The 43,246-nt window shown below is 37.7% G+C and carries 44 protein-coding genes; 13 read left to right on the top strand and 31 right to left on the bottom strand.

Annotated elements, in window-relative coordinates; all coding sequences use genetic code 11:
* From ON09_RS24990 to ON09_RS03745, 8 genes are all read right to left on the bottom strand, one after another.
* Positions 1-103 (bottom strand): YceI family protein (locus ON09_RS24990; protein ID WP_010599729.1); only part of this gene is annotated, 103 nt, incomplete at its 3' end.
* Between the two features lie 174 nt (positions 104-277).
* Positions 278-868, bottom strand: coding sequence for a Crp/Fnr family transcriptional regulator (locus tag ON09_RS03770; protein WP_010599728.1), 591 nt, complete (start codon positions 866-868; stop codon positions 278-280).
* A 12-nt stretch (positions 869-880) separates the two neighbouring features.
* Positions 881-1,039: a FeoB-associated Cys-rich membrane protein gene (locus ON09_RS24725; RefSeq protein ID WP_010599727.1), complete on the bottom strand. Its 159-nt coding sequence runs from the start codon at positions 1,037-1,039 to the stop codon at positions 881-883.
* Positions 1,040-1,092: 53 nt separating this feature from the next.
* Positions 1,093-2,280 (bottom strand): ATP-grasp domain-containing protein, encoded by a 1,188-nt coding sequence (locus ON09_RS03765; protein WP_010599726.1) that lies wholly within the window; start codon positions 2,278-2,280, stop codon positions 1,093-1,095.
* A 114-nt stretch (positions 2,281-2,394) separates the two neighbouring features.
* Positions 2,395-3,222 (bottom strand): type 1 glutamine amidotransferase, encoded by an 828-nt coding sequence (locus tag ON09_RS03760; protein WP_010599725.1) that lies wholly within the window; start codon positions 3,220-3,222, stop codon positions 2,395-2,397.
* 8 nt (positions 3,223-3,230) lie between these two features.
* Positions 3,231-4,331: a carboxylate-amine ligase gene (locus ON09_RS03755; RefSeq protein ID WP_010599724.1), complete on the bottom strand. Its 1,101-nt coding sequence runs from the start codon at positions 4,329-4,331 to the stop codon at positions 3,231-3,233.
* A gap of 28 nt (positions 4,332-4,359) precedes the next feature.
* Positions 4,360-5,457 carry an ATP-grasp domain-containing protein gene (locus ON09_RS03750; protein WP_010599723.1) on the bottom strand — a complete coding sequence of 366 codons (1,098 nt, stop codon included), beginning with the start codon at positions 5,455-5,457 and terminating at the stop codon, positions 4,360-4,362.
* Between the two features lie 98 nt (positions 5,458-5,555).
* Positions 5,556-6,263 carry an esterase family protein gene (locus ON09_RS03745; RefSeq protein ID WP_010599722.1) on the bottom strand — a complete coding sequence of 236 codons (708 nt, stop codon included), beginning with the start codon at positions 6,261-6,263 and terminating at the stop codon, positions 5,556-5,558.
* Between the two features lie 167 nt (positions 6,264-6,430).
* On the opposite strand from ON09_RS03745, the gene ON09_RS03740 reads away from it, so the two are divergent.
* On the top strand, positions 6,431-7,243 hold the full coding sequence (locus tag ON09_RS03740) for an alpha/beta hydrolase (RefSeq protein WP_010599721.1): 813 nt from the start codon (positions 6,431-6,433) through the stop codon (positions 7,241-7,243).
* Between the two features lie 6 nt (positions 7,244-7,249).
* Here the strand turns inward: ON09_RS03740 and ON09_RS03735 are convergent, their stop codons facing one another.
* Complete coding sequence (locus tag ON09_RS03735; RefSeq protein WP_010599720.1) at positions 7,250-7,927, bottom strand: TIGR02117 family protein; 678 nt, start codon at positions 7,925-7,927, stop codon at positions 7,250-7,252.
* Positions 7,928-8,177: 250 nt separating this feature from the next.
* On the opposite strand from ON09_RS03735, the gene typA reads away from it, so the two are divergent.
* The 4 genes from typA (at position 8,178) to ON09_RS03715 (ending at position 13,764) form a co-directional block, all read left to right on the top strand.
* Complete coding sequence (gene typA, locus ON09_RS03730) at positions 8,178-9,983, top strand: translational GTPase TypA (protein ID WP_010599719.1); 1,806 nt, start codon at positions 8,178-8,180, stop codon at positions 9,981-9,983.
* A 471-nt stretch (positions 9,984-10,454) separates the two neighbouring features.
* Complete coding sequence (locus ON09_RS03725) at positions 10,455-11,372, top strand: lysophospholipid acyltransferase family protein (protein ID WP_010599718.1); 918 nt, start codon at positions 10,455-10,457, stop codon at positions 11,370-11,372.
* Positions 11,373-11,404: 32 nt separating this feature from the next.
* Complete coding sequence (locus ON09_RS03720; protein WP_010599717.1) at positions 11,405-12,589, top strand: serine hydrolase domain-containing protein; 1,185 nt, start codon at positions 11,405-11,407, stop codon at positions 12,587-12,589.
* A 131-nt stretch (positions 12,590-12,720) separates the two neighbouring features.
* Positions 12,721-13,764 (top strand): hypothetical protein, encoded by a 1,044-nt coding sequence (locus tag ON09_RS03715; protein WP_010599716.1) that lies wholly within the window; start codon positions 12,721-12,723, stop codon positions 13,762-13,764.
* A gap of 66 nt (positions 13,765-13,830) precedes the next feature.
* Here ON09_RS03715 and ON09_RS03710 read toward each other — a convergent pair whose 3' ends face one another.
* From ON09_RS03710 to ON09_RS03690, 5 genes are all read right to left on the bottom strand, one after another.
* The gene (locus tag ON09_RS03710) at positions 13,831-14,391 is read right to left on the bottom strand and encodes a type 1 glutamine amidotransferase domain-containing protein (RefSeq protein WP_010599715.1); all 561 of its coding nucleotides are present in this window, start codon (positions 14,389-14,391) and stop codon (positions 13,831-13,833) included.
* Positions 14,392-14,450: 59 nt separating this feature from the next.
* The gene (locus ON09_RS03705; RefSeq protein WP_010599714.1) at positions 14,451-14,948 is read right to left on the bottom strand and encodes a hypothetical protein; all 498 of its coding nucleotides are present in this window, start codon (positions 14,946-14,948) and stop codon (positions 14,451-14,453) included.
* A gap of 25 nt (positions 14,949-14,973) precedes the next feature.
* A complete protein-coding gene (locus ON09_RS03700) occupies positions 14,974-15,153 on the bottom strand; it encodes a hypothetical protein (RefSeq protein ID WP_029204089.1) in 180 nt (59 codons plus the stop codon).
* A gap of 3 nt (positions 15,154-15,156) precedes the next feature.
* Complete coding sequence (locus ON09_RS03695; RefSeq protein WP_010599713.1) at positions 15,157-15,903, bottom strand: glycosyltransferase family 2 protein; 747 nt, start codon at positions 15,901-15,903, stop codon at positions 15,157-15,159.
* A 140-nt stretch (positions 15,904-16,043) separates the two neighbouring features.
* Complete coding sequence (locus tag ON09_RS03690; RefSeq protein ID WP_039841805.1) at positions 16,044-17,315, bottom strand: glycosyltransferase; 1,272 nt, start codon at positions 17,313-17,315, stop codon at positions 16,044-16,046.
* Positions 17,316-17,397: 82 nt separating this feature from the next.
* Between ON09_RS03690 and ON09_RS03685 the strand changes: the two genes are divergently transcribed.
* Together ON09_RS03685 and ON09_RS03680 are read left to right on the top strand one after the other, a co-directional pair.
* Positions 17,398-20,586, top strand: coding sequence for a S41 family peptidase (locus ON09_RS03685; RefSeq protein ID WP_010599711.1), 3,189 nt, complete (start codon positions 17,398-17,400; stop codon positions 20,584-20,586).
* A gap of 165 nt (positions 20,587-20,751) precedes the next feature.
* Positions 20,752-21,504: a class I SAM-dependent methyltransferase gene (locus tag ON09_RS03680; RefSeq protein ID WP_010599710.1), complete on the top strand. Its 753-nt coding sequence runs from the start codon at positions 20,752-20,754 to the stop codon at positions 21,502-21,504.
* Here the strand turns inward: ON09_RS03680 and ON09_RS03675 are convergent.
* From ON09_RS03675 to upp, 10 genes are all read right to left on the bottom strand, one after another.
* Complete coding sequence (locus ON09_RS03675; protein ID WP_010599709.1) at positions 21,499-22,950, bottom strand: alpha-L-fucosidase; 1,452 nt, start codon at positions 22,948-22,950, stop codon at positions 21,499-21,501. The genes ON09_RS03680 and ON09_RS03675 overlap by 6 nt on opposite strands.
* A 43-nt stretch (positions 22,951-22,993) precedes the next feature.
* The gene (locus tag ON09_RS03670; RefSeq protein WP_010599708.1) at positions 22,994-23,908 is read right to left on the bottom strand and encodes a glycosyltransferase; all 915 of its coding nucleotides are present in this window, start codon (positions 23,906-23,908) and stop codon (positions 22,994-22,996) included.
* Between the two features lie 261 nt (positions 23,909-24,169).
* Entirely contained in the window at positions 24,170-24,934 is a 765-nt protein-coding gene (locus tag ON09_RS03665; RefSeq protein WP_029204088.1) for a class I SAM-dependent methyltransferase, read from the bottom strand.
* A gap of 9 nt (positions 24,935-24,943) precedes the next feature.
* Entirely contained in the window at positions 24,944-25,591 is a 648-nt protein-coding gene (locus ON09_RS03660; RefSeq protein ID WP_010599706.1) for a class I SAM-dependent methyltransferase, read from the bottom strand.
* The gene (locus ON09_RS03655) at positions 25,588-26,907 is read right to left on the bottom strand and encodes a flippase (protein ID WP_010599705.1); all 1,320 of its coding nucleotides are present in this window, start codon (positions 26,905-26,907) and stop codon (positions 25,588-25,590) included. Before ON09_RS03655 ends, ON09_RS03660 begins: the two co-directional genes overlap by 4 nt.
* A gap of 31 nt (positions 26,908-26,938) precedes the next feature.
* On the bottom strand, positions 26,939-27,226 hold the full coding sequence (locus tag ON09_RS25850) for a hypothetical protein (RefSeq protein WP_010599704.1): 288 nt from the start codon (positions 27,224-27,226) through the stop codon (positions 26,939-26,941).
* 467 nt (positions 27,227-27,693) lie between these two features.
* Positions 27,694-28,212, bottom strand: coding sequence for a DinB family protein (locus ON09_RS03645; RefSeq protein ID WP_010599703.1), 519 nt, complete (start codon positions 28,210-28,212; stop codon positions 27,694-27,696).
* A 20-nt stretch (positions 28,213-28,232) separates the two neighbouring features.
* On the bottom strand, positions 28,233-28,922 hold the full coding sequence (locus ON09_RS03640) for a YjjG family noncanonical pyrimidine nucleotidase (RefSeq protein ID WP_010599702.1): 690 nt from the start codon (positions 28,920-28,922) through the stop codon (positions 28,233-28,235).
* Between the two features lie 39 nt (positions 28,923-28,961).
* Positions 28,962-29,279: a low molecular weight protein tyrosine phosphatase family protein gene (locus tag ON09_RS03635; RefSeq protein WP_010599701.1), complete on the bottom strand. Its 318-nt coding sequence runs from the start codon at positions 29,277-29,279 to the stop codon at positions 28,962-28,964.
* Between the two features lie 9 nt (positions 29,280-29,288).
* Positions 29,289-29,933, bottom strand: coding sequence for a uracil phosphoribosyltransferase (upp, locus tag ON09_RS03630; RefSeq protein WP_010599700.1), 645 nt, complete (start codon positions 29,931-29,933; stop codon positions 29,289-29,291).
* Between the two features lie 230 nt (positions 29,934-30,163).
* Here upp and ON09_RS03625 point away from each other — a divergent pair, with 230 nt between their 5' ends.
* The gene (locus ON09_RS03625) at positions 30,164-32,047 is read left to right on the top strand and encodes a glycoside hydrolase family 172 protein (RefSeq protein ID WP_010599699.1); all 1,884 of its coding nucleotides are present in this window, start codon (positions 30,164-30,166) and stop codon (positions 32,045-32,047) included.
* On the opposite strand, the gene ON09_RS03620 is transcribed toward ON09_RS03625, so the two are convergent.
* The 3 genes from ON09_RS03620 to ON09_RS24040 all read right to left on the bottom strand — a co-directional run bounded on the left by ON09_RS03620 (position 32,044) and on the right by ON09_RS24040 (position 33,954).
* Positions 32,044-33,033, bottom strand: a complete 990-nt coding sequence (locus ON09_RS03620) for a DUF7033 domain-containing protein (protein ID WP_010599698.1) — start codon at positions 33,031-33,033, stop codon at positions 32,044-32,046. The genes ON09_RS03625 and ON09_RS03620 overlap by 4 nt on opposite strands.
* Positions 33,034-33,446: 413 nt before the next feature.
* Positions 33,447-33,659 carry a DUF6702 family protein gene (locus ON09_RS24045; protein ID WP_051010164.1) on the bottom strand — a complete coding sequence of 71 codons (213 nt, stop codon included), beginning with the start codon at positions 33,657-33,659 and terminating at the stop codon, positions 33,447-33,449.
* A 22-nt stretch (positions 33,660-33,681) separates the two neighbouring features.
* A complete protein-coding gene (locus tag ON09_RS24040) occupies positions 33,682-33,954 on the bottom strand; it encodes a DUF6702 family protein (protein ID WP_051010163.1) in 273 nt (90 codons plus the stop codon).
* Between the two features lie 258 nt (positions 33,955-34,212).
* On the opposite strand from ON09_RS24040, the gene ON09_RS03610 reads away from it, so the two are divergent.
* From ON09_RS03610 to ON09_RS03590, 5 genes are all read left to right on the top strand, one after another.
* Complete coding sequence (locus ON09_RS03610) at positions 34,213-34,797, top strand: HupE/UreJ family protein (RefSeq protein ID WP_010599697.1); 585 nt, start codon at positions 34,213-34,215, stop codon at positions 34,795-34,797.
* Between the two features lie 12 nt (positions 34,798-34,809).
* Positions 34,810-37,182 carry a M1 family metallopeptidase gene (locus tag ON09_RS03605; RefSeq protein ID WP_010599696.1) on the top strand — a complete coding sequence of 791 codons (2,373 nt, stop codon included), beginning with the start codon at positions 34,810-34,812 and terminating at the stop codon, positions 37,180-37,182.
* Positions 37,183-37,335: 153 nt separating this feature from the next.
* Positions 37,336-39,378, top strand: coding sequence for an excinuclease ABC subunit UvrB (gene uvrB, locus ON09_RS03600; RefSeq protein WP_010599695.1), 2,043 nt, complete (start codon positions 37,336-37,338; stop codon positions 39,376-39,378).
* Positions 39,379-39,443: 65 nt separating this feature from the next.
* Complete coding sequence (locus tag ON09_RS03595; RefSeq protein ID WP_010599694.1) at positions 39,444-39,641, top strand: YwbE family protein; 198 nt, start codon at positions 39,444-39,446, stop codon at positions 39,639-39,641.
* 114 nt (positions 39,642-39,755) lie between these two features.
* Positions 39,756-40,010: a DUF4834 family protein gene (locus ON09_RS03590; protein ID WP_010599693.1), complete on the top strand. Its 255-nt coding sequence runs from the start codon at positions 39,756-39,758 to the stop codon at positions 40,008-40,010.
* A gap of 60 nt (positions 40,011-40,070) precedes the next feature.
* On the opposite strand, the gene ON09_RS03585 is transcribed toward ON09_RS03590, so the two are convergent.
* The 4 genes from ON09_RS03585 to ON09_RS03570 form a co-directional block, all read right to left on the bottom strand.
* Entirely contained in the window at positions 40,071-40,523 is a 453-nt protein-coding gene (locus tag ON09_RS03585; protein ID WP_010599692.1) for an SRPBCC family protein, read from the bottom strand.
* A 58-nt stretch (positions 40,524-40,581) separates the two neighbouring features.
* On the bottom strand, positions 40,582-41,508 hold the full coding sequence (locus ON09_RS03580; protein ID WP_010599691.1) for a TIGR01777 family oxidoreductase: 927 nt from the start codon (positions 41,506-41,508) through the stop codon (positions 40,582-40,584).
* 5 nt (positions 41,509-41,513) lie between these two features.
* On the bottom strand, positions 41,514-42,329 hold the full coding sequence (locus ON09_RS03575; RefSeq protein ID WP_010599690.1) for a thiol-disulfide oxidoreductase DCC family protein: 816 nt from the start codon (positions 42,327-42,329) through the stop codon (positions 41,514-41,516).
* A 107-nt stretch (positions 42,330-42,436) separates the two neighbouring features.
* On the bottom strand, positions 42,437-42,943 hold the full coding sequence (locus ON09_RS03570) for a GbsR/MarR family transcriptional regulator (protein ID WP_010599689.1): 507 nt from the start codon (positions 42,941-42,943) through the stop codon (positions 42,437-42,439).
* Positions 42,944-43,246: the final 303 nt, after the last annotated feature.

The following is a 43,246-nucleotide window of genomic DNA, read 5'->3' as shown; positions in this document are numbered from 1 at the left end:
AGAAAGATTTTAAGCTACCCGTTACGGTAGTAATCATTAAGTGTTTTACTTTGAATTGTAATTCGCTGTGGGTTGGATCTAATGCCCATTTAGTAGTTGCCATATCTTTTTGTTTTTGAGATGTTTAATATTTACAACACAAAAGTACAGCAAGGATTTTGGCTTGAAATTGATGTATGGTAATTAAAATTAGTGAATGAGAGAATTAGCAAATTAGTGGATGAGAGAATAGGATTTCGATTAGTCATTCAATCATTCAAAATTAACTGATTTAAATTTACGAAGGCCTGAAGTGTTTATTGGCTAACTCTTTTCTTACCCGGCTAAGCGATTCTGGTGTAATACCTAAATAAGAAGCGATCATCCATTGCGGAACCCGTAAGGTGAGGTTTGGATATAACTTGATGAAATCGAGATAACGTTCCTCGGCAGTTGCGCTTAAAAGCATGTTAATCCTCTTCTGCATGAAGCGGATAGAATTATTTAGCAATCTGGTGTGCATGGGCTGTAAACACGGAACCTGTATGGCTGCCTGTTCCATAAAATCATTTGGCATAATGATGACTTCTGTCGCTTCGATGGCATCAATAAAAAATACGGATGCTTCATTATTCATACTATTCCGATCGGAAATCAGCCAGTTTTCTGGGGCAAACTGTAATATGTGTTCTTTGCCTTTTGAATCAATAGAATATGCCCGCAGTAAACCCTTGCAAACAAAGAAACCGTGTTTAGTAATGTCGCCGGTATATTGAATGATTTCGTTTTTATCAAACTTCTTTATCTTTAAATCCGTAGAAATGCTGTCGAATTGTTCATCAGTTATTTGTATTTTTTCTTTAAGGTAATTTTTAAACTGATCAATCATAAAAGAGAACGATTACTTTTTAGTAGGCTTAATATCAGAAAAATCGACGCCACATTTGCAATTGCCACCGCAGCCATCTTTTTTAACCTGTAGAGATTTGTAAACCAAACGGCCAACATATACCAATGCAACCGCAAAAAGTAAAAAGACTAAAATCGTTTGCGTATCCATGAAACAAATATAAGCTGATTTTGCGGTTTTGAATTCAGCAGAATGTAAAAAGGTTATTCCTCCATAAAGCCAACCGTTCCACCTACCCAATCAAAATCTGCATTATAACGAACACCTATCATTTTTCCCCGACTTAATCTTGCTAAATTGATACAAAGTTGCGGTTCGCCGCCATCCGGCCACAAATACATCATCCTGATTTCCGCCTTTACACCACCATCGGGCGATTGTACTGCTGGCTCGTAGTTTACTTTTCGCTGTAAAATCCAGTTTTCAGGATCAGGAATTTTATTGATATCTGCTTCAGTAACATCAATAATTACGCCCATACCAGCAAAGGAGAAAAGTGGTTTCAAAACATAGTTTTCCAAATCTGCAGGAACACTTTCAACCTGATCTAGAAAGCGGGTTTCCGGAACGAATTCACTGTTTAAAAATGGCATGGTGTATTTGCTGATTCGGTAAAACCAGTTGGGATGGGTGACCCATTCAATATCTAATTCTTCCCGCGGATCGAAGCTGTCTTTAAAAATGTCACTATTTCCAGCAACTTCATCAAAAATTAAACGATTATAAATCCGCTTCAATTGAATCTGCTGGCCATCTTCTTCATAGAATAATTGTTTGCCAACTTGCTTAATGTCTTCAAGCGCCAGAATTTTAATGCCCAGCATTTTCTGTGTGACAAAAAAGTCGATAGCTGTTTTCTGATTTGGGGCATCAACATCCATCAAAGCCACTTCATGTGGCTGATGTTTACCTATAATAACTTCTTTAAATAGTTTGATGTATTGCTCCTCGTCAAAACCATTTAAGAAATGATTGGTTGAATGATCAATCTCAAAACACTTCCTGAAAGTATTTGATAGATGAATCTGGAAACCATAAAGTGATGGAAACCCCTGCATCTCGATAAGCATTGGGGTTAACTTACCTGCTTCGTTTTTGCAGATGCCGAAATCGAAGGTTAAAAAATGTGGTTGCTCATTCTCGTTTGGTACATTCCAGTCAGCTGGAATTGATTTTTGTGTCAATTCCTTGAAATTTGGCTGCTTAATTAAATTTATGATTTCTTCGCCCGCGGCAATCAGTTTTTCCTTCAGTGCTTTTGTTACAAACACAGGTGTTTCTGCTACGCGAAAAGGAATTTCAGGATATCCTTTTTCAAGCTCAAGCATGAAATTTTTATACTTTTCCTGGGTAAATTGCTGGTTATATTTTTGACGTTGAGCGGGTATCATAATTTGAATATTTTGTTGAACAGCCAAGCCATTGATTGGTATGATGCAATTTTACACTATAAGTTGATTAGCTTTAAGATTGCTTCGTGCGTCGCAATGATAGCTGATTAGTGATTATGCCTCCTGCAAATTTCCTATCGCTTTGCTTAAAAAATTGGGAAGAATAACACTTTGCGTTAATACAATTCTTGCCGGATCATCTAAACTATTGAGCATATCTAAATATTTCTGCTCTCCATGTAAATCGACAATGGCTTTCTTTTTTTCATCCTGAAGCAAATACATTTTCATGCCAACAGGATCGGCTTCCGGGTGAAACTGTGTGCCGATAATTTCATTAGAGAAACGGATAGACATCATACACCGTTCTAAATTAACGTGCTTGCGCTCTTTTTCTATAGCTAAAAGTTTAGCGCCTTTCGCATCGAACGCAGCAAAATCAGGCTCTATTACCTGCCAGTCTCTGCTATCAACAGAGAAAAATGGATTAGTGATGCCGCTAAAAATTTCATCCTTTTCGCCATCATCCGTTAAGGTGATCGGGAAAATGCCAAACGCATTTGAGCGCCTTTCGGTAACATTTCCTAAAGCATATTTTCTACAAGCCAGCTGAAATGAATGGCAAATTAAAAATGCATATTTCTTTTGATCGCTGTTTGCACTATTGAAGGCCTCAATCTGATCCAATAAATTAAAAAAATCATTCTCCCACTTTTCTCCCTCACTTTCAACCGGGCTGCCTGGGCCGCCGCTCGAGATATAGGCATCGTACTCAATGCCAGGTATTTCGCCTTTTTGCCTTAGATCGAAAATATCGAAAGAAAGGTTGATGTTATTGTCGTTTTTAAACCGGGATAAAATTTCCTGAATTCCCCGCATACCCTGATTAGGTGCGCCGTTATTCATATCAATAACGGCGACCTTTAAACCTCTTTTATCCATGATAAAAATTACTTTGCGCCTATAAGTGTTTGAGTAGTAATGTAGTCTACTACCGATTCAAAGTTACCAGTTTGTTGGTAAACTGCCAACTGTCTGTCTGCACCGGTGCCATGCTCCAATATCTTATGGACGTAATTTAAATCGTTTCGGCAACCCAAATCATCAACAACATCATCCACGAAATCAAGTAATTCTAAAATCAGGTTTCTGCAATTCACTTCCATTTCTTTTCCGAAATCGATTAAATTTCCATCAATTCCGTATCGGGCAGCACGCCATTTGTTTTCATTAATTAAGGCTCTGGAATAACTGATGAATTCCATATTTTGCAAACGAAGTTTATATAATTTTGCACACAGCGCCTGGAATAGTGCTGTGAAGGCCATTGTTTCATCGATAAGCATTGGGCAATCGCAAATGCGGAACTCAACGGTGTCGAAGAAGGGGTGTACGCGAATATCCCACCAAATTTTCTTTGCATTATCCATGCAATTGGTTTTGATGAGCAATTTTACATAGTTGTCGTAATCTTCAATGCTATTAAAAATATCAGGAATTCCAGTACGTGGAAACTTATCAAAAATCTTAGTTCTGAAAGATTTATAACCCGTATTTCGCGATTCCCAGAAAGGAGAATTGGTTGATAAAGCAAAAACGTGTGGCAAGAAATACCTAACCTGATTGGCGATGTGTATGGCCAATTCACGTGATTGGAAACCAACGTGTACGTGTAAGCCGAAAATTAAGTTTGAACGAGCTGCCTCCTGCAACTCGTTTACAATTTCATTATAACGGGGATGTTCTGTAATTAACTGTTTTTCCCAATGTGAAAATGGGTGTGTTCCGGCTGCGCCGATTCTTAAACCTTGCTCTCCTGCAAGCTGAGAAACCGTATATCTCAACTGAGAAATTTCTTTACGGGCCTCTTCTGTGGTTTTGCAAATGCCTGTACCTACCTCTACAACGGCCTGGTGCATCTCTGCTTTAACCTGGTCTTTATGGATTTTTTGTGCGGCCTCTACAATTTTTTGGTCATGCGAGGTAAGTTCCCTGGTAACGGGATCAATTACCATGTACTCTTCCTCTATGCCAAGCGTGAATTCATTCATTCTAGTAATATTTGGTTATTATCCCTTTTTATTTTATTGGCTTTTTCTTCGCAACTGGTTTGGTTTCTGTTTTCGGTTCAGCTTTTGGTTTTGCAGGTGCTTTTTCAACTTTTGCTTTAGGCGCCTCTACCTTAGCTGCTGCTTTTGGAGCAGTTGGCGCCGTGGTTTTTGCGATGAGTGGTTTACCTGCAACTGATGCTTTAATGTATTCTCCCCAGGTTAAATTATCCTGACCCGGTTTTTGAGCTTTTGCTCTTTCGATGGCATAGTTTGCTGTTGTTTCCACTACCCAATCAAAATTTTCCTGACCAACACTTTTAATATCAGCATCGGGAGCAGGGTTGCAGAAATCAATGGCGATAGGCACGCCATCCCGCACTGCGAACTCTACTGTATTGAAATCATAACCTAGGTACTGGCATAGTTTCAATGTATATTCTTCAACCGTTTTCAACAATTTAGGGTCTGGCGTTTTGCCATCAACCGCATAACGCAAATGGTGCGGATTGCGTGGCTCATATTGCATAATACGAACATGTTTTCCGCCGATACAGTAACATCTGAAATATTCATCAAAAATTATTTCTTCCTGCAAAAGCATCACCAGTTGTTCCGTTCCGCTATGTTTATCAAAGAAATCTTCTTTATCATGTAATTTATATACATCTCTCCATCCTCCGCCATCGTAAGGTTTCATATAAGCTGGGAAACCCACATAATCAAAAATCGCATCCCAATTTAACGGCATGGTTAAGTTTGAAAAGGATTCGCCGGTGGTGCCTGTTGGATGTTGACGTGATGGAATTAAAGCCGTTTTCGGAACCGGAACCCCAATTTGTTCAGCCAACGCGTTGTTAAAAAACTTTTCATCAGCACTCCACCAAAATGGATTGTTGATTACCGCTGTTCCGGTAATGGCAGCATTTTTTAACGATGCCCGGTAAAAAGGAACATCCTGTGAAATACGGTCGATGATTACCGCGTAATCTAATGGACTGTTTTGAAGTATCTTCTCAATTTTAACTGCTTCAGCGCTAATGCCTTTCTCTGCTTTCTGATTAATTCTCTCTACAACGGCTTCAGGAAAAGAGCGCTCCTGGCCAAATAAAATCCCTATTTTTTTCATTGATACTATTTAAGTTTTATTGTAAAATTCATCAACCGTTTAATCGGTTAATTGTATAAGTAGTTTAGTAGTTAATTGTTTTACTGTAAACTGGTAATTTATAGCTGGGCGATATAATTAGGAAACATTTCCCGCCAAATCGGCCAATCGTGATCGGCATTTTGACGAATGTCCAGCCAATGATTAATGCCTTTCTGGGCCAAAATACCCGATAAACGCTCATTGTCAGGTCTGCACATATCTCTATCGGTTGTACCAAGTACAATTTTCATATAATGAAGTTCCGGATTGCTGTTATTCATCAGGTTATCAACAGGATTATTGAAGTAAACATCATCATTATAAAAACCGTCTAACTGCCCTGAAATGTCAAATGCTCCACTCATGCTAAACATATGACTCACCAACCAGGGGTGCCTAAAGGCAAAATTGGCAGCATGGTATCCACCGAAACTGCAGCCAGCAGTAATAATTTTGCTGTGCCCGGTTTCGTGTCTGGCTAAAGGTGCAACTTCCTCCAGTAGATACCTGTCGTACCAAATGTGATTTTTTACTCTATCTGCGGGATGTATGCTTTTGTTGTACCAGCTTAATTTATCAATGCCATCCGGACAATAAATCTTGATCTTTCCTTCATTAATAAATCCCTCTACAGAATCTATTAATTTGAAGTCTTTGTTTTCGAAATATCGTCCCATACTCGTTGGGAACAGCAGAATAGGGATACCGCCGTGACCAAAGATGAGCATGTCGATTTCAGCACTTAAATTCGGGCTGTACCACTTTTTATGTTCTTCTTTAACCATATATAAAATTGAATGCTTTAAGATAGATATTAAATTGAATAAAAAGAATCTAATCCTCCTAAAATGTCTCATCATGCAAAAATCTGCTGCTGATAATTAATAGTTTATCAAGATTTGTACCTTTGCAAAAATTTTGAGGCTGTGGCGAGCGATATGAGGATTTGAACATGATTTACACTACAATTTTATCAGTTAACATTAACACCAGCAATTTTAGAATACCTTCTGCTTATTTAAAGCGTGAGGTTGAAATAGATATTTATGCACCTGAAGGCATTTTAGGTAATGAAAAAATAGAACTTCTTCTTTTAAATGATGGACAGGATGTAGCCAAAATGGATTTTGCTAAAATCCTTCAGAATGCACATCATAATAAGAGAAACCACCGGTTAATTGTTGTTGCCATTAAAGCATCAGAAGATCGGTTGATGGAATACGGTGTAGCGGGTGCTCCTGATTTTAAAGGCAGGGGAGCCAAAGCAAATTTGTATACTGATTTTGTGATTAAAGAACTGTTGCCTTTTGTAAAAAAGAAAATCGCGATGCCAATCACTGGTAAAGTAGCATTTGCTGGTTTCTCATTAGGTGGGTTATCTGCCTTTGATATCGCCTGGAATAATCCTTCTGTTTTTGATGCGATAGGAGTTTTCTCTGGTGCTTTTTGGTGGCGGAAAAAAGATTTGGCTGATGGCTACACTGATGCAGATCGCATTATGCATGCCTTGATCGATTCTACTTCAACGAAATCAGACATGAAATTCTGGTTGATGACGGGTACTGAAGATGAAAAGGCAGATCGCAATAAAAACCTGATCATCGATTCAATTGATGATACAATTGATGTGGTTAAATCACTGCTAAAAAAGGGTTATAAACGCCCTGAAAACGTTTTTTATTATGAAAGAGTTGGTGGAAAACATGATGTGCCGACCTGGGAAAGTGTAATGCCTGCGTTTTTAGATTGGGCATTTGAAGTTTAGCAATTCTTATTTATACTTTTGAAAAATCGGCGTATCGAAAATGGTCCAAAGGCAAGCCTTTTGGTTACTGGCTTTTAGTCCATTATTAGCCCAGGTGTTGCAGGTTTTAAGTATACTATAGCTGCCTATAGCTTCATAGAAAGCATCTGTTTGATCGTAATGAATACTGGTTTTAATATGGATGAAATTTCCGTTTTGATCTTTGCTAAAACTTGCAGAAATATACTCAACCAGTTGCTGGTATTGTGCTTTACTGATGTGTAGTTTTTTACAATGCTGATCTTCTACAACGGTTTTGTAAAACGTTATATGCATTGCAGACTCGCTTAAACCAGAAATTGCCCGCAACGCTGTGCTGATTTTTAAATCTGAAAATTCTGGAGTTTCCAGATAAAATTTTTTATCTCCCCAACCAAAAGCTAAATAATTGTAACTGCTATCTGCTGCTAAGGTATGGCTATATTTTATTTCACGGGTCCAATCTTGCAGTGAGTTTTTTGACGGTACCACAATATCAGTGTGGATACCGTTGGTCATGATATAAATAGTTATATCTTCTGAATTGCTGGCTTTGTTATTAACTGAAATCCGCGACAAAGTAAAAGCAAGCAAAAAATAAAAGGTGATTAAAGAAAGAAACCCTATTGTAAATCTCGCTGTATATTTTAAAAACCTTTTGCTCATCGCTATCCATGCAAATATAAATAAGGTAACGCTTTTATAAATATACAAATCCTAACTAAACCTTATATCAATGAATATGGTAAGATGTTGTGATGTAAGCAGCGGGCTTATATGAGTAAAAATTTACCGCACTTACTTTTCAACTTAAAAATGAGATAATTGCAACATTATCATAGCATTAATTAGTGAGACGTATAGTTGAAAATCCATTTGTAAACACTATCTTTGCGCCAAATTTGAGGCGCATTTTATGCAAAAGATTAGAAATATAGCTATTATAGCACACGTTGACCACGGTAAAACCACTTTGGTTGATAAGATTTTACACTCTTGTTCTATTTTTCGTGACAACGAACAAACAGGAGAGTTGATATTGGATAACAACGATTTAGAGCGTGAGCGTGGTATCACAATCGTATCTAAAAACGTTTCTGTTCAGTACAAAGACGTAAAAATTAACATTATCGATACACCTGGTCACGCGGATTTTGGCGGTGAGGTAGAGCGTGTATTGAAAATGGCCGATGGTGTACTTTTACTTTGCGATGCTTTTGAAGGTGCAATGCCTCAAACGCGTTTCGTAACGCAAAAAGCTTTGGCATTAGGTTTAAAACCTATCGTAGTTGTAAACAAAGTTGATAAAGAAAACTGTCGCCCGGAAGAGGTTTACGAACAAATTTTCGAATTATTCTTTAACCTTGAAGCAACTGAAGAACAATTGGATTTCCCGGTAATTTACGGTTCATCTAAACAAGGATGGATGAGTACTGACTGGCAAAAACCAACTACTGATATTTTTGCTTTGTTAGATGCTGTGGTAGAAAATATTCCTGCGGCACCAATTAACGATGGTACTTTACAAATGCAAATCACTTCGTTAGATTATTCATCTTTCGTAGGTCGTATTGCAATTGGTCGTGTTCACCGTGGTACAATTAAAGAAAACCAACCTGTTACTTTAATTAAACGTGATGGCAAAATTGTTAAATCAAGAGTAAAAGAACTTTATACTTTCGAAGGTCTGGGTAAAGTTAAAGCTACTGAGGTAAGTTCGGGCGATATTTGTGCCGTTGTAGGTATTGATGGCTTTGATATTGGTGATACCATTGCTGATTTCGATGCACCAGAGCAATTACCAGTAATCAGTATTGATGAGCCAACAATGAACATGTTGTTTACCATCAATAACTCACCTTTCTTTGGTAAAGAAGGTAAATTGGTAACTTCTCAACGTATTAAAGACCGTTTGATTAAAGAAATGGAGAAAAACCTGGCGTTAAAAGTAGTTGAAACTGCTTCTCCAGATTCGTGGCTGGTTTATGGCCGTGGTATTCTTCACTTATCAGTTTTAATTGAAACGATGCGTCGTGAAGGTTATGAGTTACAAGTAGGTCAGCCACAGGTTATCGTTAAAGAAATCGATGGTAAAAAACATGAGCCGATTGAAACTCTAATTGTAGATGTACCTGCTGAAGTTTCTGGTAAAGTAATCGAATTGGTAACTCAACGTAAAGGTGAGTTGTTAATTATGGAGCCAAAAGGCGATTTACAACACCTGGAATTCGAAATTCCTTCTCGTGGAATTATCGGTTTACGTAATAACGTTTTAACTGCAACAGCAGGTGAGGCGATTATGGCACACCGTTTCAAAGCTTATGAGCCTTGGAAAGGTACAATTCCTGGTCGTTTAAATGGTGTATTAATCTCTATGGATAAAGGTACTACTACTGCTTATTCAATTGATAAATTACAAGACAGAGGTCGTTTCTTTGTTGATCCGGGAGTTGATATTTACGAAGGACAAATTCTTGGTGAGCACATCCGTGATAACGATTTAGTGATTAACGTTGTTAAAGGTAAAGCCTTAACCAACATGCGTGCTTCTGGTACTGATGATAACACACGTATTGCACCGGCGATTAAATTCTCTTTAGAAGAATCTATGGAATACATCCAGGCAGATGAGTATATCGAGGTTACACCTGCAAGTATGCGTTTACGTAAAATCTTCTTAACAGAACAAGAACGTAAAGTTAAAGGCAAAAACTTCGCTTAAAGCTTACAATTCTATCCCCCGGGAAGAATTTAAATAACATAAGCCCATTTCTTAATAGAGATGGGCTTTTTTTATTGGGCAAAATCATAGCGCTTCAATTTTTCTGATACAGAGAGGCGCCTGTGTGATATCAGAAATACTTCTGCTACTCTATAAGAAAAGCAGTATCCGGTTTGATTTTTAACGTCAGTCCTTCTTTTCGCTATATCTTTTCGGCTTAAAACTTACCAAGCTAAATTCAGTTTCTGCGGAACTGCAAAAGTTTTTAGCCAAAAAGTATACCGCTGCAATAAGGTTTAAAGCACCTGTAATAATGCAATTAATCAGGTGGCTGGCAAAACTGTTTAAATTAATCAAGAGCATAATTTTCTGTCAGTAAAATTTCAAACCATCGCTGTCAATAAAAATCTAACATTTTGATGGCATAAGTTTTTTCGCTCATTTTTAGCTTTGCAAAACAACTAATCTGGTATGATTAAAAAGGGCATTTCCCACCTGGGAATATTTTTTTTAGGCGTATTATCCTTACTACCGTTATCTATTTTATACGTTTTAGCTGATGGAGTTTATGTGTTAATCTATTATTTTTTCGGTTATCGTAAAAAGGTAGTTCGAGAAAATTTGCTGCGGGCTTTGCCTGAAAAATCCCTCCCTGAAATAGAAGCCATCGAAAAAAAATTTTTCAAGTACTTAACTTCGCTCATTTTCGAAATTTTGAAAATGAATCATATCTCAAAAAGGGAAATAGAAAAAAGGTATGTGTTCAGGAATAAAGAATTTTTACAAGCTTATTTAGACAGGGGTGAAAGTGTATTGGTTTGTTCGGCACATTATGGCAATTGGGAATGGGGTACTATGGGTATCGGACTCAATTTCCAGGGCGATCATTATCCAATTTACAAGCCATTAACTAACCCTGTTTTTGATGATTGGTTTAAAAAAATAAGGAGCCGTTTCGGAAACAAGATGATTGCCATGCGACAAACTATGAGGGCATTGGCAGCGAGTAAAGGGAAGCCTAGCATTTTCAGTTTTGGAAACGATCAGGCACCATCAAAAGATGAATCTCACTACTGGACTACCTTTTTGCATCAACAGGCATCTATTCAACTTGGTATTGAAAAAATCGCGAAGAAAACCAATCGACCGATATTTTATTTCAAAGTCAAAGTGTTAAAGCGAGGCTACTACGAAGTAGATTGTGTGCCACTTTGCTTAAATCCGTCAGAAACACAGGAGTTCGAAATCACAGAAATGCATACCCGCTTTCTCGAAGAAATTATCAGGCAAGAACCCGAATATTGGTTATGGAGTCACCGCCGCTGGAAATATCAGCCCAGAACTAAAACAAGTGTTTTCCCCAAAAAGCAAGATCATCAAGAGGTCTAATATTTTATATTTGTCGGTATAATCAATACCCGATGAAAATTTTTAAAAGAGCAATCACCTGTGTTTTCCTATCTATTGTTTTGCTCTTCGCAGGTTTATTCATCTGGCATCCCTACCTGACACGGGTTTTATGGTATCGTACGCCTAACGCAACTACTTATAAGGCATTTCCGCAGGAAACCATAAATAAAAGTGATTCTGCCTTCCACTTCTCTCGCATTTCCAAGATGAGAAATGACTTGGATGCGCTGAAAGTTCGTGATGGCGACAAGAAATTGACTTCTTTTTCTGATTATTTTGAACAGGGAAGGTTAAATGCTTTCATCGTGATTCGAAATGATACTGTTTTATATGAGAAATATCGTATCGGTTATTCAGACAGTACATTAACAACCATATTTTCAGGTGCAAAAAGCATGGTTTCGATTATGTTGGGGCAGGCTTTAGCAGCCGGAAAAATCAGAAGTTTAAATGATAGAGTAACAGCTTATCTTCCTGAATTAAAATCTAATCCTGCTTTTGAAAATATAACGTTGAAACATCTTCTGGAAATGAAATCGGGTTTGGATTTTCAAGATGCATTGGGTGGTGTTGTTAAAGCTTTTTTTTCAGATGAGGCCAAATATTATTACACACACGATATGAAAGCTGAGTTGATGAAAGTTAAGTTGGTGAATAAACCCGGCACCGTATGGAAATATAAAAGCATTGATCCGATAGTGTTGGGCTGGGTTTTGGAAAAGGCCTGTGGCAAATCAGTTGCGCATAATTTTGAAGAAAATATCTGGCGGAAAATTGGGTCAGAGCACCCTGCATCTTTTGGTCTGGACCATCCAGGTGGCCTTGCCAACACCGCAAGTAGATTTCAGGTTACTGCCATTGATCTCGCTAAAATCGGTCGCTTGTATCTTCATCATGGAAAATATAATAACAATCAAATTGTTCCGGCAGATTGGGTAAAACAGTCTGTTAACATTGGTAATGAAAAACCGGCTTCGGCTAAGGGTTGGCAGAAATCGGCCCATCATTACCTTTGGTGGATTCCTCAGGAAGGCGATAATGGAGATTACGCTGCGGAAGGGATGTTAGGCCAGAGGCTTTATGTAGACCCAAAAACAAATACGATTATTGTTCAATTTGCCGACCACGGCGCAGGCGATTATCCGTACAGAAAAATAAGCCGATACTTAGCGGGATTGCCTTTCAGTTATCCGTAAAACTCATTTTAACTACAAGAACGCAAAGAAATATTCGAAAGGACGCAAAGTTTAACGTTTAGCTTAGCGCTCTTTGCGCTTGCTTTTAATTTCTTTGCGGTTAACTTTTTAAAATGCTACATTGCTTTTCCATGGAAAACGAAGACGTAAAAATCCTGAAAAAGAAACCGATTTTTCCGGTTACGCCAGCGCTGCAGAAATATTTGCGTACTTACCAGCGTGAGGCGAAATTACCAATCGGTTATAACGATTTAATGCAATTTAACGAAGCTTTCCCTTTGATGGATAAGTTTGGAAAGGATTCGCTTTGGGAAGGGCCAATTTATGCGCAAGATCTGATCGAAACCCTTCACAATGGCTTAAAGGAAATCTATGCGAACTTAAAGGCTTCCGGAAATCTTCGTATCGTTGAACATAAATACATCGATAAAATTGAATATTGTACGTTCGGAAACACACACCCTTTTCGCATTCGTATTGTAAACCGATTAAATGATGTTTACGATTATTTCTACATCAAAAAAGCTGACGCCTCCCGTATTTACGGTTTAGAAATGGAAGAGATTTTATCGCCAAATCAGGTAAATTATTTAGTTGATGGCGATACTTTGGTAGAAGAACATATTGCCGGAATACCTGGCGATGTATTTACAAAGGGACAATTGTATACACCAGAATTTAATCCCACACGTATTGCCAAAGAATTTGTAAAATTTAACGAACGCTGCTTAATTATGCTTTTAGGCGATATGCGGGCGTATAATTTCGTGGTCCAAATTACCCCTGATTTTGATGATATTCAATTTCGCATCCGGGCAATCGATTTTGATCAGCAGTTTTACGAGGGGAACTTGAAAGTTTATTTGCCGCAATTTTTTAAGGAAAATTTGCCTTACGTAAAAATGAGCATGGAACAGCTCACCGAGAAAACTGTTCTTCAATATCAACAGGAAGAGCGTTCATCAATTGTTCATCGGGTTCGGAGTGAGCGGCATCGTTTAACTGATCTTCGGGATGTATCGAACAAAGAGGAATTAACCACGCCCGAGAATATCGCCATTTTGAAAAAAAGTATGAGCGAATATTTTAAGGATACGAACTATTTAAGGTGCAAAAACATGACTGATATTATCGAACTGAATATCAAAAATATCATTCGCCAGGTTAAGCTATAAATGAAAACGGTTGACAAAATTGCCAACCGTTTCTTTGAGTGAATTTAGAAAGAGCGTCCAAAACGTTTAGGCGTGTTGTCCCTCGTGTACACCTTCTGCAAATTCCTCAACAATTTTATCATTAAAGGCAGGTAAATCCTTTGGTGTTCGGCTGGTTACCAAACCCTGATCTACCACCACTTCTTCATCACTCCAAATTGCACCTGCATTAATTAAATCTTGCGAAATGTTTTTTACTGATGTGAGTTTTCTACCTTCAACAACTTCAGCATTAATTAATGTTTGCGGTCCGTGGCAAATCGCAGCAACAGGTTTTCCATCACTAAAAAATGATTTTACAAATGCAATAGCATCTTCATTTACGCGTAAGTGATCCGGATTAATCACGCCTCCTGGAAGAAGTAGTCCATTATAATCGTCAGCATTTGCTTCTGAAATGGTTTTATCTACATCAACTTCTATCGACCAATGGTCGTGATCCCAAGCCTTAATTTTTCCACTTTTTGAGGAGATGATGTGAACGGTTGCACCCTCTTCTTTTAACCTTTTTACTGGTTCGGTTAATTCTACTTCTTCAAATCCGCTTTCTGAAAGAACAGCAATAGTGCGGTTACTTAATTGTCCCATAATCTTTTTCTGTTTTTAATAAGTATATATTAAAGACAGAATTTACGGAAAATTTGTTTTTAGAAATTTGATTGAATAACGAGTGTTGTTTCTGTATCTAGTTCATTTCTATAAAATACGTCGTAAATTACTCTGCTTACAATAGTTTTAACAGGTTGTGCATCTTTAAAAGATGTCAGAGAAAACTTTAACTGAAAATATTCTTTTGTTTTATTTCTTTTGAAGCCTAATGATTTCAGCAACCTTTTTTTATCCTTTGGGAAAAATATTTCATTTCCAATTTGCTCATCTGGTGTAATTGAAATAATAAGATTATTCTTCTTGCATTTAAATTTAAGATAAAGATTTGAGCTCTTTTTAAGATGGAACACAAAGGATAAAATTTTACCATAAGCCAAATCAAATATGGCGTCATCAAATTCTTGTCCATCATAAAATGGAATTACCTTCTGATTACTCACCATGTTTAACCTGACTTTAGTTTTCGCTATTTGCTCATCAGCATACCCTGAAATCAGCGGTCTTAACGTTTTAAGTCTATCATAATATCTGATCATATTCTCCAACTCTGTTTTTTTTGGGTTAAGATGGATCTTTTATTGAATTGAGAATCAGTAGTTGATGATTTGCCATCGCAATGCCTTGTTGAAATTTATGAGCCCCTAAGTAATCAAAATCTTCTAGGCAATCATTTAGGCACTTTGTTAATTCTTCTCTTTCATCTTCATAAGCTGCAATTAGTTCGTTAAGTTCCTCATTCATAACTTAGTCATTCGTTCTTTGATGTTTAACGAAATAGAAAGCCAAATTAACTGCAATAATAATGTGATTGATAATATTTGGAATTAAACCGTAGTATTTGGTAAAGATGTTAAACCGTTCTTTGAGGCTTTCACGGTGTTTTTTCTTACTCATTCCGCCAACCAGATATTTAGCAACATACCTATGAACGTTTACAATACTCGATGCTTTTTTTGCGGCTTTAATAATCCAATCAATGTCTGAACTATATTTATAGCTCAAATCGTAAGGCGCAACAATACTTCTTTTAATATAAATGGCTTGGTGACTAATGCTCATTCCGTATTTAAAGCTTTTCCAGTCAAATTGTTCTGGTGCTTCGTGTCGTCTTCGGCCAAGGCTCTGCCAATTATCATTATACATTTCGGTTTCTCCATAATAAATGTCAGCACCGGGAGCAGAATCAAAAATATCCTGTACCGTATGCTCGTCAAAAATTTCATCGCCTGAATTCATGAATAACACATAATCGCCCGTGGCTATCGCCAAACCCTTGTTCATGGCATCGTAAATCCCTTTATCAGGTTCTGATACGATTTTAGAAACCTTGCTTCTGTATTTTTCGATAATAGCTAAAGTGCCATCAGTCGATTTTCCATCGATAATAATGTACTCAATTTTTGGATACGTTTGGTTGAGCACAGAATTAATCGTTCGTTCAATATCCCGAACGTTATTGTAAACGATAGTGATGACAGTTAGTTTAGGCAAGGTTAGATCTTTTGAGTCGCTATAAATTTAATAAAGATTGCCTGATATTTAATAGCTGGAATAAAAGGAAATGTGAAATTTGTTTATTGTAACTATTCCAGCCCAAATGTAATAGCCTGTAAACTAATTATATTTAATTATTACTTCGGCTGTAAATCAATCAAGGTTTCGTACAAATGAATGTGTTCGGCAGCAATAACTTCCTCCGAGAAATCGGTTAAAATACTCAATCTTGCTGCCTTTTGCACTTCTTCCTTATTTGGACGATGATACAACCATTCAATTCCGTTCGCCAAATCTGCAGCATTTTCATATTCAGCCAGATAACCGTTTTGCATGTGCTTCACCATATCAGGAATTCCGCCAGTAGTAAAAGCAATAACCGGCGTGGCGCAGGCCAAACTTTCCATTACCGTGTTGGGTAAATTATCTTCTAACGATGGAGTAATGAACGCATCGGCAGCTGAGTAGCATTTCGCTAAATGATCATCTTTATTAATGGTTCCTAAAAAAGTCGTTTTGAACGGAAACTCCGGCATTTCAGCATTTTCTTTATTACCAAAAATAACGAGTTCGATATTTTCTTTTTTTAATCCAGGTCTGCGGGATAAAATTTCCAGCGCTTCGATTAAGTATGGCGTTCCTTTATGTTTGTCGTTTTTCGAAGGCATAAAACCACTCATCAGCACAAAATGATCAGGGTTGATCTTGAGTATCCTCTTCGCCTCTGCTTTTACGTAAGGTTTAAAAATTTTGGTTTCAATGGTATTTGGAATAACAGTGGTTTTTCGGGTACCCAATAAACTGCTAAATTTAACAGATTTTGCCATCCAGTTGCTTGGCGACACAATGTGAAAGTTTAATTCGCCATAGGCTTTTTGTTTGCGCAACCAGGTTTTATGAGAAATATCGTTATCACTGCTAAATTTTAGAATCGGGCAGTTTCCACATTGATGATGAAAATTTTCGCATCCATAACGTACATGGCAGCCGCCGGTAAAGGCATTGCTATCATGAAAAGTCCATACGATTGGCTTCTCCAGTTCATCTAACTCTGCTAAAAATTTAGGGGTAAGGAAACCATGATTCACCCAATGAAGATGAATAACATCAGCACTTTTAACCTCTGGGTGATTTTTGATTGATCGGCCAAACCATTGCAAGCTAAAAGGCGTCTTTACCGATTTACTTAACCATTTGGCATAATACCGTTCTGATAGAATGTTAAAAACTGCAGCCCCTTTTTGAATCGGCGATTTGCTAAAAGTATCAATGTCAGGATTTTGTCCAAACTTGTAATACACCAAAACTTTTGAATCAATGCCACTTGCTTTCAGGGCATCACTTAAGCGCAAACAGGCTCGTCCTGCTCCGCCATTGCCATCATAGGTATTTAGGTGTACTACTTTCAAATCAATCAAAAATACATTTATTGTTACGAATATAAAATCTGTTGTGTAAATTCAGCTTTCCAAAGCCAAACAAACAGAAATCATGATTAAATACCTGCTAAAATCGCTTACAGCAATGGCTTTTTTGTTGCCAAGCTATTCTTTCGCCCAGAATCAAACTTATTTCGCATCGTATCCTGCTCTAATGCCCGATGCACAAACAATAGTATTCAGTTACGATGGCGATATCTGGAAAGTTCCGGTTAAAGGCGGTGTCGCATCGCGAATTACCGCCATGCAGGGGGAGGAAATCAATCCAAAAGTTTCTCCGGACGGTAAATGGCTGGCTTTCTCAGCAAACCAGTTTGGAAATCATGATGTATACATTATGCCAATTAACGGCGGCGATATTAAACAGCTCACATTCAATGATGCTTCTGATGAGGTAGATAACTGGAGCTGGGATTCAAAAACGATCTATTTCACATCTGGCAGATACAATTCTTTCTCGAGTTATAAAGTTGGAATTACTGGCGGAACGGCAACCCGTTTGTTTGATAATTATTTTAATACTACCCACCACATTGCCGAATCGCCAACGGGAGAATTATTTTTTAATGATACCTGGGAAAGTTATCGCTTCACCAATCGCAAGCATTACAAAGGCGCCTACAATCCTGATATTCAATCTTACAATCCTAAAACCAAGACTTATAAGCGTTATACCGATTATATTGGAAAAGATTTCTGGACGAGCGTCGATCAGAAAGGTAATGTGTTTTTTGTTTCAGATGAAGGTAACGATGAGTATAATCTTTATACTTTCCTTGCCGGGAAAAAAACAGGTCTAACCAAATTCGAAACTTCTATTAAACGTCCTTTTGTTGCAGCAAGCGGAACAACAGTAGTTTTTGAGAAAGATTATCAATTGTATACTTATGATGTAGCTTCGAAAAAAACTGAGAAAGTAAACATCAGCACTTCAAGAAATCAGGTGCTAAGTAAAGAACAAGAATACGATGTTCGTTCAAATATTTCCGCTTTTGATGCTTCAACTGATGGGAAAAAGATAGCCTTTATTTCCCGTGGAGAAGTTTTTGTAAGTGATGCTGATGGAAAATTTATCCGCAAAATTACCAATAGCGGCGAAAGGGCAATGGAATGCAAATGGCTTGCCGATAATAAAACGATATTGTTTAGTCAGACCTCAAACGGTTTTCAAAATTGGTTTACCATTACCGGCGATGGGAAGGGAACGGTTAAACAACTCACCAAAGATAAAGCCAACAACCGGGATATTACCCTGAATAAAACCAAAACAATGGCAGTTTATTTAAGCGGAAGAAATGAGTTGAAGTTGATGGATCTCAAAACTTTCGACAGTAAAACTTTGGTAACTGATGAGTTCTGGGCCTTTCAAAACTCAGCACCAAGTTTCTCTCCGAACGATGAATATGTGTTGTTCACGGTTTACAGAAATTTTGAGCAAGATTTGGTTGTACATAACATTAAAGGCAATAAAACCATCAATTTAACCAATACCGGTGTAACCGAAACTGGTCCGGCATGGTCGCCAGATGGAAAATATATTTTCTTTACCAGTGCCCGTACCAAACCATCCTATCCAACGGGAATGAACAGTGCACATATTTATCGCATGGCGTTAAACAATTATGATGAGCCTTATCGCTCTGATAAATTTGATGATTTATTTAAGGAAACTAAGCCAACGGATGTAAAGCCAGTTGTGGTGATCACTAAAGATAAAAATGGAAAGGCAGACACGACTAAAAAGAAAATGGAAGTTAAGCCAACGCCAAAACCTGCCAATATAATAACCATTAATACACAAGATATTTTGGATCGTATTGAACTGGTAGGCCCGAGTTTTGGTGGACAGTATGGCACAGATGTGTTTGCCAAGGGCGATAAGACTTATGTTTTTTATTCTTCAAACCATGAGGGCGGAGCACCGGCACTTTACCGTACAACCATTGAGCCTTTCGAAGCCAATAAAACAGAAAAAGTTGCTGATGGAGGCGATTATTCCATTATTCAGGCTGGTGATAAGTATTACGTACTTTCTCGTGGAGTGATTAACAAATACACCTTAGAAGCAAATAAGCTTGATAAAATTGACCATGGTTACAAGTTTACCAGAAATCTTAACGCCGAATTTAATCAGATGTTTTACGAAACCTGGGTGGGTTTGGATGAGAATTTTTATGATGAGAAATTCCACGGTGTAGATTGGGATAAAATGAGAACACGTTACGCAGCTTACTTGCCTTACGTAAACAACCGTAGCGATTTAAGGATTTTGTTGAATGATATGCTTGGCGAACTGAATTCTTCGCACATGGGCTTTAATAGTTTTGGCGCAGAGGAAAAGAAAAATCTCACTTACATCACCAACGAAACCGGAATCATCTTTGATAATGAAAATCCTTTAAAAGTAGAGCGTATCGCAGCAAAAAGCAACGCATCTCGTACAGGAACCAATATTTTGGCCGGAGATATTCTAACCGAAGTAAACGGGATTAAGGTTGATGAAAAGGTCGACCGCGATTATTATTTTAGTAAGCCATCATTAGATAAAGAAATGACCTTGACTTTCGAGCGGAAAGGGAAGCAAGTGTATGTTAATATTCATCCTGAAAGTGCAGCAACCTTACGCGGAAATCTTTACGACGAATGGATTGCCAATAATCGTAAAAACGTAGATAAATGGGGGAATAATCGTATTGCCTATTCCTACATGAAAAATATGGGAGGCGGAGAATTAGAAGTTTTCTTGTTGGATATGGTGGCCCAGGAAGAAAATAAAGATGCCATTATTCTTGATTTGCGTTATAATACCGGTGGAAATGTTCATGATGATGTATTGAAATTCTTGTCTCAGCGACCGTATTTACAATGGAAATATCGTGGTGGTAAATTGGCACCGCAAAGTAATTTCGGCCCTGCGGCGAAACCAATTGTCTTGTTAATTAACGAGCAATCGCTGAGTGATGCGGAAATGACCGCAGCTGGTTTCAAGCAATTGAAACTGGGGAAAATTATCGGAACAGAAACCTACCGCTGGATTATTTTTACTTCTGCAAAGGGTTTGGTTGATGGCTCATCTTACCGTTTACCTTCGTGGGGATGTTATACTATGGATGGTAAAAACCTGGAGAGCGAAGGGGTTAAGCCTGATATTTTCGTAAAGAACACTTTCGAAGATCGATTGGCAGATAAAGATCCTCAACTGGAAAAAGCGGTTGCAGAGATTTTGAAAGACTTAAAATAGGGTTAACTGATAAGTTGTTTGAATTGGTTAATTGTTGGATAGCCGAACTATCTGCAATTAACCAATTTTGCGTTTATAGCTTCAGCTATTTTTGAATTACACAATTAATCAGTTTACACAGTTAACCAAATTTTCCGTTTCTTTGGCTTTGGAATTATTTTAAACATGGCAAATTTATTAACCGACAGGGCTTTTTGGGTAAATTATTGGGAAAGTAAAAAAGGACTTGCGGTACAACTCCCTCCTGATTATGTTTTTCATGGCCAACTAACAGATATTGTACATCAAAATCAAGTTCAAACTGCAATTGAATTGGGCGGCTTTCCTGGCTATTATGCGGTATTTTTAAAAAAATATCTTAAGCTAGATGTTACCCTTTTAGATTATTTTGTGCATCCACCCGTAGTAAACGAACTGCTGGAAAAGAATGGATTACAAGCGCAGGATATTCATATTATCGAAACAGATTTATTTAGTTACCAACCGGAGAAACAATATGATTTAGTGTTAAGTTGTGGTTTAATTGAGCATTTTAATGATACTGCCGATATCATTAACCGCCACATTGCTTTTGTAAAACCTGGCGGAACGTTATTTATTACTTTGCCAAACTTTAAAGCCGTAAATGGCTGGTTCCAAAAAAACTTCGATAAAGAAAACTATGATAAACACAATATCGATAGCATGAACCCAGCGTTATTGAAATCGATTTGTGAAACAGCTGGTTTACAAGAAGTGAAAGCAGGATATTTTGGCCGTTTCAGTGTATGGTTGGAAAATGAAAGTCAAAAATCTGCAGGCGTTCGTTTATTTAAAAAAGCGGTTTGGTTAACCGGCAAGATACTTACCCGACTGGTACCTGTAGAAAGTAAATCCTTATCTCCTTACATCGTTGTACAAGCTAAAAAACCTTTATAAACTTTTCTTATACAAGCCAATTTCGCTTAGTGTAATACAAACCGGAGATTTAGTAATGCTAATTTTTACTTTATTGCTTGTTACAGCTTGGTCCAGTTTAATCAATCGCTTTGCGCCAATACTGGTACCTTCATAAATTTTTTTCCAGCTATTATTTTCCAATATCTCAATCGTGTAAGCTTCAATTCTTTGCCCCAGTGGGATATATTCCTGGAGACTGATGATGTCGAAACTTTTAGGTGCTTTTAAGTCAATTTCGAGGCTTGCGTTAGAAGTGTCATCTGCCGTAGCCCAATACGTTTGTTTGTTTCCATCTAAAGCCAATGCCGGATTAAATTTTTTGCCACGCGAATGGCTTGAGTTGATGGTTGCTCCTTTAGCGAGGTTGTTGGAAAAGGTATTTTTTACTATTCTTCCGAAAGCTTTAAGGGCGGTAACATCATCATCATGAAGCTGTCCACGGGTATCAGGTGCTAAACCTAAATCAAGTCCTGCTCCACGGCCCACACTCTTCAGGTATAAATCGAAAAGCATTTCGGGTGTTTTTGGTTTTTCTGTTTCATGATAAAACCAGCCTTTACGAAGCGGAACATCGCATTCTGCAGGCATCCAAAATTTACCATTTCTAATTCCACCAGGGCTTTGCGGATAATTTGCCTGGCCCGGAACGGCCGCATTTTTTCCATCCGGTGCCATTGGAGTGAAGGTTGCCCATGAGGTTTCCGCAGCATGGCCATCTTCATTGCCCACCCAGCGAATATCTAGACCAATATCGCTAAAAATGTTGGCCATAGGTTGCATTTCTCTGGTGATGCCCCAGGTGTTGGTCCAATCGTAATATGTGGTATTATCTATAGAACGTTTTTCTCTCGCACCACCGTAATAGCCGTCGCCACCATTTGCACCATCATGCCAGCTCATAAAAAGCTCGCCATAATCGCTGTAAAGTTCTTTTAGTTGCGCCTGATAAACTGAAAGATATTTATTGGTGCCATATAGCGGATTATTACGATCCCATGGGGAACAATAAACACCAAATTTTAAGCCGTTTTTGCGGGCAGCCTGTTCTACTTCTTTTACTAAATTGCCTTTCCCGTTTCTAAAAGGGCTTTTGGTAATATTATAGTCGGTGGTTTTTGTTGGCCAAAGGGCAAAACCATCGTGGTGTTTGGCGACAAGAATGATGCCTTTTAAACCACCTGCTTTAGCCGCCTGTATGATTTGTTCTGCATTGAAATCAGTGGGGTTAAATGTTTTTGGATCAGCATCTCCAAAACCCCATTCTTTGTTTTCGAAAGTAGTAGGAGTGAAATGTATTAAACCATAAACTTCCAGGTCATGCCAGGCTAATTGCCTTTTAGATGGTAATGCACCATAAGGTTTGGGTGCGGTTTGCGCAATAACTTTTGAGGAAATCAGTAATAAAAGGATGAAAAACGGCTTCATATCTTATAGCTTGGGATAAGCCAAAATACAAAGAATTTCGATACTACTTCGAGAAATACTGTGCTAATTTCTCTCGTACAAAGCGCTTGATTCTGGCAGCCATATTTCCTTTTCTGCTGGCAAGGAATTTTTTGATAGTCTGATAAACTTTTTTATCCTCTTCAATTACGTCAGGAAATTTCGTGATTGGTTTTGGATTAATCACTACATTATAAATATCATTAATTCCAGAGTGAACCCCGGTACCATCATGGCCGATGTTATTGACTAAAGATTGTGACGGGTTTAACGTTAAACCACCTTTAAGAAAGATGGAGGCATACCAGCGAATTGCCCAGCTATTGTTTTTTCCTTTCTTAAATTCCTGCATTTGCTTCCAGAAATTCATCTTGTTCTCAATAGAAAAGGCAGCTCTTTTCTTTTTGTCGAACTGTTTCATTAAGGTATCAATGTTTGGCTCAAAGTTTTTCCATGCACGTCCCCAGGTTGCCCAACCCCAGCTTGTAGCCGCTCTATAAAAGAATGTTTGCGGCAAGTTTTCATCTTTCAATGGATACATGTATGCACCAATGTGCATGACTTTTTGATCATTGCGATAACGGTTAAGGGCATCGTTAAAATAGCTTAAAGTATGTGGAGAGCTAATCAGGTCATCTTCAAAAACAATCACCTGTTCATAATCGTCAACGAGCTTTGTAACCCCTTCAATTACAGAATTGGCAAGACCGGCATTGGTTTTACGCTCAAAAACCTTTACAGATTTGAATCCATCAACTTTATTAATAATTGCCCTTACTTTAGCCACTTTATCTTCATCTGCAGGCGATTTTGCTCCGTCTGAGAAAATAAATAATCTCGATTCAGTGGCCAGATCATTTTGCTGCAAAAACTTAATTGTTCGCTCGGTATGTTGAGGGCGATTGTAAACGAAAAGGGCTATAGGAGCGAGGTTTTGCATTGTTGATGTTATTTTACCACTTAAATAATGTAGGTTTGATTTAAGCCATAGCCTTGAAAAAATCGTTTATATAATTCGTTATTATAGATTTTCTGACCTTTACACTTTAATCGCCGCAGCGTTTATTTTGTAACCTAAATCTTTCCTCATTAAAAACATATATCGCTATTTAAATGATAACGGATGTATTTTTAAAAGGGAAATTTAACCTTTCTGATTTAAAAGAGCTTATATTTCTTTAAATTCTTATAGGGCAATTTTTTAAAATATATGTAGATTTTGATCTGATTTCTTAGTTAATACGGTGTAGGCATTTGCGAACTGTTCCTGTTTCTTCCTGCCTAGCAAGTTACCTAAGGTTTTTTTGATTTTGTATTCCAGTTCAATCTTCAGGTTTTTTGTAAAAGTTTTGGGTGCTTTCTTGTTTACAAATTCGTTAAATTTTACTGTTTCCGGAGCGGTCATCGAAACCTTATCTTCAAGGATATCCAGTCCTTCACTTTGTAATAAAAACCTCAATGAGGTTGGCGTATACATGTTGATATGCCCATAATCCAGGAAATGCTTCATCCGTGTATCTACACCAAAACGGTAATCTTTTGGTACCTCAACCACAATATATTTGGACACTCTTTTTAATTCACGGAGCAAAATGCGTTCATGCTCCACATGTTCAAGCACATGCGCAAGAACTACCAGATCAAAGCTGTCATCAGCATAGGGGATTTTATAACCATCAAAAGTTTGTGCTTCCTTAAGTCTGGCAAGTTTTCTACCGTTAATAATATCTACTCCACTTTGGGCTATTTCAATGGCGTAAAGTTCAGGTGCAAAATTCCATTCATTCAAAAAATGTAAAATACTTCCATCACCGGCGCCAACTTCTAAAACTTTTCCAGGTTTCAAGGCTTTACACACATCAACAATATTTTGCGCCTTATATTTAGCGCCAAGCATGCGCCAGGCTACATCGCTATTGGTATAAAAGTTATCGTAGGCTGTTTTTACTTCTTCGCTTAACATCATTTCTGAAGATTAAATTCCTAAACAGTTATCGGCCTTGTAAAAAACAGAAGTCGCTTTCTCATAGAACAAACCTGGAGAAATTCCGCTGAAACTAATTTCCTTGAAGCCTTGTTCTTTCAAAAATATTCGGGCTGGATCATAAACTTCACGTTCACTATCATCTAGCACAATAACACCATTTTTAGAAAGTGCTTCCAGGCTGTATTTGCAACATCTTACTCTGTCTCGCCCGTCTACAATGATAATATCGAATTTCTTGCCAATTACAGCAGCTTTTTTCGAATACTCTCCATCGCGTTGCAGCTCGCAGTATATCATTTCTGCGTTTGAAGGGCTGCTGCCTTTAACCTTATCGAACCAATTTTTATCATGTTCTACTGAAGTTACTGATCCTGCTTTTTCAGCATAGAAAATGGTAGAATTTCCAGAACCGTATTCGAAAATATGCTGTGTGTTATTGATTCTTTCTTTGATGAAATCGATAAAGGAATAAGTCACCCACGGAAGAGCCTTGCCATTTCCATCAACAGCTTGTTGTTGATCAAAAGCTGTAAACCAGCCAATGCTATTTAAATAACCTTTGTGTCCGTACGATAATAGTGCCTTTAACCTGTTAGGTTTCGAAAGTAGTGTGGCTAATGCTTTAAGTGTGCTCAACGTTTAAGTATTTTTTGAAATGCTGTGACCAAAAATAATGATTTTAACATCATTATTCCTTGCTGCCTGGTTTTTGGAATTAATAAGATGAAAAATGTTGAAATAAAACAAGCGATGAGTGTCGCGATAGAAGCGCCAATTCCCGCGTATTTAGGAATCAGCCAAAGATTAAGTAAAATATTTACTACAGCTCCAGCCGTAGTTCGGTAAAAAGCAATTTTTGTATATCCTTCAGCAATCAGATATTGTGAGCTGGCACTTCCTAAAAATACAAATATCCCAGACCAAATATGAATAGAAAGCATCGTTCCGGCGCCTTCATATTCATTTGAATACAATAAATGGATAATGAAGTTTGCAGTAAAACTGATGAAAATACCTACTGGTAGACAGATGTAAACAAGTAAATCGTACAGGTTTCCTAATCTTTTATGGTAACGTTCCAGATCAGTTTTTCTTGCATTGATAAGTGCTGGAAAAACAGAAGTTACGATCGCAACCGGTATAAAATACCAGGCCTCACTTAAATTAGCTGCTGCGCCATAAATTCCAACCGCTTTACTTCCTACTTCTTTAAGCATCACCACATCTATCTTCATGTAAATGGAAACCATCACTGCAGACAGAATAAGTGGAGATGACTGTTTCAGTAGTGATTTTGCTCTGCTGAAATCAAAATTCCAATCAAAAATATTAAAACCTCGCTTTTGATATACAATGACCAAACCCAGCGCCAAAATAAATCCATCAAACACTAAAGCAAGAACAATGTAAATCAAAGGAAACCCTAGATAAATTAGTATCAACTTAACAATGGCTGAGATTATCAAGCAAATATTTTGAACCTGAACTACATATTTCGACTGAACTTGAGATTGAAAATAGGCATCAATCACATTAAATGATTTGAAAAATGAGGCTAGGGCAAGCAATCCCACTATAATCGTCAAAGGCTCACCTGGATTTTTAGATATTTTATGGCTGATGTAGTAAATAGCCATTGCAACAGGAATAGCTGCGGCATTTGTAATGAGCCTTAACCATAAGGAAGTTCCTAAAATTTCATCTTTTTTGGAAGGCTCTTTTATAATTTCTCTGATGATGAAGGTATCTAGTCCTAAAGCACCTATTGCAGCTAAAATTGCTACCAATGAAAGGCCGAAGGTAAGATCGCCGAAAAGATCGGGTCCCAAATATCGGGCAATAAATAAGCCAACTACTAAACTTAATATCTTGCCAAACATTAACCAACCCGTATTTTTTAAATACTTGTTAAATGCCTCCTCATCAAAACCTTTTATGGTTGGTAATTTCATTAGCGCAAAGATGTAAAAAAATGTGCGTTAATTATGTGAGCGGTGCACCAACTGCAATGTCGCATCTGTGGCCAGGTTCCCCATGTTTTGGATTTAACTTTGCACCGGCCTGGCCTTCGGGTGCTTTAGCTTCATTTGGAAAAATTAAAGGTGCTTTAGTTTCTGCTTTATTTATCGTTTGCGCAGGTGTGGAACTTGCAGCTTGTACAGGTTTTGAGTTTAACGGCGCACCAACAGCAATGTCACATCTATGGTTAGGCTGCCCATGTGGCGGATTCATCCCTTTGGCAACTTTTGTATTAACGGTTTGCGCAACCACTGGCTGTGTCGTGCTGGTTTGAACAGCTTGAACTGGTTTTGAAGATAAAGGCGCACCAACTGCGATATCGCATCGGTGACCTGGTTCGCCATGTTTAGGATTTAGCTTTTCATTCCCCGTATCGGTATTTACTGGAATGCTTGCAGCCGCAGGTTGTACCTGAGTTATATTTTGTTGGGGCTGAGCTACCGCAGTTTGGTTTAAAGGTGCTCCCTCTGCCAGAGCACACGTATGACCTGGCTGACCATGTTTTGGATTAAAAATTAGCGTTTTAGTAGAGGTTTGTGCCGCTGCAACAGCTGATGTATTAGTTTTTTTGAAGTCCTTCCAACCCTGCCGGTGTAGTGATCACAGTTTGCTTCGCATCTTTTTGTTCACTGTTACATGAAAAAAACACGAAGATTGCCGGGAGGTAAAGGAGATTTTTCATAAAGCGCTGTGGTTTACCCAAAGATGATAAAATAATTTTAACGCTGAAAACTATCTTCGATCCTAATGAGCTGTTTTAAATGATGTTTCAAATGTATTTCAATAAAACGAAGCCATTGCCTCGAGTTTAAATAGCCCAAACGGGGATGTTTGGTTTTAACTTTCTGATCTGCACCGGCGACTGATGGATAAATATGCAACAATGAAGACTCAAATTCTAGAATAAAATCAAGTGCTTCGGCTTTGGTTATTTTCTTCACCCGGTCTGCCATGCGTTTTGGCACTTTATATTTTTGTGCCGGCGGAAAAGCGCCTAAAAACAAAATCACTTTAACAATAAAGTGTGTGGGCTGATCTTCGCCTTTGCCTTTAATGCAGTTTTCCAATGCAATTAATGAGAGTAAACTTGCATCAAAAATATGCGAATACACCTCGCTGTAGCTCCATCCGTTAATGGGTGGTGTCACCTGAAAAATTTCCTCGTCGTATTGAGAGAGTTTGGCTTTATAAGCGTCGACTATTTTATGTATAGAGGCATTTACTTTTGCAGGTGTCATTTCATAAAGATAAGATACAATTAGAATAACTGTAGTAATTCTTTCAGGTGAGTGATTTGATTTTTCACATCTGCAGGTTTATCTTTCTCCAATGGATTGAAGAAAATTGCCTCCATTCCGAAATTAAGCGCTCCATAAATATCGGCTTCCAAACTATCGCCAATCATAATACTTTCTTCTTTTGAGGCTTTTGCTTTATCCAGTGCGTATTCAAAAATAATCGGGTTGGGTTTATTTACACCAACATCTTCAGAAATAATCACATTTTCGAAGTATGGATTTAAATTGGATAGATTCATTTTAGTTAAAGTGGTTTCCTTAAATCCATTGGAGATAATGTGTAGGGTATATTTTTGCTGGAGATAAGCCAAAACATCTTCTGCAGCTTCAAATAAATTTGTTTTCGTTGGCGATATGCTTACGTAATCATCTTCAAACTGATGCGGCACAGCATCAGGATGGATTCCCAACTCAATAAAAGTTTTGCTAAATCGTTCGGCCCGCAAAAAATCTTTTGTAATTTTTCCTAAATGATAATCTGCCCAAAGCTGGTGGTTATTTTCAGTATATTTCAAAATGAAATCGGCACAGGAATTTAAGCCTATCTCATTTAATTTGTAGGTGTGATAAAGTTCATTGAGTGTTTCTTCGGCATTACGATCAAAATCCCAAATGGTATGATCGAGGTCGAAAAAAATGTGTTTTTTCATTGGAAATGATTTTTACAAAGGTAGGCTAATGTTCCAGATTTATAAATGGTCGTGGGTTTTCAAATTCAATTCCTCGATAAGTTCTTTGTCCATATATTGGTATTCATCTGGAATATTCATAATTACAATTTTCTTGTCTACAATTTCTTCACTGAACTTTTCTTCAATCCTTTGTTCGTGCTTTTTTTCCATCACAAAAATAAGGTCTGCCCAAATAACATGTTTTGCATTGAGTTTAATTCTTGCCGAGGGCTCAGTGCCTGCCGACCGTACCTGGTGCTCGGAGTGGTTTTTGTAGATGGTTTCTGCGGTAGCACTTCGCCATTTATTCCTGCTGCAAACAAAGAGAATCTTCATTTATTGCAATTATACTTTTTCTCCATAAGCCAAATCTCCGGCATCGCCTAAACCAGGAACGATGTATGATTTGCTGGTCATTTCATCATCAATGGCACCAAGCCACAGCTTTGCCTTTGGTAGGTTTGCTCGAACGTGCGCCACGCCCTCTGTACTGGCTATTGCTGCCACAATATGGAGTTCGGCTATTTTATACCTGTTCAATAATTCTTTGCAGCACATTACCATGCTTTGGCCTGTAGCCAGCATGGGGTCGGCCATAATCAATACTTTTCCATCTAAATCGGGCGAGGAGATGTAATCCATTTGAATCACAAAATCGCCGCTTTTTTTAACCTTACGGTATGCAGAAATAAAACAACATTCAGATTTATCAAATATGTTCAGCAATCCCTGCTGCAAGGGTAAACCCGCCCTTAAAATGGTAGCTAAAACAGGTTGCTGCACCAACACCTCACAAGGCGAAACCCCTAATGGTGTGGTTACCTCTCGGGTGGTGTAAGGTAAAGATTTACTGATTTCATATGCGAAAAACTCCCCGACACGTTCCAAATTTTTTCTAAAACGCATGGAATCCTTTTGGATGTTTTCATCTCTCATTTCAGAAATAAAAGTATTGGCGATGGATTTAATTTTACTCAGGTCGAAAATCATGATGTTTTATTGTTTTGGTCAGGCCAGGCCTGATGGTCTAAATTACTGTTTTGGGTTGAGAGTAAGTAACAACTTTATGGATATTTATGGTAGGCTAAATATATTATCTACTTTAGTTTTGATTCAGCTAAATCGTATTAGTTGCCAACTAACCAAATATAAATCTTGTTTTACCAATGAGCTACGCTAAGTTTATCAAAGCCATATGCCTAAATTGCTTTATAGCGATTATGGCTTCTACGATCGCTTCTGCACAAAAAAGTAGTGTTAACGTTACATCAGAATTGGAATCGATGACAACCATTTCGAATCTTCCAAAGTATACTGACGCTGTGGTAAAGCAGTTTTCTTCCTATGATACAACAGGGAATAACGATGATGGTTTTAGTGGGAAGTATTCTTTTGTCAGAAAAAATCCAGATAGCAGTCTGGTCATTTTTGAAGATAAAGGCGCAGGCGTGATCAATCGGATCTGGACACCAACACCAACAAATGATACGCTTGATTTTTATTTTGATGGCAGTAAGAAACCCTCTTATTCCATAAAATTTTCAGACTTGTTTTCAGGCAAAATATACCCCTTTAACCTGCCACTTTGCGGCAATCAGGTAGGTGGATATTTTTGTTATTTCCCTATCCCATATAAAAATGGATGCAAAGTTGTTTTCAGGGGTAAGAAATTAGAATTCTATCAAATCCAGTATCGTAATTTTGGAAAAAATGCCCGTGTCAAAACATTCAACCCGAATTTATCAGCGTCGGAAAAAGCAGCGTTCGAAAAGCTAAGCTCATCGTGGAAGGCTATTAAGGAAAACATTCTTTCATCTCCCGGAATCGAAACAATTGCAGTTGATAAAATCCTGTCACCTGGACAAAGTTTATCACTGGTTAGCTTATCAAAGCCCGGCCGTTTTTTAGGTTTCGAAATCGAGAATGCCAAACAGTTTGAAGGATTAGAAAAGTTAATCGATATTAAAATAACCTGGGACAATGAAAACCAGCCAGCGGTCTATCTTCCCCTTTCTGATTTTTTTGGCTATGCTTTTGGTAAAATTTCCATGCAAAGTTTGCTAAGCGGTACCGCAAATAATACCAATTACAATTACTTCCCGATGCCGTTTGAAAAAAACGCAAAAGTAGAATTGATTTATCGTAAAGGCATTTCGAATGGACATGCAGAGCCATTAACAATAAAGGCAAGATGTTACTTTTCGCCATTACCGCATGATCCGAAAACAGAAGGAAAGTTTTACACTTTTTGGAACAGTGATAAAAATGCCGCCTTGGGTAAACCACACGTTTTTTTGCAAGGAGCGGGTAGAGGACATTACGTGGGTACAATTTTGCAGGCTCAAGGACTAAATCCTGGCATGACTTTGTTTTTTGAAGGCGATGACTACACCGCAATTGATGGCAAAATGACCATGCATGGAACCGGATCGGAAGATTATTTTAATGGCGGCTGGTATGCCTTGCTCGATCGTTGGGACCGTAAAATGAGTTTGCCGCTGCATGGTTCATTGGATTATTCCCTTCCATTCAGCCGAACCGGAGGTTATCGGTTGTTTTTAGCGGATAAAATGCCTTTCCAGAAAAGTATTTTGCATACCATTGAACACGGGCCGGAGCAAAATAATAAACCCGCCGACTATACTTCGGTGGCTTTCTACTATGCTGATAGAGCGATTTCAACATCCCAATTACCAGATGCTAAGAATACGATGGTTTTTGTTCCTGATACCATGATGATTTATCCCCAGCTCATGAATTTGAGTTTCAATGGTCAGGCTACTATTGATGGAAATAACTTCATCGGAAGAAATGGTGCGCAAATTCGCGTCGACTTACAGGAAATTCCAAACGGAAAGTATAAGCTTTATACTGATTTAGAAACAGCTGCCGATGGTGCAGAAATTACCTTTTGGCAACGCCAAACTAAAATTAGTGAACCCATCTCATTCTATAGCACACAAAAAGAAGTCAAAAAGAAAATGTTTCTGTGCGATCTCGATATCAATGAGTTTAGGAACACCGTTACCTTACATTTTAAAAACGACAAAGCTAAAAATCGTGTAAATATTGGGCGGTTGATCCTGGTTAAAAGTAAACCTTAGTTTCCTGCGTAATTATTCATTTCAATAAAGGCAAGCTTTAGTTTTTTGTATTTTAAATGATCTGAAAGGCTGCGGAGTTGCCAGTTACTCAGAAAATAACCATTTACAAATTTAACTGCATCTACATACTCTTTTATCGAATTAAAAATGGTTCCGTTAGAAAGATGCTGAAGTGTGATGTCGTTCAGGCAATACGAATAAACAAGCAAAGGTGTTACTTTTTCCAGCTGAAGATCGTACCAGTTAAACGGGGTGCAGGTTCCAGCACGAAAACCAGCCCGGTTAGGATAACCCATAGAATAGTCGGTTGTGATGCCCGAGTTCAATAAATTTAAATAGCAGATCGGAAATTTTAAAATTTCCAACTGCTGACTGCTCACATTAATTTGGTCTGGCAGTATTTTTTTAAGTTTTGCTAAGCCTGTTTTAATTTCATCGATTTTCTCCTTATCGCTGGCGCATGGCCTTAGTAAACCTACATTTTTCGATGATAGATTTTTCGAAATACCATTTGCTTTAATGTAATCATCAGGAACATTTGGAAAGTTGATAAAAAATATTGGATCCGTTTGCTTTTTCTCCAATACCAAATTTAAATCGCTTAGTACAGCCTCGCTACTTACACCAATACCAGTGAGCTGATCGAATTTTGAGCTCAAAAAGTTATTTTCTTTGTTGAAAACCGAGCTGAATAAAAATTTCGTCCGGCCTAAGAAACCATCGGGTATGTTTGGGGTAATGTTAAAATTAATGCTTGGCTGATTAATAAAACGTTTCTCGTAAAACTTAAATTCCGGATGTTTTTTGCGGATCATATTTTTAATCAACATTGCCCATTCATCAATAATTGGCCTTTCTAAAATTTTCCATTTAAATTGATAACTCTTTTTCGCTTCGAAATCTTCCTCTGTTTTTTTCTGATGAAGATATTCCTCATAACGGGTTACAATAAAAAATGAAGCTGCAAATACATCAAATGGAAACAAAGAATTTTCTACCGGAAAGGGAACCTGGTATTCTCCAAATAAAGTTGTTTTGATATTAATGTCATCAAGTTTGTTGGAAAAAAGAATAGGGCTGCTTTTGAAGAAAAGTTCATCACCTAAGGCTTTTTCGCCATAACTGATTTTAACCTGCTTGCTTTGCGTAAAATATTCTGCATTTCCGGTAAACTCTATTTCGGTCTTGAGAATTTCTTTAAAAAATAAAATTGAAGATATATTTTATTCTTGGAGTTAAAACAGAGGAGAAAATAATTAAATGCATAACTTATTTAAACAGTAGGTAATGTATAACTAAGATTATTAACAATTTTCCCGGTAATTGATCTTTTTGTTAACGGGATATTAAAACTAGCAGTATTTTAACACCAATTTAATATCTAATACAAAAATTACATTTAAAAGTTTGTGGCAAACTTCTTATCAGGATATAGGATTTTAGTGCTTTTACGTGTTTGCGCTTTCACCAGATGCACGATACTCATCTGATCATCAAACAGATCGTAAAGAATGGTATTCGTAACTTCCACCGCTTTTAAACTCGAAATTTTTTCTACTTCCAGATAAATGTTCGTGGCTTCATGATCTATTTCAAAGCCGATGTATTTCATTGCAACAGCTTTGCCGTTTGCTTTAATCTGCAGATGGGAATTGATGTATTTTTTCTACCATCTCATCCATCGCATTCTTCATTGCAGGATTAGAAAGATCCGTTTTCTGTTTATAGTTTTTTGCTAAAATAGATTCAAAATCGTCTGAGAAAATTCGACAACTGATCTCCAAAGTTTTATCCTTTTGATTAAAACTTACTTCAGTAGTGCTTACATGCAAAGGATGTTTTATTCCTGCTGAAACAGTAAAGCAAATGCAGAAAAGTAACTCTATTAAAAATCTTACTTTTTTCATCAGATATTTATTGAATTGGAAGGCATCAACAAACAAAGCTACGATTTAATTTTCTACAATATTTTCATAACACCTCAAGCTCCACTCGATTTGAACAAACTGAAAAACAATATTTGATTTTTCGGCTGCACTCTTATGGAAAAACAGTAACATTTTGAGTAAATTGAATGATCTTAGCGTTAAATTATCGGTTTTTGAAATTATTAATTTAATTTTAAGCATTAAAAATCACATCCCGTTTTTATTTTACCGTATTTCATGCCTTTACAGGATTTTATTTTCTACTTTAAGCTGGGCTGGGAGCATATTATCAGTGCCGATGCTTTAGATCATCAATTGTTTATTTTGGCACTGGTAGCAATATACAGCTACACCAATTTAAAACAGGTGTTGATTTTGGTAACTGCTTTTACTATTGGGCATTCCTTAACGTTGCTTTTAAGTGTGATGGATGTCATTAGGTTTGATAGTAAATGGGTGGAATTTTTAATTCCCTGTACAATTGTAATTACCGCCGTGAGTAATTTGTTTAGAAGAAATTTCTCCATGAAATCAGTCAAGGTAAATTACTTTTTGGCTTTAGGTTTTGGATTAATCCATGGAATGGGTTTTGCAAATTCCATCAGGATGATGCTGGCAAAAGATCAAAACATTGGTTGGGGTTTGTTTGGCTTCAATGTGGGGTTAGAAGCCGGGCAGGTTTTTATGGTTTTAATTATTTTGATTATCACTTTTATTATTTTTAATTATACCCGAATAAAACGCCTGAGCTGGGTGTTGTTTATTTCGGCAGCCGTATTTAGCCTGGCTTTAAAAATGGCTATAGAACGAATTCCTTTTTAAAGAATAACAACGATGAATAAACTGTTTACATTAACCGGCTTACTACTTTTTTCAGGTGGTTTAGTCATGGCACAAAACATTCAGAATAATCCTGGAAGCAACCATGGGAACAAGTTTGAGCAATTGGGTACCATTTTACCTACGCCAAACGAGCAACGTACAGCCAGCGGTGCACCGGGTGTAAAATACTGGCAGCAACGTGCTGATTACAATATCAAATGCGAACTGGATGAGAAAAATTTATTGTTAACAGGTTCGGAAACGGTTACCTATACCAATAACTCCCCAGACCCGCTTACTTATATTTGGTTGCAGCTGGATGAGAATGAGCACAGTACCAGTAAAAATGCAAACTATCAGGATGCTACTAAAATGCCTGCTGGTGGAACCACCCAAAACTTAGATCAATTAAGCGTTAAAACTGATAATGGCCTGGGGATCAACATTACCAAACTAACTGATGCAGCCGGTAAAAACTTAAAGTATACCGTAAACAAAACCATGATGCGTGTTGATTTACCTGTAGCCTTAAGAACTGGACAAAAATTCATCTTCAACATCAACTGGAACTATAAAATCTCTGATCGGATGAGTATTGGTGGTCGTGGTGGTTATGAGTTTTTCCCTGCAGACGGGAACTACCTTTTTACGATGACGCAATGGTATCCGCGGTTATGTGTGTACAGCGATTTTCAAGGCTGGCAAAATCACCAGTTTACCGGTAGGGGAGAGTTCGCGTTAACGTTTGGCGATTTCAAAGTGCAAATGACTGTTCCGGCTGATCACTTAGTAGGTTCAACAGGAGAGTGCATCAATTATAGCGCTGTATTAACGCCAACGCAAATGAGCAGATACAATGCCGCAAAAACAGCTACTGCACCTGTAGAAATTCAAACATTGGCCGAAGCAACTGCCGCTGAAGGAAAGAAATCAACAGCTAAAAAAACCTGGGTTTTCAATGCAAACAATGTTCGAGATTTCGCCTGGACTTCTTCCCGTAAATTTATTTGGGATGCCATGCCGCAAAAAATACAAGCCAATAATAATATGGTGATGTGTATGAGTTTTTATGGTAAAGAAGCCTATCATTTATACAGCAAATTCTCTACACGTGCGGTAGCGCATACCATCAAAACTTATTCAGATTTTACTATCCCTTATCCATATCCGGTAGCGCAAAGTATCGAAGCGGCAAACGGTATGGAATACCCGATGATTTGTTTCAATTATGGCCGTACAGATGCTGATGGAACTTATAGCGAAAGTACCAAAAACGGAATGTTGGGCGTAATCATTCACGAGGTGGGGCACAACTTTTTCCCGATGATTGTGAATAGCGATGAGCGCCAGTGGACCTGGATGGATGAAGGTTTAAATTCTTTCGTAGAGTACTTAACCGAGGAACTTTGGGATAATAAATTTCCAAGCAAAAAAGGGCCCGCTTATACCATTGTTGATTACATGAAATTGCCAAAAGATGAGTTGGAACCGATTATGACTAACTCAGAGAATATTGCTCGTTTTGGTCCGAATGCTTATTCTAAACCAGCAACAGGTTTAAATATTCTCCGTGAAACCATTATGGGAAGAGAGCTTTTTGATTACGCATTTAAAGAATATTCAAGAAGATGGGCTTTCAAACACCCTGAACCGGCAGATTTATTCCGCACCATGGAAGATGCCAGTGGCGAGGATTTAGATTGGTTTTGGAGAGGTTGGTTTTATGGAACCGATCCATGTGATATTGCATTAGATAGCGTGAAATTTGCCAAAGCTGATTTCCCTAAAGATGTACCGGCGGCCAGATCAAGAATGGTAAAAGTTGATAAACCTGCGTTAAATGCTTTTGATGATATTTCGAAAATCAGAAACCGTGAAGACAAAAAAATCAGTTTCTATGTAGATAAAAACACAGCGGCTCAGGATTTTTATTACAAATATGACAGAGGATTGGTAACTGTTGATACGACTAAAACAACAAAAACAGAAATGTCTATGCCGTATGAAGTGGTGCCGGAAACTGATCAGGGTAAATACGCCAATAAATTCCTATACGAATTAAGCTTTAGTAACAGAGGTGGTTTAGTGATGCCGATTATTGTAGAGTTTACCTACAAAGATGGTACTAAAGAAATTGATCGTATTCCTGCTCAAATCTGGAGACATAACGAATTAAAAACTTCTAAATTCTATGTGAAAGATAAAGAAGTTGAATCTATTCTGGTCGATCCATTACGCGAAACCGCTGATATCGATACCAGCAATAACGGATGGGGCGGAAAAGCAAAAGAGAGCAAGTTTAAGGTTTACAAAATGAAAATGGCTTCAGCAGTTAGGGGACAGTCGGTTGGCTCAAACCCAATGAAAGTGGCTGGAAGTAAATAGTTAGATTAGCTATATCTGATTGTCAGTTTCGCATTGGCAATCATTAAAATTATTTAATCCTCGTTGAAAATCTCAGCGAGGATTTTTTGTTCCAACTTTCCTGACTTTCTCCTGTTTACTCATTAAACCCTAAACTCGTATATTTGATTAACGATGAAATTCAAAATCACTTCAGAATACAAACCAACCGGCGATCAGCCATCTGCCATAAAACAATTGGTTGATGGTGTAAATGCCAATGAACATTACCAAACATTGCTAGGGGTAACCGGATCAGGGAAAACCTTTACCGTTGCCAACGTTATCGAGCAAACACAAAAGCCAACCTTAATCCTGAGTCACAATAAGACTTTGGCGGCTCAGCTATACGGAGAATTTAAAAATTTCTTTCCCGAAAATTCGGTTAATTATTTTGTTTCTTATTACGATTATTACCAGCCCGAAGCTTTCATCGCTTCAAGCAATACTTATATCGAAAAGGATTTAAGCATTAACGAAGAAATTGAAAAGCTTCGTTTACGCACCACTTCATCGCTAATGAGTGGTCGGAGAGATATCATTGTGGTTTCGTCCATTTCTTGCATTTATGGTATGGGAAACCCTGAAGATTTTTCAAGGATGGTTTTTCGTTTTGGCGTCGGCTTGAGGATTTCAAGAAATGCTTTTCTACATAGTTTGGTAGAAATTCTATATTCCCGTACCACAACTGAATTTAAACGCGGAACTTTTAGGGTGAAGGGTGATACGGTTGATATTTATCCTGCCTACTTAGACCATGCTTACCGCATTTCTTTTTTTGGCGATGACATCGAAGAGCTTTCAGCCATTGACCCAGTTTCAGGCAAAACTTTGGAGAAATTAGAAGATATGGCCATTTATCCGGCTAATCTTTTCGTTACGCCTAAAGATCGTTTCAATCAATCTATCTGGGGCATTCAGGAAGAATTAGAGATTCGTAAAAATCAACTGATTGCCGACAGGCATTTACTCGAAGCAAAAAGGTTAGAAGAACGAACCAATTTCGATATCGAGATGATGAAAGAATTAGGGTATTGTTCTGGTATCGAAAACTACTCCCGTTTCTTTGATGGCAGGCAGCCTGGGATGCGTCCATTCTGTTTGCTGGATTATTTTCCCGATGATTATCTGATGGTGATTGATGAAAGCCATGTAACCGTTCCGCAGATTCGGGCGATGTATGGCGGGGATAGATCGCGAAAATTATCACTGGTAGAATATGGTTTCCGTTTGCCAGCTGCGCTGGATAACAGACCATTGAATTTTAATGAGTTTGAAGCTTTGGCGCCGCAAACCATTTATGTTAGTGCAACACCTGCAGAATATGAACTTGAAAAGTCAGAAGGTGTAGTGGTTGAACAGGTAATTCGTCCAACAGGGTTGCTTGATCCGGTTATTGAAATTAGGCCAGCCATTAATCAGGTGGATGATTTGTTGGATGAAATAGATTTAACCATCAAAGATGGCGGACGTATCCTGGTTACAACTTTAACCAAACGAATGGCTGAAGAGTTAACAAAATATCTTGATCGGTTAAATATCAAAACGAGATACATTCACTCTGAAATTAAAACGCTGGAAAGGGTGGAGATTCTCCGCGGTTTAAGGCTTGGAGAATTTGATGTTTTGGTGGGGATTAACTTGTTGCGTGAAGGATTGGATTTACCTGAAGTAACCTTGGTAGCGATTTTGGATGCTGATAAAGAAGGTTTCCTACGGTCAGAAAAATCGTTGATTCAAACTATTGGGCGTGCTGCCCGTAATGATCGCGGCCGTGTAATCATGTATGCTGATGGCGTTACTGAAAGTATGGAAAAAACAATTTCTGAAACCAACCGTCGTCGTGATATACAAATTGCTTACAATTTGGAAAATGGCATCGTACCAAAAACGGTAGGAAAATCTCGCGAAGCCATTTTAGAGCAAACTTCGGTATTGGATTTCTCACAGAAAGCGACTGATAATAAGGCCAGAGCATACATTGAAAATGCAGAGATCAGCATTGCTGCGGATCCGATTGTTCAGTACATGGGCAAAGCAGAATTGCAGAAGGCGATTGATAACACCAAGAAAGATATGCAGAAAGCAGCGAAAGAAATGGATTTCTTACAAGCTGCAAAATTGCGTGACGAGATGTTTGCTTTAGAGAAAATGTTTAACGAGAAGTTTGCGAAGTAGCCTTTTTAGATTCATTTTACCGAAATTGAAAATTTATTCGGAGTTTTGAAGCTCAAAAAATAATCATGAACGGTCAAAACAGAAAAGATATTTATCCAGGTTTAGAAGTTGGAATCATCCTTAAAAAAGATCAGCGATCTGGTAATATTACTTATGGTGTGGTGCAAAATTTACTTACATCTGCTGCCTTTCATTCGCGTGGAATAAAAGTAAGGCTGGAAGATGGACAGGTTGGAAGGGTAGCTGAAATTGTTGAAGAATAAAACTTTACAAGGCCTTTTGGCGTAGTATAAATGTAATAACAATGCAATTAAAGGCGAAAAAAGTAACAAAATAAATTTTGGGACGTCTATATTTGTAACAATAGTAATTAAAGAATGGCATTTATTAAATTCATTTTCATTGCAATATTAGTCCTCTGGATCATCAGAATGTTGATTCGATTGATATTGCCTATGCTGTTTAATAACCTGGCCAGCAAAATGCAACAGCAGGCAACCGGACAGGGGCAACAGCAACAAAGACGATCAAAACCGGAAGGCGCTATTTCTATAGATTACATGCCTCCAAAACCCGATCAAAGCAAAACGGATAAACTTGGCGACTTCGTAGATTACGAAGAAGTTAAATAAAAAAAGCAAAGCCCTGACGAATGTCGGGGCTTTTTATTAGCAATATATTTTTTACTTAGGTTAATATTTATTTGCCTCTTCTTGAATCGTCTTATTGCGGTTCATCAACAATCTTTTCATGTAGCTTTTTAAAAATATTTTTTCAACGATTAATCCAAGCCAAGCAAAAGGAGCACTGAATTCAAAAATGTCTGTCATTTCTGTTTTCTGGCCTTTTGGTGCAAATATATGTTGATGACGAAGCCTTTTAAACGGACCTTTCACCATTTCATCGATAAAATAAACCGGTATTTTCATCTCCGATATCCTGCTCGTCATGGTGAAATAAAATCCAAGGTGTTTTGCTTTCCATGTAACGGTTTCATTGATGCCAATCAGTCCGGAAGTACATCCAGCTATTGCTTCCTCATTTTCATTTTTCATGGAATGCATATGCAAATCAATACTTCGGGCTAGATCAAAGCATTGCTCAATGGGTGCATTTACTAATGTTTTTAAAATAATGATTGACATCTTATCTATTGTTCAAGCAATACAAACTAAAATTATTCATGGTATTAAATTCATCAGGCTAAATGCTTAGGCTGATGATATCATGAATCGCATGCTCAATTTTACCATATTGAAACTCAAATCCACTCTCCAATAAAACTGCTGGTTTAACCCATCTGCTTTTTAAAATTAATTCCGTCTCGGTTCCGATAATTATTGCACCAATGCTTAAAAGCCAGGCGGGTGTTGGTAATCCAAATGGTATCCCGTAAATTTTTCTGATGTTATCCATTAAAACTTTATTGGTTACTGCATTTGGGGCGGTACAATTTACAATGCCATCAATCTTTTCGTTTTTTAAAAGCCACTCTATCGTTCTAATTGCATCTTGTTCGTGCACCCAGTTTACATACTGCTTGCCATCGCCTTGCTTTCCACCTAAGCCAAACTTTACTAAATTCAGTAATCTTGGAAACGCACCATCATTTTTACCAAGTACGATACCCATCCTTAAGGCAATTTTCCTTGTTTTGGGTGTGTCATTTTCAAAAAATGTATTTTCCCAAACTTTACAAACATCTATAGAAAAGCCATAACCAATTTCTCCGGTATATTCATCCTGTGGCTGATCTTCCGCATGGCGGTAAATGGTTGCAGAGGTAATGTTGATCCATAATTTTGGAGGCGCTATAAGCTTGTTAATGACGTTAGCCAGCAGTTTTGTTGGAACAACTCTGGAGTTGATGATCACTTCCCGGTTCTTTTTGGTATACCTGCAATTTACATTTTTACCGCAGAGGTTTACCAGTAAATCAGCATCTTCTAACTCTTTAACCCATACATCTTCAGTTTTTCCGTTCCATAAAATGGTTTTAATATTTCCTTTTACTGGCTGTGGTTTTCTGGCAAGAATGACCACTTCTTTTGCCAATACTGAAAAATGTTTTGCCAGTATTCCACCTAAATATCCGTTTCCCCCTGCGAGTATAATTTTTTTGTAAGCCATGATTTCTATGCAGTAAAGATTAAAGCCAAAACAATTAACCGGTAAAGTACCCAGGTAATACTCATCAACCAGCCCAATTTTAGTATTTTACTTCTGCGGATATGCTCCAAGAACATTAGCCCGGCAACCATTAAAAAGTATAGTATGTAAAAAATTGGATTTAAATTAAAGAGTTGATTAATCACCAACCCAGCGATAAGCATCAGCGAGCCTGCAAATGAAATCGTCATCATATTTCCCAGATAATCCCAAAGTTTTTCTTTTTTATAAATGGAGATGAGGAAAACCTGAAAAACAATCTGTCCGCTGCAGATAAAGTACTCTCTATACTTTTCACCCAATGGAACGAAATCGGTAAGTAGGTGTGCATATTTCGTTAGCATAAAAGCCGTTAGAAACCAGGTGAATAACAGGTAAGCAATGCGATAATTTAGCTTAAAGCTGGGCTGAACGGCATTTGGTTTGGTAACTGCCGGGATGATTACTTTTCTGTTGTAAGATATAAACGCATAGATTTTAGTCATCAGCCAAATAAAGGGCCTAAATGCAAAGAGCGGTTTTAAAAAAGGGATAGCATGGCCTATAATTTTGAACAAACTTTTAATGCCGTAGGTAACTTCTCCACTTTCTGTATTTACCAAAGCAATTTCATTAGCAGCCCGTTGCTGATCAACTAGTGGGCAAATTTGAGCTGGCGTATGTTGATAAGATTCCCTTCCGTTTACAGCTAACATGCCGGTTTGAACAAATGCTTTTGTATACACTTCACACATTGGGCATTCCTCATCGTACAGGATAACATGGTTGTTTAGCGTTTTCATTTTATTTAAATATTTATACTTTCAGTAAAATATGAAAGTTAGCTTTAAAAAATTAAGCCGGTTAAGGCTTAGGTAAAGGTATTTGTTTCATGGATGAGTCATCCATACTACTTAAACACTTTCAGCACTGATCCCCAAAACCAGCTCTCTTCAGCTTTTAACATGGTTTCTAATGTTTTATCAACATTACCCGCCAATTTATTAATGTCTGCAACAGATTTTTTAAAAGTTTTAAATGCTGGATCTTTCTCATCTCCGGTTACGGTAGAAAGCTCATTGAGAACCTTTAATACGGGTTCAAGCTCTCGTTTTTTCCGTTCTTTGGCTACCTGCCTGGCGATATTCCAAACGTCTTTATCAGCAAAAAAATATTCTTTTCTTTCTCCTGCCTTATGCTGTTTTTCAATCAAGCCCCAACCAATCAGATCGCGAAGGGTCATGTTAGCATTGCCTCTGGAAATGCTTAAGGTTTCCATGATTTCCTCCGTAGTTAAAGCCTCAGGAGAAATCAATAACAAAGCATGAACCTGAGCCATGGTTCGGTTAATTCCCCACTCAGAACCTAACTTGCCCCACGCTTCGATAAATTTAAGTTTTGCTGCTGCTAATTCCATAAACAAATATAACAACATTTTTAAACTTTCAAAAATTATTGAAAGTTTATTTTATTTGAAAGTTTAGTTGAATGGTTGGTGTTAATTTTGAGTAAGAATGACATCTTGAATAAGTTAAGTTTAGATGAACTAAGCTTCAATCTAATTTTTTATTCGTCTCACATTTAATTTATTCCTTTTTTATACCGCCCAATTTTTATTTTTGACGTTCGTTTAAACTTAAACAAACCTTAATGAATAACTGGTTTAATAAAAATGGCATCCACCTGGCCATTATTGCATTTTTGTAGTCAGTGTGTACGT

It is taken from the genome of Pedobacter agri PB92 (genome assembly GCF_000258495.1).
In the GTDB taxonomy this organism is placed as follows: Bacteria; Bacteroidota; Bacteroidia; order Sphingobacteriales; family Sphingobacteriaceae; genus Pedobacter; species Pedobacter agri.
This window is presented reverse-complemented; position numbering and strand designations above follow the sequence as displayed.

Bases quoted from the DNA above. Each gene is read 5' to 3' on its own strand.
- ON09_RS03770 (WP_010599728.1), bottom strand. From the start codon at position 868: ATGATTGATCAGTTTAAAAATTACCTTAAAGAAAAAATACAAATAACT.
- ON09_RS24725 (WP_010599727.1), bottom strand. From the start codon at position 1,039: ATGGATACGCAAACGATTTTAGTCTTTTTACTTTTTGCGGTTGCATTG.
- ON09_RS03765 (WP_010599726.1), bottom strand. From the start codon at position 2,280: ATGATACCCGCTCAACGTCAAAAATATAACCAGCAATTTACCCAGGAA.
- ON09_RS03760 (WP_010599725.1), bottom strand. From the start codon at position 3,222: ATGGATAAAAGAGGTTTAAAGGTCGCCGTTATTGATATGAATAACGGC.
- ON09_RS03755 (WP_010599724.1), bottom strand. From the start codon at position 4,331: ATGAATGAATTCACGCTTGGCATAGAGGAAGAGTACATGGTAATTGAT.
- ON09_RS03750 (WP_010599723.1), bottom strand. From the start codon at position 5,457: ATGAAAAAAATAGGGATTTTATTTGGCCAGGAGCGCTCTTTTCCTGAA.
- ON09_RS03745 (WP_010599722.1), bottom strand. From the start codon at position 6,263: ATGGTTAAAGAAGAACATAAAAAGTGGTACAGCCCGAATTTAAGTGCT.
- ON09_RS03740 (WP_010599721.1), top strand. From the start codon at position 6,431: ATGATTTACACTACAATTTTATCAGTTAACATTAACACCAGCAATTTT.
- ON09_RS03735 (WP_010599720.1), bottom strand. From the start codon at position 7,927: ATGAGCAAAAGGTTTTTAAAATATACAGCGAGATTTACAATAGGGTTT.
- typA (WP_010599719.1), top strand. From the start codon at position 8,178: ATGCAAAAGATTAGAAATATAGCTATTATAGCACACGTTGACCACGGT.
- ON09_RS03725 (WP_010599718.1), top strand. From the start codon at position 10,455: ATGATTAAAAAGGGCATTTCCCACCTGGGAATATTTTTTTTAGGCGTA.
- ON09_RS03720 (WP_010599717.1), top strand. From the start codon at position 11,405: ATGAAAATTTTTAAAAGAGCAATCACCTGTGTTTTCCTATCTATTGTT.
- ON09_RS03715 (WP_010599716.1), top strand. From the start codon at position 12,721: ATGGAAAACGAAGACGTAAAAATCCTGAAAAAGAAACCGATTTTTCCG.
- ON09_RS03710 (WP_010599715.1), bottom strand. From the start codon at position 14,391: ATGGGACAATTAAGTAACCGCACTATTGCTGTTCTTTCAGAAAGCGGA.
- ON09_RS03705 (WP_010599714.1), bottom strand. From the start codon at position 14,948: ATGATCAGATATTATGATAGACTTAAAACGTTAAGACCGCTGATTTCA.
- ON09_RS03700 (WP_029204089.1), bottom strand. From the start codon at position 15,153: ATGAATGAGGAACTTAACGAACTAATTGCAGCTTATGAAGATGAAAGA.
- ON09_RS03685 (WP_010599711.1), top strand. From the start codon at position 17,398: ATGATTAAATACCTGCTAAAATCGCTTACAGCAATGGCTTTTTTGTTG.
- ON09_RS03680 (WP_010599710.1), top strand. From the start codon at position 20,752: ATGGCAAATTTATTAACCGACAGGGCTTTTTGGGTAAATTATTGGGAA.
- ON09_RS03675 (WP_010599709.1), bottom strand. From the start codon at position 22,950: ATGAAGCCGTTTTTCATCCTTTTATTACTGATTTCCTCAAAAGTTATT.
- ON09_RS03670 (WP_010599708.1), bottom strand. From the start codon at position 23,908: ATGCAAAACCTCGCTCCTATAGCCCTTTTCGTTTACAATCGCCCTCAA.
- ON09_RS03665 (WP_029204088.1), bottom strand. From the start codon at position 24,934: ATGATGTTAAGCGAAGAAGTAAAAACAGCCTACGATAACTTTTATACC.
- ON09_RS03655 (WP_010599705.1), bottom strand. From the start codon at position 26,907: ATGAAATTACCAACCATAAAAGGTTTTGATGAGGAGGCATTTAACAAG.
- ON09_RS03645 (WP_010599703.1), bottom strand. From the start codon at position 28,212: ATGACACCTGCAAAAGTAAATGCCTCTATACATAAAATAGTCGACGCT.
- ON09_RS03640 (WP_010599702.1), bottom strand. From the start codon at position 28,922: ATGAAAAAACACATTTTTTTCGACCTCGATCATACCATTTGGGATTTT.
- ON09_RS03635 (WP_010599701.1), bottom strand. From the start codon at position 29,279: ATGAAGATTCTCTTTGTTTGCAGCAGGAATAAATGGCGAAGTGCTACC.
- upp (WP_010599700.1), bottom strand. From the start codon at position 29,933: ATGATTTTCGACCTGAGTAAAATTAAATCCATCGCCAATACTTTTATT.
- ON09_RS03625 (WP_010599699.1), top strand. From the start codon at position 30,164: ATGGCTTCTACGATCGCTTCTGCACAAAAAAGTAGTGTTAACGTTACA.
- ON09_RS24045 (WP_051010164.1), bottom strand. From the start codon at position 33,659: ATGAAATACATCGGCTTTGAAATAGATCATGAAGCCACGAACATTTAT.
- ON09_RS24040 (WP_051010163.1), bottom strand. From the start codon at position 33,954: ATGAAAAAAGTAAGATTTTTAATAGAGTTACTTTTCTGCATTTGCTTT.
- ON09_RS03610 (WP_010599697.1), top strand. From the start codon at position 34,213: ATGCCTTTACAGGATTTTATTTTCTACTTTAAGCTGGGCTGGGAGCAT.
- ON09_RS03605 (WP_010599696.1), top strand. From the start codon at position 34,810: ATGAATAAACTGTTTACATTAACCGGCTTACTACTTTTTTCAGGTGGT.
- uvrB (WP_010599695.1), top strand. From the start codon at position 37,336: ATGAAATTCAAAATCACTTCAGAATACAAACCAACCGGCGATCAGCCA.
- ON09_RS03595 (WP_010599694.1), top strand. From the start codon at position 39,444: ATGAACGGTCAAAACAGAAAAGATATTTATCCAGGTTTAGAAGTTGGA.
- ON09_RS03590 (WP_010599693.1), top strand. From the start codon at position 39,756: ATGGCATTTATTAAATTCATTTTCATTGCAATATTAGTCCTCTGGATC.
- ON09_RS03585 (WP_010599692.1), bottom strand. From the start codon at position 40,523: ATGTCAATCATTATTTTAAAAACATTAGTAAATGCACCCATTGAGCAA.
- ON09_RS03580 (WP_010599691.1), bottom strand. From the start codon at position 41,508: ATGGCTTACAAAAAAATTATACTCGCAGGGGGAAACGGATATTTAGGT.
- ON09_RS03575 (WP_010599690.1), bottom strand. From the start codon at position 42,329: ATGAAAACGCTAAACAACCATGTTATCCTGTACGATGAGGAATGCCCA.
- ON09_RS03570 (WP_010599689.1), bottom strand. From the start codon at position 42,943: ATGGAATTAGCAGCAGCAAAACTTAAATTTATCGAAGCGTGGGGCAAG.